Origin of the sequence: Staphylococcus sp. URHA0057 (assembly GCF_000620265.1) — a bacterium.
Lineage (GTDB): Bacteria > Bacillota > Bacilli > Staphylococcales > Staphylococcaceae > Staphylococcus > Staphylococcus pasteuri.
Genome location: NZ_JHVS01000006.1, coordinates 115,343 through 173,013 on the forward strand (window position 1 = coordinate 115,343; position 57,671 = coordinate 173,013).

General features: G+C 31.6%; 54 protein-coding genes, 2 pseudogenes, 1 riboswitch and 2 other annotated features (2 of these 59 running past the window's edge). Of the genes and pseudogenes, 53 read left to right on the forward strand and 3 right to left on the reverse strand.

Annotated features, from left to right (window positions below; all coding sequences use genetic code 11):
* Positions 1-1,524: the 3' portion of a pyruvate kinase gene (gene pyk, locus N524_RS0103570; protein ID WP_017638217.1), read on the forward strand. It extends 234 nt beyond the left edge of the window; the window shows 1,524 of its 1,758 coding nt (coding positions 235-1,758); the start codon falls outside the window, past its left edge; the stop codon is at positions 1,522-1,524.
* A gap of 196 nt (positions 1,525-1,720) precedes the next feature.
* Here the strand turns inward: pyk and N524_RS0103575 are convergent, their stop codons facing one another.
* Positions 1,721-3,082 carry an amino acid permease gene (locus N524_RS0103575; protein ID WP_017638216.1) on the reverse strand — a complete coding sequence of 454 codons (1,362 nt, stop codon included), beginning with the start codon at positions 3,080-3,082 and terminating at the stop codon, positions 1,721-1,723.
* 348 nt (positions 3,083-3,430) lie between these two features.
* On the opposite strand from N524_RS0103575, the gene N524_RS0103580 reads away from it, so the two are divergent.
* The 28 genes from N524_RS0103580 (at position 3,431) to N524_RS0103715 (ending at position 35,731) form a co-directional block, all read left to right on the forward strand.
* Positions 3,431-4,549, forward strand: coding sequence for a citrate synthase (locus N524_RS0103580; protein WP_029055672.1), 1,119 nt, complete (start codon positions 3,431-3,433; stop codon positions 4,547-4,549).
* Positions 4,550-4,604: 55 nt separating this feature from the next.
* Positions 4,605-5,873: an NADP-dependent isocitrate dehydrogenase gene (icd, locus tag N524_RS0103585; protein WP_017638214.1), complete on the forward strand. Its 1,269-nt coding sequence runs from the start codon at positions 4,605-4,607 to the stop codon at positions 5,871-5,873.
* A 257-nt stretch (positions 5,874-6,130) separates the two neighbouring features.
* On the forward strand, positions 6,131-6,841 hold the full coding sequence (locus tag N524_RS0103590; protein ID WP_029055673.1) for a response regulator transcription factor: 711 nt from the start codon (positions 6,131-6,133) through the stop codon (positions 6,839-6,841).
* Positions 6,841-8,535, forward strand: a complete 1,695-nt coding sequence (pnpS, locus tag N524_RS0103595; RefSeq protein WP_029055674.1) for a two-component system histidine kinase PnpS — start codon at positions 6,841-6,843, stop codon at positions 8,533-8,535. Before N524_RS0103590 ends, pnpS begins: the two co-directional genes overlap by 1 nt.
* Positions 8,536-8,693: 158 nt before the next feature.
* Positions 8,694-11,324 carry a DNA polymerase I gene (gene polA / locus N524_RS0103600; protein WP_017638211.1) on the forward strand — a complete coding sequence of 877 codons (2,631 nt, stop codon included), beginning with the start codon at positions 8,694-8,696 and terminating at the stop codon, positions 11,322-11,324.
* 14 nt (positions 11,325-11,338) lie between these two features.
* Entirely contained in the window at positions 11,339-12,211 is an 873-nt protein-coding gene (gene mutM, locus N524_RS0103605) for a bifunctional DNA-formamidopyrimidine glycosylase/DNA-(apurinic or apyrimidinic site) lyase (RefSeq protein WP_029055675.1), read from the forward strand.
* Between the two features lie 15 nt (positions 12,212-12,226).
* Positions 12,227-12,829, forward strand: a complete 603-nt coding sequence (coaE, locus tag N524_RS0103610; RefSeq protein ID WP_017638209.1) for a dephospho-CoA kinase — start codon at positions 12,227-12,229, stop codon at positions 12,827-12,829.
* Positions 12,830-13,013: 184 nt separating this feature from the next.
* Complete coding sequence (gene gap / locus N524_RS0103615; RefSeq protein ID WP_017638208.1) at positions 13,014-14,039, forward strand: type I glyceraldehyde-3-phosphate dehydrogenase; 1,026 nt, start codon at positions 13,014-13,016, stop codon at positions 14,037-14,039.
* A 299-nt stretch (positions 14,040-14,338) separates the two neighbouring features.
* Positions 14,339-14,809: a transcriptional regulator NrdR gene (gene nrdR, locus N524_RS0103620; RefSeq protein WP_017638207.1), complete on the forward strand. Its 471-nt coding sequence runs from the start codon at positions 14,339-14,341 to the stop codon at positions 14,807-14,809.
* Positions 14,810-16,192, forward strand: a complete 1,383-nt coding sequence (locus N524_RS0103625; protein WP_029055676.1) for a replication initiation and membrane attachment family protein — start codon at positions 14,810-14,812, stop codon at positions 16,190-16,192.
* A complete protein-coding gene (gene dnaI, locus N524_RS0103630) occupies positions 16,193-17,113 on the forward strand; it encodes a primosomal protein DnaI (protein ID WP_017638205.1) in 921 nt (306 codons plus the stop codon).
* A 363-nt stretch (positions 17,114-17,476) separates the two neighbouring features.
* Positions 17,477-19,414: a threonine--tRNA ligase gene (thrS, locus tag N524_RS0103635; RefSeq protein ID WP_017638204.1), complete on the forward strand. Its 1,938-nt coding sequence runs from the start codon at positions 17,477-17,479 to the stop codon at positions 19,412-19,414.
* Positions 19,415-19,464: 50 nt separating this feature from the next.
* Positions 19,465-19,638, forward strand: a riboswitch (Lysine riboswitch).
* 169 nt (positions 19,639-19,807) lie between these two features.
* A complete protein-coding gene (locus N524_RS0103640) occupies positions 19,808-21,304 on the forward strand; it encodes an amino acid permease (RefSeq protein WP_029055677.1) in 1,497 nt (498 codons plus the stop codon).
* Between the two features lie 61 nt (positions 21,305-21,365).
* Positions 21,366-21,489, forward strand: a sequence feature (ribosomal protein L20 leader region).
* Between the two features lie 26 nt (positions 21,490-21,515).
* Positions 21,516-22,043: a translation initiation factor IF-3 gene (gene infC, locus N524_RS0103645; protein WP_026083528.1), complete on the forward strand. Its 528-nt coding sequence runs from the start codon at positions 21,516-21,518 to the stop codon at positions 22,041-22,043.
* A 29-nt stretch (positions 22,044-22,072) separates the two neighbouring features.
* Positions 22,073-22,273, forward strand: a complete 201-nt coding sequence (gene rpmI, locus N524_RS0103650) for a 50S ribosomal protein L35 (protein ID WP_002451769.1) — start codon at positions 22,073-22,075, stop codon at positions 22,271-22,273.
* Between the two features lie 55 nt (positions 22,274-22,328).
* A complete protein-coding gene (rplT, locus tag N524_RS0103655; RefSeq protein WP_017638201.1) occupies positions 22,329-22,685 on the forward strand; it encodes a 50S ribosomal protein L20 in 357 nt (118 codons plus the stop codon).
* 211 nt (positions 22,686-22,896) lie between these two features.
* Positions 22,897-23,505, forward strand: coding sequence for an NUDIX domain-containing protein (locus tag N524_RS0103660; RefSeq protein WP_017638200.1), 609 nt, complete (start codon positions 22,897-22,899; stop codon positions 23,503-23,505).
* A gap of 19 nt (positions 23,506-23,524) precedes the next feature.
* Positions 23,525-24,442, forward strand: a complete 918-nt coding sequence (locus N524_RS0103665) for a hypothetical protein (protein ID WP_029055678.1) — start codon at positions 23,525-23,527, stop codon at positions 24,440-24,442.
* A 175-nt stretch (positions 24,443-24,617) separates the two neighbouring features.
* Complete coding sequence (gene tig, locus N524_RS0103670; protein ID WP_029055679.1) at positions 24,618-25,919, forward strand: trigger factor; 1,302 nt, start codon at positions 24,618-24,620, stop codon at positions 25,917-25,919.
* Positions 25,920-26,152: 233 nt separating this feature from the next.
* A complete protein-coding gene (gene clpX / locus N524_RS0103675; protein WP_017638198.1) occupies positions 26,153-27,415 on the forward strand; it encodes an ATP-dependent Clp protease ATP-binding subunit ClpX in 1,263 nt (420 codons plus the stop codon).
* Between the two features lie 149 nt (positions 27,416-27,564).
* Complete coding sequence (gene yihA, locus N524_RS0103680) at positions 27,565-28,152, forward strand: ribosome biogenesis GTP-binding protein YihA/YsxC (protein ID WP_017638197.1); 588 nt, start codon at positions 27,565-27,567, stop codon at positions 28,150-28,152.
* Between the two features lie 190 nt (positions 28,153-28,342).
* Positions 28,343-29,689, forward strand: a complete 1,347-nt coding sequence (gene hemA / locus N524_RS0103685; protein WP_017638196.1) for a glutamyl-tRNA reductase — start codon at positions 28,343-28,345, stop codon at positions 29,687-29,689.
* A gap of 21 nt (positions 29,690-29,710) precedes the next feature.
* The gene (ccsA, locus tag N524_RS0103690; protein ID WP_026083527.1) at positions 29,711-30,523 is read left to right on the forward strand and encodes a cytochrome c biogenesis protein; all 813 of its coding nucleotides are present in this window, start codon (positions 29,711-29,713) and stop codon (positions 30,521-30,523) included.
* Positions 30,524-30,593: 70 nt separating this feature from the next.
* A complete protein-coding gene (hemC, locus tag N524_RS0103695; RefSeq protein WP_029055680.1) occupies positions 30,594-31,520 on the forward strand; it encodes a hydroxymethylbilane synthase in 927 nt (308 codons plus the stop codon).
* Positions 31,521-31,541: 21 nt separating this feature from the next.
* Positions 31,542-32,222: a uroporphyrinogen-III synthase gene (locus N524_RS0103700; RefSeq protein ID WP_029055681.1), complete on the forward strand. Its 681-nt coding sequence runs from the start codon at positions 31,542-31,544 to the stop codon at positions 32,220-32,222.
* A complete protein-coding gene (gene hemB, locus N524_RS0103705) occupies positions 32,212-33,198 on the forward strand; it encodes a porphobilinogen synthase (protein WP_029055682.1) in 987 nt (328 codons plus the stop codon). Before N524_RS0103700 ends, hemB begins: the two co-directional genes overlap by 11 nt.
* 19 nt (positions 33,199-33,217) lie before the next feature.
* Complete coding sequence (hemL, locus tag N524_RS0103710; RefSeq protein ID WP_029055683.1) at positions 33,218-34,504, forward strand: glutamate-1-semialdehyde 2,1-aminomutase; 1,287 nt, start codon at positions 33,218-33,220, stop codon at positions 34,502-34,504.
* Positions 34,505-34,666: 162 nt separating this feature from the next.
* Positions 34,667-35,731, forward strand: coding sequence for an AbrB family transcriptional regulator (locus N524_RS0103715; RefSeq protein WP_029055684.1), 1,065 nt, complete (start codon positions 34,667-34,669; stop codon positions 35,729-35,731).
* Positions 35,732-35,798: 67 nt separating this feature from the next.
* On the opposite strand, the gene N524_RS0103720 is transcribed toward N524_RS0103715, so the two are convergent.
* Entirely contained in the window at positions 35,799-36,356 is a 558-nt protein-coding gene (locus N524_RS0103720) for a DNA-3-methyladenine glycosylase I (RefSeq protein ID WP_029055685.1), read from the reverse strand.
* Positions 36,357-36,413: 57 nt separating this feature from the next.
* Positions 36,414-36,665 (forward strand) — a binding site (T-box leader).
* 47 nt (positions 36,666-36,712) lie between these two features.
* Between N524_RS0103720 and N524_RS0103725 the strand changes: the two genes are divergently transcribed.
* The 12 genes and pseudogenes from N524_RS0103725 to N524_RS0103775 all read left to right on the forward strand — a co-directional run bounded on the left by N524_RS0103725 (position 36,713) and on the right by N524_RS0103775 (position 49,909).
* Positions 36,713-39,343, forward strand: coding sequence for a valine--tRNA ligase (locus tag N524_RS0103725; RefSeq protein ID WP_029055686.1), 2,631 nt, complete (start codon positions 36,713-36,715; stop codon positions 39,341-39,343).
* Between the two features lie 11 nt (positions 39,344-39,354).
* Entirely contained in the window at positions 39,355-40,620 is a 1,266-nt protein-coding gene (locus N524_RS0103730) for a bifunctional folylpolyglutamate synthase/dihydrofolate synthase (protein ID WP_029055687.1), read from the forward strand.
* A gap of 186 nt (positions 40,621-40,806) precedes the next feature.
* Positions 40,807-41,517, forward strand: coding sequence for a prepilin peptidase (locus N524_RS13145; RefSeq protein WP_081772608.1), 711 nt, complete (start codon positions 40,807-40,809; stop codon positions 41,515-41,517).
* Positions 41,514-42,053: pseudogene (gene radC / locus N524_RS0103735) on the forward strand (RadC family protein); the annotation flags it as partial. The gene N524_RS13145 and the pseudogene radC, both read left to right, overlap by 4 nt.
* Before the next feature lie 133 nt (positions 42,054-42,186).
* Positions 42,187-43,272, forward strand: coding sequence for a tyrosine-type recombinase/integrase (locus N524_RS0103740; RefSeq protein ID WP_029055689.1), 1,086 nt, complete (start codon positions 42,187-42,189; stop codon positions 43,270-43,272).
* Positions 43,269-45,161 (forward strand): site-specific integrase, encoded by a 1,893-nt coding sequence (locus tag N524_RS0103745; protein ID WP_029055690.1) that lies wholly within the window; start codon positions 43,269-43,271, stop codon positions 45,159-45,161. The genes N524_RS0103740 and N524_RS0103745 overlap by 4 nt, the downstream gene beginning before the upstream one ends.
* Positions 45,162-45,167: 6 nt before the next feature.
* Positions 45,168-45,545 carry a DUF6262 family protein gene (locus N524_RS0103750; protein ID WP_020977319.1) on the forward strand — a complete coding sequence of 126 codons (378 nt, stop codon included), beginning with the start codon at positions 45,168-45,170 and terminating at the stop codon, positions 45,543-45,545.
* Positions 45,546-45,782: 237 nt separating this feature from the next.
* Positions 45,783-46,148, forward strand: coding sequence for an ArsR/SmtB family transcription factor (locus tag N524_RS0103755; RefSeq protein ID WP_029055691.1), 366 nt, complete (start codon positions 45,783-45,785; stop codon positions 46,146-46,148).
* A complete protein-coding gene (locus N524_RS0103760; RefSeq protein WP_037555532.1) occupies positions 46,141-48,555 on the forward strand; it encodes a cadmium-translocating P-type ATPase CadA in 2,415 nt (804 codons plus the stop codon). The genes N524_RS0103755 and N524_RS0103760 overlap by 8 nt, the downstream gene beginning before the upstream one ends.
* Before the next feature lie 80 nt (positions 48,556-48,635).
* The gene (locus N524_RS0103765; protein ID WP_000562107.1) at positions 48,636-49,253 is read left to right on the forward strand and encodes a CadD family cadmium resistance transporter; all 618 of its coding nucleotides are present in this window, start codon (positions 48,636-48,638) and stop codon (positions 49,251-49,253) included.
* Between the two features lie 159 nt (positions 49,254-49,412).
* Positions 49,413-49,559: pseudogene (locus N524_RS13150) on the forward strand (JAB domain-containing protein); the annotation flags it as partial.
* Positions 49,560-49,627: 68 nt separating this feature from the next.
* Positions 49,628-49,909 (forward strand): hypothetical protein, encoded by a 282-nt coding sequence (locus N524_RS0103775; RefSeq protein WP_029055693.1) that lies wholly within the window; start codon positions 49,628-49,630, stop codon positions 49,907-49,909.
* Between the two features lie 65 nt (positions 49,910-49,974).
* Here N524_RS0103775 and N524_RS0103780 read toward each other — a convergent pair whose 3' ends face one another.
* Positions 49,975-50,154, reverse strand: coding sequence for a hypothetical protein (locus N524_RS0103780; RefSeq protein WP_029055694.1), 180 nt, complete (start codon positions 50,152-50,154; stop codon positions 49,975-49,977).
* Positions 50,155-50,314: 160 nt separating this feature from the next.
* On the opposite strand from N524_RS0103780, the gene N524_RS0103785 reads away from it, so the two are divergent.
* The 12 genes from N524_RS0103785 to queA all read left to right on the forward strand — a co-directional run.
* Positions 50,315-50,785, forward strand: a complete 471-nt coding sequence (locus N524_RS0103785; RefSeq protein WP_017637049.1) for a DUF4930 family protein — start codon at positions 50,315-50,317, stop codon at positions 50,783-50,785.
* A gap of 83 nt (positions 50,786-50,868) precedes the next feature.
* Positions 50,869-51,027 (forward strand): hypothetical protein, encoded by a 159-nt coding sequence (locus tag N524_RS13535; protein ID WP_017637050.1) that lies wholly within the window; start codon positions 50,869-50,871, stop codon positions 51,025-51,027.
* 328 nt (positions 51,028-51,355) lie between these two features.
* A complete protein-coding gene (gene mreC / locus N524_RS0103795) occupies positions 51,356-52,198 on the forward strand; it encodes a rod shape-determining protein MreC (protein ID WP_029055695.1) in 843 nt (280 codons plus the stop codon).
* Entirely contained in the window at positions 52,198-52,719 is a 522-nt protein-coding gene (gene mreD / locus N524_RS0103800; protein WP_017637052.1) for a rod shape-determining protein MreD, read from the forward strand. The genes mreC and mreD overlap by 1 nt, the downstream gene beginning before the upstream one ends.
* A gap of 280 nt (positions 52,720-52,999) precedes the next feature.
* Complete coding sequence (rplU, locus tag N524_RS0103805) at positions 53,000-53,308, forward strand: 50S ribosomal protein L21 (RefSeq protein WP_002451794.1); 309 nt, start codon at positions 53,000-53,002, stop codon at positions 53,306-53,308.
* 2 nt (positions 53,309-53,310) lie between these two features.
* Entirely contained in the window at positions 53,311-53,631 is a 321-nt protein-coding gene (locus N524_RS0103810) for a ribosomal-processing cysteine protease Prp (protein WP_029055696.1), read from the forward strand.
* Positions 53,632-53,642: 11 nt separating this feature from the next.
* Positions 53,643-53,927, forward strand: a complete 285-nt coding sequence (rpmA, locus tag N524_RS0103815) for a 50S ribosomal protein L27 (RefSeq protein WP_017637055.1) — start codon at positions 53,643-53,645, stop codon at positions 53,925-53,927.
* 153 nt (positions 53,928-54,080) lie between these two features.
* Entirely contained in the window at positions 54,081-55,373 is a 1,293-nt protein-coding gene (gene obgE / locus N524_RS0103820; RefSeq protein WP_029055697.1) for a GTPase ObgE, read from the forward strand.
* Positions 55,374-55,384: 11 nt separating this feature from the next.
* Positions 55,385-55,840 (forward strand): ACT domain-containing protein, encoded by a 456-nt coding sequence (locus N524_RS0103825; RefSeq protein WP_017637057.1) that lies wholly within the window; start codon positions 55,385-55,387, stop codon positions 55,838-55,840.
* Between the two features lie 16 nt (positions 55,841-55,856).
* On the forward strand, positions 55,857-56,459 hold the full coding sequence (gene ruvA, locus N524_RS0103830; RefSeq protein ID WP_017637058.1) for a Holliday junction branch migration protein RuvA: 603 nt from the start codon (positions 55,857-55,859) through the stop codon (positions 56,457-56,459).
* A gap of 34 nt (positions 56,460-56,493) precedes the next feature.
* Complete coding sequence (ruvB, locus tag N524_RS0103835) at positions 56,494-57,498, forward strand: Holliday junction branch migration DNA helicase RuvB (protein WP_017637059.1); 1,005 nt, start codon at positions 56,494-56,496, stop codon at positions 57,496-57,498.
* A 1-nt stretch (position 57,499) separates the two neighbouring features.
* Positions 57,500-57,671, forward strand: partial view of a tRNA preQ1(34) S-adenosylmethionine ribosyltransferase-isomerase QueA gene (queA, locus tag N524_RS0103840; protein WP_029055698.1) — the start only. 854 nt of this gene lie beyond the right edge of the window; only the first 172 of its 1,026 coding nucleotides appear in the window; the start codon lies at positions 57,500-57,502; its stop codon lies beyond the right edge, outside the window.

Genomic DNA, 57,671 nt, shown 5'->3' on the forward strand with positions numbered 1-57,671 from the left:
GATGGCGTTATCGAATTAGAAAAAGGTAAAGAAGTTATTGTAAGTATGAGTGAAGTAGAAGGTACACCTGAAAAGTTCTCTGTAACTTACGACAACTTAATTAATGATGTACAAGTAGGATCATACATTTTATTAGACGATGGTTTAGTAGAATTACAAGTTAAAGATATTGATCATGATAATGGTGAAGTAAAATGCGACATTTTAAACACTGGTGAACTAAAAAATAAAAAAGGTGTTAACTTACCAGGTGTTAAAGTAAATTTACCAGGTATCACTGATAAAGATGCTGATGATATTAGATTCGGTATTAAAGAAGATGTAGACTTTATCGCAGCAAGCTTTGTTCGTCGTCCAAGTGACGTATTAGATATCCGTGAAATCTTAGAACAAGAAAAAGCTAATATTACAATCTTTCCTAAAATTGAAAACCAAGAAGGTATTGACAATATTGAAGAAATTCTTGAAGTATCTGATGGTTTAATGGTTGCTCGTGGTGACATGGGTGTTGAAATTCCACCTGAAAAAGTACCTATGGTTCAAAAAGATTTAATTAGAAAATGTAACAAATTAGGTAAACCAGTTATTACTGCAACACAAATGTTAGATTCAATGCAACGTAACCCACGTGCAACACGTGCAGAAGCTAGTGACGTTGCAAATGCTATTTATGATGGTACAGACGCAGTAATGTTATCTGGTGAAACAGCTGCAGGTTTATATCCTGAAGAAGCAGTTAAAACTATGAGAAACATTGCAGTATCTGCAGAAGCAGCACAAGATTATAAAAAATTATTATCTGATAGAACTAAATTAGTTGAAACTTCACTAGTAAATGCTATTGGTATTTCAGTAGCTCATACAGCTCTAAACTTAAATGTTAAAGCAATTGTAGCTGCAACAGAAAGTGGTTCAACTGCACGTACTATTTCTAAATATCGTCCACATTCAGATATTATTGCTGTTACTCCTAGTGAAAAAACAGCTCGTCAATGTGCGATTGTATGGGGTGTTTATCCTGTAGTTAAAGAAGGACGTAAGAACACAGATGCATTATTAAATAATGCAGTAGCAACTGCTGTTGAAACAGAAAGAGTACAAAATGGTGACTTAATCATTATTACTGCAGGTGTTCCAACAGGTGAAAAAGGTACAACAAATATGATGAAAATCCATTTAGTTGGTGACGAAATTGCTAAAGGGCAAGGTGTTGGCCGTGGATCAGTTGTAGGTACTGCTATTGTTGCTGATTCAGCAAGTGATTTAAAAGATGTTGATTTAAGCGACAAAATCATCGTTACAAACTCTGTTGATGAAACATTAGTACCATATGTAGACCAAGCTATCGGTTTAATTACAGAAGAAAATGGTATTACATCACCTAGTGCAATCGTTGGTCTTGAAAAAGGTATTCCAACAGTTGTAGGTGTTGAAAATGCTACTAAAGAAATTAAAAATGATATGTTAGTTACTGTAGATGCTGCAAACGGTAAAGTATTCGAAGGTTATGCTAACGTACTATAATATATAAAATTATCGTCTAGATAATTGAAAATGCAAAAGGGATTGTAACAACTAAGTATTTTAACTTGGTAGTTACGATCCTTTTTAATATTTATAAGTAAATTAAAATAAAATAATTATACAAAAAAGTCAGTAAATGAATTTATAAAACTCATTTACTGACTCTTTTAAGTTTAAAACTCAACTCAATGATAAATTAATCATTCAGTTTTTGAGATTCTTTTTTATATCTCCAATACATGAAACCTAACAATATGAACCATAACGGCGTTAAGTAAATTGCACGTCTAGTTGTTTCATTAACAAATAATAACCCAAATACTAAGATGAAGAATATTAAAATCACATAGCCCATATATTTACCACCAGGTAATTTATATATAGACTCTTTATGTAATTTTGGATTCTTTCTACTGTAATTAATATAAGCGACAATAATTAATGCCCATACGATTAAGAATAATACAGTCGATAAAGTAGTAACATAAGTAAATACTAATGTTGCATCTGGGAAGATATAATTTAATAATGCTGCAATTAGTAATAATGCTGATGAGCCAATGATTGCTACGTGAGGCACACCATTTTTATTAGTTTTACTAAAAGCAGGTGGCGCTTGCTTTTTATCTGATAAACCAAATAACATTCTACTATTTGAGAATATACCACTATTACAAGATGACGCTGCTGCAGTTAATACTACAAAGTTGATTAATCCAGCTGCAAATGGAATACCAATTAAAGTAAATAACTTAACGAATGGACTGTTATCAGGATCAACCTTATCCCAAGGAATAATTGACATGATAACAGCTAGGGCACCTACATAAAATACTAGAATACGAATAGGTACACTATTTATTGCCTTAGGAATTGTTGATTCAGGATCTTTTGTTTCACCAGCAGTTACACCTATCATTTCTATACCAACGAAAGAGAATACTGCCATTTGGAATGACATAAAGAAGCCTGATGCACCTTTAGGGAATATTCCATGACTATATAAATTAGTTAAACTTGCATGACCAAACTGAGTTTTGTATGCAAATAAAATCATGACGGCACCTACAACAATTAAACCTAAAATAGTGACGATTTTAATGATAGAGAACCAAAATTCTAATTCTCCAAATAATTTAGCACTAAGCAAGTTAAATGACATTAGAACTAAAACGCAAAATAATGCGCTTATCCAATTGGGAACTGCAGGGAACCAAAAACTAACATATTTAGCTACAGCAGTTACTTCTGCCATACCTGTTATAATCCAACATAGCCAATAAGTCCAACCTGTAACAAATCCAGCAAATGGTCCAATGTATTTGTTAGTTACGTCTGCAAAAGATTTAAAATTAGTATTTTGAATTATAATTTCGCCTAACCCACGCATAAACATGAAAAGCATGAATCCAATAAAGATATACGTGAGTAATATTGAGGGACCCGTCATAGCAATCGTTTGTCCAGCACCCAGGAATAATCCTGTCCCAATAGCGCCACCGATGGCAATTAATTGCACATGACGATTGCTCAATTCTCTTTGTAGATTTTCAGCCATAAGACCTCTCCCTTACTTTTTATATAATTATATTATGCACTTATATTGGTTTTTATACAATTCATTTAATAAAAAAGTGTCGAAATACACTGCCTTATAATTAGAAATTTGTAATCATACACGATAACCAAATAAAAACTTTCTTATCTATTTAGAATCTCATACAAATTTATGTTTTGAAATACTGATATAAAGCCTTTTCAAGAGCTATTCGACCATAGTGAAACCATTGGGCAATAGTAATTATTCATGATTTAAGAGATTTATTTGTTTCACAAAATCTTAATAATTAGCTATAATACTATTTGAAAGCCATTTCATAAAGAAATAGTAAAGGGGAAATTTATCATGGCAGAATTACAAAGAGGTTTGGAAGGGGTAATTGCAGCTGAAACTAAAATCAGTTCAATTATAGATAGCCAATTAACTTATGCAGGATATGATATTGATGATCTTGCTGAAAATGCCCAATTCGAAGAAATTATTTTTTTATTATGGAATTATAGACTTCCAAATAAAGAAGAACTACAAGAACTTAAGTCTAAATTATATGAGTATATGACTCTAAATCCAAGAGTATACAAACACTTTGAAGAATATGTAACTCATAAAGTACATCCAATGACAGCTTTACGTACTTCAGTTTCATACATTGCTCATTTTGATCCAGATGCTGAAGATGAATCTGATGATAAGAAATATGAAAGAGCTATTCGTATTCAAGCAAAAGTAGCTTCATTAGTAACTGCATTTTCACGAGTACGTGAAGGTAAAGAACCACTTAAACCAAATTCTGATTTAAGTTATGCAGCGAACTTCTTATATATGCTTAAAGGTGAACTACCTACAGATATCGAAGAAGAAGCATTTAATAAAGCATTAATCTTACATGCTGATCATGAGTTAAACGCATCTGCATTTACTGCTCGTTGTGCAGTATCTTCATTATCAGATATGTATTCTGGTATTGTTGCTGCTGTAGGTTCATTAAAAGGACCTTTACATGGTGGTGCTAATGAACGTGTAATGGCAATGTTACAAGAAGTAGGTTCTTTAGATAATGTAGACAAGTATTTAGATGAAAAATTTGCTAACAAAGAAAAAATTATGGGATTTGGTCACCGTGTATATAAAGAAGGAGATCCACGTGCCAAATATTTACGCGAAATGAGTAGAAAAATCACTGAAGAAACTGGTAAAAGTGAATTATATGAAATGTCATTAGCTATTGAAAAACGTATTAAAGAAGAAAAAGGATTAATTCCAAATGTTGACTTCTTTAGTGCTACTGTATATCACAGTATGGATATTCCACATGACTTATTCACACCAATTTTCGCAGTAAGTCGTACATCAGGCTGGATTGCGCATATCTTAGAACAATATAGAGATAATAGAATTATGCGTCCAAGAGCTAACTATATTGGTGAAACTGATCGCAAATATCTACCTATTGAAGAAAGATAATTAATCATTTATATTGTAAAATGAATTTTATTAAAATTACTTGGAGGTCAAATGTATGACAGCAGAAAAAATTACTAAAACTAACGACGGTTTAAATGTACCTAACGAACCAATTATTCCATTTATTATTGGTGACGGAATCGGACCAGATATTTGGAACGCAGCTAGCCGCGTGATTGACGCAGCAGTTGAAAAAGCTTATAACGGTGAAAAACGTATTGAGTGGAAAGAAGTACTAGCTGGACAAAAAGCATATGACAATACTGGAGAATGGTTACCTAAAGAAACTTTAGATACAATTAAAGAATATTTAATTGCTGTTAAAGGTCCTTTAACAACTCCAATCGGCGGAGGTATTCGTTCATTAAACGTTGCTTTAAGACAAGAGTTAGATTTATTTACATGTTTACGTCCTGTACGTTGGTTCCAAGGTGTACCATCACCAGTTAAACGTCCACAAGATGTTGATATGGTTATCTTCCGTGAAAATACAGAAGATATTTATGCTGGTATTGAATTTAAAGAAGGTACTCCAGAAGTTAAAAAAGTAATTGATTTCTTACAAGACGAAATGGGCGCAACAAATATTCGTTTCCCTGAAACTTCAGGTATTGGTATTAAACCAGTTTCAAAAGAAGGTACAGAAAGATTAGTAAGAGCGGCGATTCAATACGCTATCGATAATAATCGTAAAGCAGTAACTTTAGTTCATAAAGGTAATATCATGAAATTCACTGAAGGTTCATTCAAACAATGGGGTTATGATTTAGCTCATAACGAATTTGGTGATCAAGTATTTACTTGGCAACAATATGATGAAATTGTTGAAAAAGAAGGTAAAGACGCTGCTAATGAAGCACAATCAAAAGCGGAACAAGAAGGTAAAATTATTGTTAAAGATTCAATCGCTGATATCTTCTTACAACAAATTTTAACTCGTCCTTCAGAACATGAAGTAGTTGCTACAATGAACTTAAACGGTGACTATATTTCAGATGCATTAGCTGCACAAGTTGGTGGTATTGGTATCGCACCAGGCGCTAACATTAACTATGAAACTGGTCATGCTATTTTCGAAGCAACACATGGTACTGCTCCTAAATATGCTGGATTAAATAAAGTAAATCCATCATCTGAATTATTAAGTTCAGTATTAATGTTAGAACATTTAGGTTGGCAAGAAGCTGCTGATAAGATTACAGAATCTATCGAAGCAACAATTGCTTCTAAAATTGTTACTTATGACTTTGCACGTTTAATGGATGGTGCAAAAGAAGTTTCAACTTCAGAATTTGCTGATGAATTAATTAAAAACTTAAAATAATAAGATACAAGAAAAGACGGATTGGGAAACCAATTCGTCTTTTTATTAAGATTTTGTAAATTATTAGTTTTTAATATCATTTCTTATAAAAAAATGATAGCTTAATTAATGAAAAGACAATATTTTTCATATATTAGCTTAATAAAAGCTTTGTATTAATTTAATTGTTAAGTTTATGTAAATTTGATGTATAGGTATATTATTTCTATTTAAACATCAGTTATAATAAACATGTAATTTAAACGGGGAGGCACACCATGTCACAAAAAGTATTAGTCGTTGACGATGAACAATCAATCGTTACTTTACTCAAATATAATTTAGAAACAGCCGGATACATAGTAGAAGTAGCCTATGACGGTGAAGAAGCATTACAAAAAGTTGAATCATCTCAACCGGATTTAATTGTATTAGATGTTATGTTACCTAAAAAAGATGGTATTGAGGTTTGTAAAACGATTAGATCTGATAAAAATTTAGTACCTATTCTTATGCTAACAGCTAAAGATGATGAATTTGATAGAGTGTTAGGTTTAGAACTTGGTGCTGATGATTATATGACTAAACCTTTCTCACCAAGAGAGGTAGTGGCAAGAGTGAAGGCTATTTTAAGACGCTCTCAACTTGTAAATGAAATAGAACAGAGTGAAGGCGATGAGGAAGATATCATTATCGACTCTATTCGAATTAGACCAGAATTTTTTGAAGTTTATAAAGATGATGAATTATTAGAATTAACGCCTAAAGAATTTGAGTTATTACTTTATCTGATTGAACGACAAGGACGAGTGATCACTAGAGAGCATATGTTAAATTCTGTGTGGAATTATGAGTTTGCTGGCGATTCACGTATCGTTGATGTTCACATTAGTCATTTAAGAGACAAATTAGAAGAAAACCCTAAACAACCCAAATTAATTAAAACTGTACGTGGATTAGGATATAAATTGGAGCGTCCTAAAAGATAATGTTAAAGTTTTATCATCGCATATTACTTTTGATTAGTACTATCACAATCATTAGCTTTATAGGTTTGGGTGCTATTGTCCACAACATGATTTATCAAACATTAACACAAAGTCAGACTAAAGAACTTAAAAAAGAATCACGCAACTATATTAGTATGTATAATAATGGTAAACAGAATGAAATTAAAAATATTGCAAACAATCAAGAAAATTTAATAGTCATTAAGAAAAATGACAAAACTATTTTTACAACTGATAAAAATAGTTCATTAGATGGACGGATAGATAACGAAGCAAATCCTTCCAATTTGATTCATAAAAATACTAAATTAGGGTTAAAGTATACATTTAAAAGTCAAATTGGAGATAAAACAGTATACATAAGTGGTATTAATGATGAAATACTAGATTTACAAAAAGAAATGTGGAAGTATCTATCAATTGTAGGGATTATAGTATTAATCACTGAATATCTAGCAAGTAGAAGTATTCATCGTACATATATAAGACCTATTAATGAAGTAACCTATGCAACTTCTCTTTTAGCTGATGGTCATTATCATGTACGTGTACCAGAAAGTAACGTTAAAGAAACAAAAGCATTATTTGTTACAACAAATGAACTCGCAAGACGTTTACAAAAATTGAATAACAGACAAAAAATACAATCTAATAGACTGAAAACAACTTTAGAAAACATTCCTAGTTCTGTACTTATGATAGATAAACATGGAGATATAGTTGTAGCTAATTCAGCTTATTATGAAGTGTTTACTCCTGAACAAAGTGTTGAAAATAAAAGTTATATTGGTTTTATTAACGATCCAATTGAGAAATTAATACTAGAAAGTTTTAGAACAGAGAAAGTTATTTATGAACAAATTGAAGTAGATATCAATAACGTACATACAAAGTATTTTGATGTTTCTTGTGTACCGATACTCTCAAAATCTAAAAAGAAACTTCAAGGTATGGTAGTTGTATTACATGATATTACTAATATCCAAAAATTGGAGAATTTGCGTCGTGAATTTGTTGCTAATGTGTCACATGAACTTAAAACGCCTATCACTTCAATTAAAGGGTTTGCAGAAACGCTAATAGAAGGCGCTAAAAATGATGAAGAATCATTAAATATGTTCCTAAATATCATTTTAAAAGAATCAAATAGAATTGAGTCACTTGTGATGGATTTACTAGACTTATCACATATTGAGCAACAAACAGATATCGCAACCAGTTATTTAAATCTTTCTGAACTTGCTTATACAACAATTGAACATTTACAAAATCAAGCACAAAGTAAAAATATAGACATCATACCAGAAATAGAAAATGATGTTATTTTTAAAGCGAATGAAGATAAAATAGCTCAAGTTATAACTAATTTATTATCTAATGCAATTAACTATTCAACAAATGATAGTGAAGTAATTGTAAAGGTATATCGTCAAGGCAAGAAAGTAAATTTACAAATTCAAGATTTTGGTATAGGAATTACTCAGGAAGAACAAAAACATATTTTCGAAAGATTTTATAGAGTAGATAAAGCTCGAAGTAGAGATTCTGGAGGCACTGGTTTAGGTTTATCTATAACTAAACACATTGTCGAGGCACATAATGGTAGAATTAGTGTTGATAGTCAATTAAATAAAGGGTCTACATTTAAAGTATCTTTTATTGATGAAGATTAAATCAATTATAATGAAACATCCTAATGTGGGTTAACGCTCATATTAGGATGTTTTTTAATATGTAGAAATAGCAGAAACTGAATAACGGTACTTAATATTTATTGACAGTACCTTGTTTATGATAAAATATATTTAAATATGTGCTGGAGGTTTAGATAGTGAATAAATTAGTATTAATTGATGGTAATAGTTTAAGTTTTAGAGCATTCTATGCTTTGCCATTACTTTCAAATAAGGCAGGCATACATACAAATGCAGTATATGGCTTTGCAATGTTACTAGAGAAAATTCTAAAAGAAGAACAACCCAATCACTTTTTAGTGGCGTTTGACGCAGGAAAGACAACTTTCAGACATTCTAAATATAGTGAATATAAAGGTGGAAGACAAAAAACGCCACCAGAACTAAGTGAGCAATTCCCATACATCCGTCAATTATTGGACGCTTACCATATTAAAAGATATGAGTTAGAAAATTATGAAGCCGATGATATTATAGGAACATTGAGCCGCGAAGCTGATGAAGCTGGCTTTGAAACGATAATTATTACCGGCGATCGAGATTTAACTCAACTTGCTACTGATCATGTAACTATTTACTATACAAAAAAAGGTGTTACAGATGTTGATCATTATACTCCAGAGTTTATTGCAGAAAAATATAATGGTTTAACACCTAACCAAATTATTGATATGAAAGGTTTAATGGGTGATACATCTGATAATATACCAGGCGTGGCAGGTGTTGGTGAAAAGACAGCGATTAAGCTACTTAATCAATTTAATACTGTAGAAGGTGTATACGATCATTTAGATGATGTATCAGGTAAAAAATTAAAAGAAAAGCTCGAAAATAGTAAAGAAGACGCTTTAATGAGTAAAGATTTAGCTACAATTAATATTGAAAGTCCAATTGAAGTTAAATTAGCAGATACTAAAATGGATTCTGAAGTAGATGAATCAGATAAAATTGAGCTCTTTAAAAAGCTAGAATTTAAGCAACTACTTGCAGATATTGGAGATGTAGAGGCTACTGAGGAACAGAAAGATAAGGAATTTGATATTGAACCAAATTTTGAACATGTTGATTTTTCAAATTTAGAAGAAGCAACCATTCATTTTGAATTAGAAAATAGTAACTACTTAAGAGATAATATCCTTAAGTTTGGTTTCCATACTGGAGATTTACATGTTGTTATTGATGCAAATGAAATTTCACAATATAAAAATTTAGTACAATGGTTGGAAAATCCTAATACAAAGAAAATAGTATACGATGCTAAGAAAACTTATGTTGTTGCTCATAGATTAAACATTGACATACAAAATATTGAATTTGACGTAATGCTAGCGAGTTATATTATAGATCCATCTAGAACAATTGACGATGTGAACTCAGTAGTTACACATTACGGTCAACATTATGTTCAAGATAATATAACGATTTATGGTAAAGGTAAAAAGCATCATGTTCCGGACAATGCTATTCTTAATAAGCATGTGGCATCGATTACAGAAGCTATTTTTGCCTCTAAAACTGAAATGGAAAGTCAGTTAAAAGAATACAACCAAGTATCTCTTTTAGCAGATATAGAATTACCTTTAGCCCGAATTTTAAGCCAAATGGAAGAAATAGGTATTTATACTGATGCAAAAGATTTACAACAAATGGAAAAAGAAATTCAAGAAAAATTAGATATACTAATTAAAAACATACATGAAGCTGCTGGAGAAGAGTTTAATATCAATTCACCAAAACAGTTAGGTGTAGTATTATTCGAGACACTTCAATTACCAGTAATTAAAAAAACTAAAACAGGCTATTCAACTGCAGTTGATGTTTTAGAACAATTACAAGGGCAACATCCAATAATCGATTATATTTTAGATTATCGCCAGTTATCTAAGTTACAATCGACTTATGTTGAAGGGTTACAAAAAGTAATCAGTGATGATAAACGTATTCATACACGTTTTAATCAAACATTAGCTCAAACTGGAAGATTATCTAGTATTGATCCTAATTTACAAAATATACCAGTCCGTCTGGAAGAAGGTAGAAAAATTAGAAAAGCATTCAAACCTACGTCATCTGATAGTGTTATTTTATCTGCCGACTATTCACAAATTGAATTAAGAGTGCTAGCTCATATTACTCAAGATGAAAGTATGAAAGAAGCATTTATAAATGGACATGATATTCATACAGCGACTGCTATGAAAGTGTTTGATGTAGAAGCGGACGAAGTAGACAGTCTGATGAGAAGACAAGCAAAAGCTGTTAATTTCGGAATCGTTTATGGTATTAGTGATTACGGATTGAGTCAAAGTTTAGGCATAACTCGTAAAAAAGCAAAAATCTTTATCGACGATTATTTAGATAGTTTTCCTGGTGTGAAACAATATATGTCAGATATTGTTAAGGATGCTAAAGCACAAGGCTATGTAGAGACATTATTACATCGCCGTAGATATATTCCAGATATTACAAGCCGTAACTTCAATTTGAGAAGCTTTGCTGAAAGAACTGCTATGAATACGCCAATCCAAGGTAGTGCTGCTGATATTATTAAACTTGCAATGGTTAAATTTGATGAAGAAGTACAGTCAACCAATTATCACGCAAAATTATTATTGCAAGTACACGATGAATTGATATTTGAAGTACCAAAAGAAGAAGTAGATTCATTTAGTCAATTTGTTGAAGATATTATGGAATCAGCACTTGATTTAGATGTGCCTTTAAAGGTAGATTCTAGTTATGGTGAAACTTGGTATGACGCAAAATAAAGGAAGGTATTAATATGCCAGAATTACCTGAGGTAGAACATGTTAAACGAGGTATTGAACCATACGCCATTAATACAATTATTGATAAAGTAAAATTCTCAGAAAGTGTTATTAATGGAAAAAAGAATGGTAGAGAAACCATAATCAAGGGAATCGAACTTGATAGTTTTAAACGTTTAACTGAAGGATATAAAATTATAAAAATCGACAGAAGAAGTAAATACATCATCTTTTATATTCAACAAAATGATGAGAATCGTATTTTAATTAGTCATTTAGGTATGGCTGGTGGATTCTTCATTGTAAATGATTTAGAACAAATTACTGCACCTAATTATCGAAAACATTGGCAAGTGATATTTGAACTAAACAATGGCAAAAAATTAGTTTATTCAGATATAAGACGTTTTGGAGAGATAAGAAATGTTAGCAGTTTTGAGTCCTATCCATCATTTTTAAAAATAGCTCCAGAACCATTTGATGATGATGCATTACAACATTTTTTAGATTGTACAAATAAAAAAAGTTATATTAAAAAACCGATTAAACAGGTTATTCTAGATCATAAAGTCATTTCTGGTTGTGGAAATATTTATGCTTGTGAGGCTTTATTTAGAGCAGGTATAAAACCACATCGACTAACTCAAAGTTTAACTGACCAAGAAAAAGAAATGGTATTTTATCATGTTCGTTCAGTACTAAATGAGGGTATAAAATACGGTGGTACCAGCATTTCGGATTATCGACATGCTGATGGAAAAACAGGTGAAATGCAGCTACATCTTAATGTATACAAACAAAAATATTGCAAGGTATGTGGGCATCCAATCGAAACTGAAGTCATTGCATCAAGAAATAGTCACTATTGCCCGACTTGTCAGAAATAAAGGAAGCGTGAAAATATGTCAAAAGTAATAGGACTTACTGGTGGTATTGCATCAGGCAAATCTACTGTATCTGAATTATTAACTGCATTTGGATTTAAAGTGATTGATGCAGATACAGCTGCAAGAGAAGCAGTTGCTAAAGGTACAACAGGTTTAGAAAAGGTAAGAGAAACATTCGGAGAAGAAGCTATCGATGAAAATGGTGAAATGGATCGGAAGTATATGGGAGACTTAGTCTTTAATAATCCTGATCAACGATTAGTGCTAAATGAAATTGTACATCCGATTGTTAGAGAAATTATGGATGAAAAGAAACAACAATATATTGAAGAAGGCCATAATGTCATAATGGATATCCCGCTTCTATTTGAAAATGAATTACAAGATACTGTAGACGAAGTATGGCTTGTTTATACTTCTGAAAGTATTCAAATTGATCGTTTAATGGAGCGAAATGACTTAACCCAAGAAGAAGCAAAAGCACGTGTTTATAGTCAAATTTCTATAGATAAAAAAAGTAGAATGGCTGATCATGTCATTGATAATTTAGGAGATAAATTAGAATTAAAGCAAAATCTAGAGAAATTACTTAGCGAACAAGGTTTCATAGAAAAGTAAATTATCATTTTAAACTCAATGTCTTTTAAGGGCATTGAGTTTTTATTTTGATAATGTTTGCTTATTACATATGATTATAAAAATATTTTGTAAAGTTTAAGTAAACGCTTTCAAAATGATGTTATTATGTTATACTAATGCCATAAAGTATAACATATAAATAAATGATCAAGGGGTGCTTTAAATGGCGACAAATATTGCAATTAATGGAATGGGTAGAATTGGTAGAATGGTGTTAAGAATTGCTTTACAAAATGATAACTTAAATGTAAAGGCAATTAATGCTAGTTACCCACCTGAAACAATTGCACATCTTATCAATTATGATACAACACATGGTAAATATAATGAAAAAGTAGAAGCTATTGAGGATGGTATTAGATATAAGGACCAAGACATTAAATTAGTTTCAGATAGAAATCCTGAAAATTTACCATGGAAAGACTTAGATATAGATGTTGTCATCGAAGCGACTGGTAAATTTAATCATGGTGATAAAGCAATCGCACACATTAATGCAGGTGCTAAAAAAGTATTATTAACTGGACCTTCTAAAGGTGGACATGTACAAATGATAGTTAAAGGTGTCAACGACGATAAATTAGACGTAAATGAATTTGACATCTTTAGTAATGCATCTTGTACAACAAATTGTATCGGACCAGTTGCCAAAGTTTTAAATGATGAATTTGGTATAGTAAATGGTCTAATGACTACAGTTCACGCTATTACGAATGATCAAAAAAATATTGATAACCCACATAAAGATTTACGCAGAGCGCGTTCATGTAATGAAAGTATCATTCCGACTTCAACTGGTGCAGCAAAAGCATTAAAAGAAGTGCTACCTGAAGTTGAAGGTAAATTACATGGTATGGCTTTAAGAGTACCAACTAAAAACGTATCACTTGTGGATTTAGTTGTAGATTTAGAAAAAAATGTTACTGTTGATGAAGTAAATCAAGCTTTCAAAAATGCTAATCTAGATGGTGTGTTAGATGTAGAAACTGAACCACTTGTTTCAGTAGATTTCAATACTAATCCAAACTCTGCTGTTATTGATGCACAATCAACAATGGTTATGGGAGATAATAAAGTTAAAGTAATTGCTTGGTATGATAATGAATGGGGTTACTCAAATAGAGTTGTTGAAGTAGCTGAACAAATTGGTAAATTAATTGATTCACAAAGTGCAGTAGAAGCAGTTTAAAATTGGTAAAAATAAATATATTGAAGCTGTCAATCAAATCCAAACATAAGGATTAGGTTGGCAGTTTTAATTTTTTATAGAAAGCTTTAGAATAATAATTTAGATGTTTCTATTTTCATTAGACAAATTGTTAAATGAAGAGAAATTTAAGTATATTTGTTTTCATTTTTAAGTTAATATAGCCACTTTTTAAAAATAGGTTACACATTTTGAACCATTTATCTCAAATGCGCTTTCTTTTTTAACGTATGATTTTATAGTATAATTGAGAATAATTAAAATAGAAAAGGGTGACAATTATGAAATGCCCAAAATGTAATTCAACGCATTCTAGAGTAGTCGATTCTCGTCACGCAGACGACGCAAATGCAATTCGTCGAAGAAGAGAATGCGAAAATTGTGGTACAAGATTCACAACATTTGAACATATAGAGGTAAGTCCTTTAATTGTAGTAAAAAAAGACGGAACAAGAGAACAATTTTTAAGGGAAAAAATATTAAACGGTTTGGTTAGATCATGTGAAAAACGCCCTGTAAGATATCAACAACTTGAAGATATAACTAATAAAGTTGAATGGCAACTTAGAGATGAAGGTCACACAGAAATATCATCAAGAGAAATAGGGGAACATGTTATGAATTTACTTATGCATGTTGATCAAGTATCATATGTTCGATTTGCTTCAGTATATAAAGAATTTAAAGATATAGATCAATTATTAGCTTCAATGCAAGGGATTTTGAATGATAATAAACGGAGTGATTTATAAATGGGATTACAATCCTTTGAATTTGGATTAAGACCACAAGACAGTTTTGAAGTTATACAAAATTTCCATTTAAATTCACAACATCTAGAGATACTTAATCGTCTTTTTACACCGTTAATTGGACAACAAGCCATTGGTTTATATCATTTTATGCACCAATTTTCCAATGATAATGAACAAGCTTTAACTCACTATGTAATTATGAACGAATTAAAAGAAAATTTATTAGAATTTAGAAATCAAATGGATTTACTAGAAGCGATCGGATTAATGAAATCATTTGTTAAGCATGAAGAACAACAAACTCATTTTGTTTATCAACTTGTCCAACCTCCTTCTGCATATCAATTTTTTAATGATCCTATGTTATCAGTATTTCTTTACAGTGAGGTTGATAAAAAAAGATATCAAATTTTAAAAAAGCATTTTGAACAAAAAAATAAAGATTTATCAAATTATCAACAAACGACAAGAAAATTTACAGATGTATTTCATGTTCCTAATAAAATAATAGATGTCGATACTCAAAATATACCTCAATCAGGAGAATATGCTGGTATCGATTTATCGAATGAATCATTTGATTTTGAAATGTTAAAATCCATGTTGCATAATCATTTTATTCCAAGTGAAATAGTGACTAAAGATGCTAAAGCTTTAATCATGCAACTTGCAACACTTTATGGATTAACAGTAGATGCAATGAAACATATTATTTTAAATTCGATTACTAGTGCACAACAATTATCATTTGAAGAAATGCGTAAACAAGCTCGTTCATATTATTTAATAGAACATGATAATCAATTACCTAAATTAGAACTAAATCAGAATATTAAACAAAACAATACGGCAACACAAAATAAAGAAGATAAAGATCCTGAAAATGATACAGATGCTTGGTTAGATTTATTAGAACAAACAAGTCCTATTGATATGTTAGCTTCTTGGTCAGAATCTGAACCAACTTTGTCACAAAAAAATATGATTGAAGAATTAATTCATAGAGAGAAAATGAATTTTGGTGTGATTAATATCTTGCTACAATTCGTAATGCTTAAAGAAGATATGAAATTACCTAAATCGTATATTTTTGAGATTGCTTCTAATTGGAAGAAAAAAGGGATTACTACAGCCAAACAGGCTTATGAATATGCCTTGAAGGTAAACCAACCTAAACCAACATATGAATCAAAATCTAATTCCTATCAAGGATATAATAGAAAAAGTAAATTAGTCTCTAGAGAAAAAACACCTAAATGGTTAGAAGAAAGAGACAATCCAAATGCTGCAGAACATTCAAAAGATGAAACTGATGATCAATTTGAAAAAGATCGACAAGCATTTCTAGAACAATTAAATAAAGATTGGGAGGAGGATTAGATGGAAAGTTTTAAACAAATTGTTGGGTCAAATAAAGATTTCGGAAAAAGAATTGCAAAAATACGTCAACAAGTAGTTAATGATCCTGACGTTAAGACATTTTTAAATGAACATCAATCAGAGATAACAAATGCTATTATTGATGAGGATTTAAATGTTTTACAAGAATATAAAGATCAACAAAAACATTATGACGGTCATAGTTATAACGAATGCCCAAATTTTGTTAAAGGTCATGTACCAGAATTATATGTAGAAAATGAACGTATAAAAATTCGTTATTTACCTTGTCCTTGTAAAATTAAATATGATGAAGAACGTCTTAATTCTCAATTAATTACATCACATCATATGCAACGTGATACATTAAACGCTAAAATAAAAGACATTTATACGACTGGACGTAATCGATTAGACTTAGCAATGCAAGTTAATGATATTTGTAAAAAATTGATTAATAACGAAGATGTTAAAGGTTTATATTTATATGGTCCTTTTGGTACTGGAAAATCATTTATTCTAGGTGCTATAGCTAACCAACTTAAGGCTAAAAAAGTACCATCTACTATTGTCTATCTGCCAGAATATATTAGAACATTAAAAGGTGGTTTCAAAGATGGTAGTTATGAAAGAAAATTACAAAGAATACGTGAAGCTAATATTTTAATGTTAGACGATATCGGAGCAGAAGAAGTTACGCCATGGGTTAGAGATGAAGTGATAGGACCATTGTTACATTATAGAATGGTTCATGAATTACCTACATTTTTCACTTCAAACTTAAGTTATGAAGAATTAGAGCATCATTTATCAATGACACGTGAAGGCGCTGAAAAAACTAAGGCTGCTAGAATTATTGAAAGAATTAAAACATTATCAACACCATATTTCTTAAAGGGAGAAAACTTTAGAAACAATTGATATTTTTAAATAATATTGTATAATGGACTTAAATCTAAATCGTTGAAACTGTTGAAGATAAGATAATTTAATCACTATTACACAGAAAGCCATTACTTGATGAGAATATGGTTAATATATTAAATTATTACTACTTTAATGTATGGCATTTGTAATGAATGCTCGGCTCAAGACCGTTATCTTATGTAGAGAAGACGTTGAATGTAATCTTTTGGTTATATTTTGACGTTCAACTAGGGTGGTACCACGACGATCTCGTCCCTGTATTAGGGGCGGGATTTTTTTATTTTCTCACATTCGTTACAACTTGATATTTATTCAATAAGTCAACGATATGATTTTCATATTTTAGGAGGTTATAGTATGGATCAAATTAATATTCAATTCCCAGATGGCAATTCAAAAGCATTTGATAAAGGCACTACTACAGAAGATATAGCGCAATCAATAAGTCCTGGATTACGTAAAAAAGCAGTAGCAGGAAAATTTAATGGGCAAATGGTAGATTTAACACGTCCATTAGAAACAGATGGTGAGATTGAAATTGTAACACCAGGTAGCGAAGAAGCTTTAGAAGTTTTACGTCATTCAACTGCTCATTTAATGGCACAAGCTTTAAAAAGATTATATGGTGACGTTAAATTTGGCGTAGGTCCAGTTATTGAAGGTGGATTCTACTATGATTTTGATACTGAAGAAAAAATCTCATCTGACGATTTTGAAAAAATTGAAAAAACAATGAAACAAATAGTGGATGAAAATCATAAAATAGAACGTAAAGTTGTATCAAGAGATGAAGCTAAAGATTTCTTCAAAGACGATCCATACAAGTTAGAATTAATTGATGCGATTCCAGAGGATGAAAATGTAACATTATATTCTCAAGGCGAGTTTACTGATTTATGTAGAGGTGTACATGTACCTTCTACTTCAAAAATTAAAGAATTCAAATTACTTTCTACAGCTGGTGCATATTGGCGTGGCGATAGTAACAATAAAATGTTACAACGTATCTACGGTACAGCATTTTTCGATAAAAAAGATCTAAAAGCACATCTTCAAATGTTAGAAGAACGTCGCGAACGTGATCACCGTAAAATTGGTAAAGAATTAGACTTATTCGCAAATAATCAACTTGTAGGTGCGGGTTTACCATTATGGTTACCAAATGGTGCTACAATTCGCCGTGAAATCGAGAGATATATCGTTGATAAAGAAGTAAGTATGGGCTATGACCATGTTTATACACCAGTTATCGCTAACGTAGATTTATATAAAACATCAGGTCACTGGGATCATTATCAAGAGGATATGTTCCCAACAATGAAATTAGATGAGACAGAAGAAATGGTACTACGTCCTATGAACTGCCCACACCATATGATGGTTTATAATAACAAACCACATTCTTATCGTGAATTACCAATTCGTATCGCTGAATTAGGTACTATGCATAGATATGAAGCTAGTGGTGCAGTATCTGGATTACAACGTGTAAGAGGTATGACTTTAAATGACGCTCATATTTTTGTAAGACCTGACCAAATTAAAGAAGAATTTAAACGTGTTGTTAATTTAATTCAAGATGTATACAAAGATTTTGGATTTGAAGATTATACTTTCAGATTAAGTTATCGTGATCCAGAAGATAAAGAAAAATATTTCGATGATGACGAAATGTGGGTAAAAGCTGAAAAAATGATTAAAGAAGCTTCTGATGAGTTAGGACTTACTTATGAAGAAGCAATTGGCGAAGCGGCATTCTATGGTCCTAAATTAGACGTTCAAGTTAAAACAGCTATGGGTAAAGAAGAAACTTTATCAACTGCACAATTAGACTTCTTATTGCCAGAACGCTTTGAATTAACTTATATTGGCCAAGATGGAGAACAACATAGACCAGTGGTTATTCACCGTGGTGTTGTATCTACAATGGAAAGATTTGTAGCATTCTTAACAGAAGAAACAAAAGGGGCGTTCCCAACATGGTTAGCGCCTAAACAAGTAGAAATCATTCCAGTAAATGTTGATTTACATTATGATTATGCTAGATTAATTCAAGACGAATTAAAATCTCAAGGTGTACGTGTAGAAATCGATGACCGTAATGAAAAAATGGGATATAAAATTCGTGAAGCACAAATGCAAAAAATCCCTTACCAAATAGTAGTGGGAGATAAAGAAGTAGAAAATAAAGAAGTAAATGTGCGTCAATATGGTTCACAAGATCAAGAAACTTTAGAAAAAGATGAATTCATTTGGAATTTAGTTGATGAAATTCGTTTGAAAAAACATAGATAAACTTGAAATTAACAGTCAGTTCATGTATATTACAAGGTAGTTAAAATAAAAGTTGAGTTAGAGGTTGCAATATTAAATAGTAGCTTGTCAGAAGTTGTATGGAACGAATGTTGAACAAGTCAAAGGTAATATTGCCGAAACAAACGTTAACCATAATAGACGTTTGTTGGGACAGTTGTCGAAAGAAACTGTACTGTCACTTAATGTGATGTGCTACCTAATATAGATAAAAGCAAAGTGGTTGCATATCTTAAAGGTATGTAGCCACTTTTTTATTTGCAATGATAAAGTTAATTATTGAATGAAACTAACAATTTTAACGAAAGTCATGCATTTAGTTTTGCTTTGAAAAAGTAACATTGAAGCCTCTAAATACAAGGAAAGGATTCTTCTATGAGTAAAAATCAAAATCAGAATGAAGGCGTTCAACGAGGTTTAAAAGATCGACATCTTTCCATGATAGCAATAGGAGGGTGTATCGGTACTGGACTATTTATGACTTCTGGTGGTGCTATTCATAGTGCTGGTGCGTTAGGTGCACTATTAGCATACGCCATTATTGGTGCCATGGTCTTTTTCTTAATGACATCATTAGGAGAAATGGCAACATATTTACCAGTTTCTGGTTCATTTAGTACATATGCAACACGTTTTGTTGATCCATCATTAGGATTCGCATTAGGTTGGAATTACTGGTTTAACTGGGTTATTACAGTAGCTGCAGACGTTACAATTGCAGCACAAGTGATTCAATATTGGTCACCAATGCAAGGTGTACCAGCATGGATTTGGAGTTGTATATTCCTTGTTATTATCTTTGCATTGAATTCACTATCGGTTAGAGTATACGGAGAAAGCGAATACTGGTTTGCATTAGTTAAAGTTGTAACTGTTATCATATTTATCATTATAGGTTTATTAACTATTGTCGGAATCATGGGCGGTAAATTTGTAGGCTTTGAAACATTTACAAAAGGCGAAGGCCCAATATTAGGTGGTAATTTAGGCGGTAGTTTATTATCAATTTTAGGTGTATTCTTAGTTGCAGGGTTCTCTTTCCAAGGTACTGAGTTAATAGGAATCACAGCAGGAGAATCTGAAAATCCAGAAAGAGCTGTACCTAAAGCAATTAAACAAGTGTTTTGGAGAATATTACTATTTTACATTCTAGCGATATTTATTATAGGTATGTTAATTCCTTATGATAGCAATGCATTAATGGGAGGAGATAGCAGCGTATCAACGTCTCCATTTACATTAGTATTCCAAAATGCAGGCTTAGCATTTGCAGCATCATTTATGAATGCTGTTATATTAACTTCCGTATTATCCGCAGGTAACTCAGGTATGTACGCTTCTACAAGAATGTTATATTCTATGAGTAAAGATAAATTAGCATATGCATCATTCTCAAAAACTAATAGAAATGGTGTACCTTATATTTCTCTAGCAATCACTGGAATAATTGTAATTATTATCTTTTTATTACAACATTTAAGTGGTGATGCTTATGACTATATTGTAGCTGCTAGTGGTATGACTGGCTTTATCGCGTGGGTAGGTATTGCAGTCAGTCATTATAGATTTAGACGCGCATTTGATAAACAAAATTATGATAAGTCTAAATTGAAATATAAAGCTAAATTATTCCCATTTGGTCCAATATTTGCTGGATTCTTATGTGTTATTGTTATTTTAGGTCAAGATGTTGATTTCATTAAGACTGGTGATTTTGATATCAATAGATTTATCATTACTTATATGGGTATCCCAGTATTTTTAGCATTCTTTATTTATCATAAAGTAAGATATAAAACTAAAAAAATTCCATTAGAAAAAGTGGATTTACGTCAAGATGTGTCTATGGAAGAAATAAGACATCATGATTAAATAAAAAAATAGTTGACGAATACATTAATAGTTGGTATGATTAGTAACGTTGAATACGAAACGAACCAAGTAGAAGCTCCCGCTTCTCACCTGTAGCGACGCTGTAAGCAGTTGGCAGGTTAATCATGTTACACAATTAATGTGTGAAGAAGAGCGGGTAGTGATACTCGCTCTTCTTTTTGCTTGGGACAATTTCGTAAAATACTGGGAGGTGTCAACCATAGCAAAAGATCAAACTCAAATTAATGAGAAAATTCGCGCGAAAGAACTTCGTTTAGTAGGTCAAGATGGTGAACAAATTGGTGTCAAATCAAAACAAGAAGCTTTAGAAATGGCTGAACGTGTTGATTTAGATTTAGTAATCGTAGCACCAAATGCTAAACCACCTGTTGCTAGAATTATGGATTACGGTAAATTCAAATTCGAACAACAGAAAAAAGAAAAAGAAATGAAGAAGAAACAAAAAACAATTAACGTTAAAGAAATTCGTTTAAGTCCAACAATTGAGGAACACGATTTCCAAACAAAATTGAAAAATGGACGTAAATTCCTTTCTAAAGGCGATAAATGTAAAGTTTCAATTCGTTTCAGAGGTCGTGCAATTACGCATAAAGAAATTGGTCAACGCCAATTAGAAAAATTTGCTGAAGAATGTAAAGACCTTGCTACTGTAGAACAGAAGCCTAAAATGGAAGGCCGTCAAATGTTCCTTATGTTAGCACCAATTAATGAAAAATAATTAAATTAATTTCTAGGAGGAAATGAATCATGCCTAAAATGAAAACTCACCGTGGAGCAGCAAAACGTGTTAAAAGAACTGGTTCAGGTCAATTAAAACGTTCAAGAGCTTTCACATCTCACTTATTCGCAAACAAAAACACTAAACAGAAACGTCAATTACGTAAAAGTAGATTAGTTTCTAAAAGTGATATGAAACGCGTAAAACAATTATTATCTTATAAAAAATAATGAAATTAACGATTATCGATTAATAACGTAGATAGAATCTAAGGAGGAATTTAATATGCCACGAGTAAAAGGTGGAACAGTAACAAGAGCACGTCGTAAAAAAACGATTAAATTAGCTAAAGGTTACTTCGGTTCAAAACATACATTATATAAAGTAGCTAAACAACAAGTCATGAAATCAGGTCAATATGCATTCCGTGACCGTCGTCAACGTAAACGTGATTTCCGTAAATTATGGATTACACGTATCAATGCAGCAGCTCGTAAACATGACATGAGCTATTCAAAATTAATGAACGGCTTGAAAAAAGCTGACATCGATATTAACCGTAAAATGTTATCTGAAATTGCTATTTCAGACGACAAAGCTTTCGGTGAATTAGTATCAAAAGCTAAAGACGCTTTAAAATAAATTAATCTTTGATAAGATAGGAAAACCTTTCTAATCTTTATCAAATTATAAAAGCTGAGACATTTTATGATGTCCCAGCTTTTATTTATATTTCTTCGACCAAATATTATATTTAACTATAATTTTATAAAACAATGAAAAGTTATAAATCGCGATTTGAAAATAATTTTGATAGAATGAATTCATAAAAGTAAGTATAAAGGAGAAAAGTATGTCTAAATTTGATGAGCAAATTATTGTAGTACCAAGAACAACTCTTTTTGATAATGAAACAAATGCGTTTAATGGCTTTCTATCGAAAAGTGATGTAAAAGGCGATAATATTTTTAATTCATTAAGTCATTATGAAGTTAAACGTAGAGGAGATATGGAAGAGAACCCAGACTATAAACAACTTATCTCATATTGTCTTTTAGAAAACCAAAATGGCGAAATCCTTGTTTATGAACGCCTATCTGGTGGAGGAGAAGAACGTTTACATGGACAATCATCTATAGGTGTAGGTGGACACATGAATGATGTTGTCGGAGCAGATTCAATCAATGAAGTATTACGAGTCAACGCTCAAAGAGAATTAGAAGAAGAAGTAGGTCTATCTACAGAAGATTCTCAAAATATGGAATATATTGGATTCATAAATGACGATAATAACGATGTTGGTAAAGTTCACATGGGTGTTGTTTTTAAAATCACTGTGAATTCTAACGATGTAGAAGCTAAAGAAACAGACACTTTAAGAATTAAATGGATTGAAAAAGGAAAAATTGAATCTTATGATGACTTTGAGACATGGAGTGCATTAATTCTTCAAGATTTATAATAATTGAGGTGCAAAATGAATGTCAGATATCATTCCGTTTCCATTATCAGAGGGAAAATTAAAAAAAGAAATCAAACAAGCTGAGTTAACGCAAAATTTTGATGAAATGTATAATCTATTTGAACAATATGAAAGTCAATTCGATTTAGATGAAAATTTGGCTATGACAAAATGCAACATGTTATATCAAATGAATGCATTTTTAGAATTGAGAGAAGAAGCAATCATCTTATTAAAAAAAGGTTTAAACAGATATGATGATTTAATGATTTATTACGTTAAAAGTTTAAATGGATTAGAACAATACTATGAAGCTGTTGAAGTCATAAATCAAATTATAGATGAAGTGCGTGATCATAAGACAAGAATGGAGTTATTTCCTTTAAAAGAATATGCACAAGCTCAGTTACAATCTAATAAACAACAACTTTCACAATCTTTAACTGAATTTAATCACTTAAGTACCAGAGAACAAACTCATATCTTACTTCAATTAATAGATAATGGACATTTTGACTTTAAAGAATCGATAAATTATTTATTAAACAATTATTCCTTTGAAAATAATATTATAAGTTTAATGATAGAGTATTTAAGATTCGCTCAATCAGAGGAGCCTATAAGAATTGATAAATACGGTTATACATCAGAAATTAAACCAAAAGATTTAAAAGGTCTTGAACATACAACTATGAAAACTCGAATTATACCTGAAGTGATTAATCAATTAGAAGACGGTGCTTTACATATTGTAGACGAGGCGAACCACATTATGAACAATCATTCTATATTATTATATCCTCTTAATATAGAAGAAATATTTACCATTGATGAATGGACAAACGCATATGATGTTTATTTTAAAGGAATGATTGGTATAGAAAAGAATGTGGTGAAAGAAGAGGCATTAACTTTTATAAAACAATTAGAAAGTTGAATTCGAATTTAATTTCTTGCAAAAGAGAAATAAATCATTTAACGTGAAATTTAATTGAAATAAGTAGTAAATAATTTCACAAACGTTGCAATTTCAATGTTTGTGTACGTAATTGACCTATGCTATAATAGGGAAGTTGAAAAAATAAAATAGTTATTCATGGAGGTATTTATACATGACAGCAACTTGGGAAAAAAAGGAAGGTAACGAAGGATTATTAACAGTTACTGTTCCAGCAGAAAAAGTAGATAAAGCATTAGATCAAGCATTTAAAAAAGTAGTTAAACAAATTAATGTACCTGGATTCCGTAAAGGTAAAGTGCCTCGTCCAATTTTCGAACAACGTTTTGGCGTTGAAGCGTTATATCAAGACGCAGTAGACATCTTATTACCTGAAGCTTATGGTGAAGCAATTGATGAAACAGATATTAAACCTGTTGCTCAACCTGAAGTTAATGTAACTCAAATTGAAAAAGGTAAAGATTTCATTTTTGAAGCTACTGTAACTGTTGAACCAGAAGTTAAATTAGGTGACTACAAAGGTTTAGAAATTGAAAAACAAGAAACTGAATTAACTGATGAAGAATTAGAAGAATCAATTAACCATAGTTTAAGTCATATGGCTGAAATGGTTGTTAAAGAAGATGGCGCTGTTGAAAATGGCGACACTGTTAATATTGATTTCAGCGGATCAGTTGATGGTGAAGAATTTGAAGGTGGACAAGCTGAAGGTTACGACCTAGAAGTTGGTTCAGGTTCATTTATCCCAGGTTTCGAAGAGCAATTAGAAGGTATGAAAACTGGAGAAGAAAAAGATGTAGTAGTCACTTTCCCAGAAGAATACCATGCTGAAGAATTAGCTGGCAAAGAAGCTACGTTCAAAACAAAAGTAAATGAAATTAAATATAAAGAAGTACCTGAATTAGACGATGAAGTAGCTAATGAATTAGATTCTGAAGCAAATTCAGTTGATGAATACAAAGAAAATTTACGTAAACGTTTAGCTGAACAAAAAGCAACAGAAGCTGAAAACACTGAAAAAGAAGAAGCTATTAACAAAGCAACTGAAAATGCTACTATCGACATTCCTCAAGCAATGATCGATACAGAATTAGATCGTATGGTTCAAGAATTTGGCCAAAGAATTCAACAACAAGGTCTAGACTTACAAACTTACTTCCAAATTTCAGGTCAAAATGAATCTCAATTAAGAGAACAAATGAAAGACGATGCAGAACAACGTGTTAAAACAAACTTAACATTAACTGCAATTGCTGATGCTGAAAATATCGAAGTTACTGACGAAGATATCGATAAAGAATTAGAAAAAATGAGCGAACAATTTAATATCTCTGTAGAAGATATTAAAAACACATTAGGTAATACTGATATCGTGAAAAACGATGTTCGTATTCAAAAAGTAATTGACTTATTAAAAGATAATGCAAAATTAGTTGAAGGTAGTAAAGAAGACTAATTTATAGATATCCTCTACAGCAACAAACATTTAATATTATTATTCTTATATTAATAATTGGAAGGTTTAATAAGATAATCTATCTTGTGGGGTGGGGCCATGAGTTCAATCTATAACAGTTTGAATTCAGTCCCACTCTTTCCTATTCTTTAAGCAAATAAATTGAATGTTATTATGTTGCATTATAGAATGCTATCTAGTATAGTCTTTATGGAATAGGGGTGTAGAAAAGAATGTTCAAATTCAATGAAGATGAAGAAAATTTAAAATGCTCTTTCTGCGGTAAAGATCAAGATCAAGTTAAGAAATTAGTTGCAGGAAGTGGCGTGTATATTTGTAATGAGTGTATTGAACTATGCTCAGAAATCGTTGAAGAAGAATTAGCACAAAATTCTTCAGAAGAATTAACAGAATTACCAACTCCTAAAGAGATTATGGACCATTTAAATGAATATGTAATCGGTCAAGAAAAGGCTAAAAAAGCTTTATCTGTAGCTGTATATAATCACTATAAACGTATTCAACAACTAGGCCCTAATGAAGATGATGTTGAATTACAAAAAAGTAATATCGCATTAATCGGACCAACAGGTAGTGGTAAAACATTATTAGCACAAACATTAGCTAAAACATTAAATGTTCCATTTGCAATTGCAGATGCTACTAGTTTAACTGAAGCTGGCTATGTTGGTGACGACGTTGAAAATATCTTATTACGCTTAATTCAAGCAGCAGACTTTGATATAGACAAAGCTGAAAAAGGTATTATATACGTTGATGAAATTGACAAAATTGCAAGAAAATCTGAAAACACATCAATTACACGAGATGTTTCCGGTGAAGGTGTTCAACAAGCACTATTAAAAATCTTAGAAGGTACGACTGCTAGTGTACCTCCTCAAGGTGGACGTAAGCATCCGAACCAAGAATTGATTCAAATTGATACTACAAATATCTTATTCATCCTTGGTGGTGCATTTGATGGTATCGATGAAGTAATTAAACGTCGTTTAGGTGAAAAAGTAATTGGATTTGCTAGTAATGAAGCAGACAAATATGATGAAGAAGCATTACTAGAACAAATTAGACCAGAAGATTTACAGTCTTATGGTTTAATTCCAGAATTTATCGGTCGTGTTCCAATTGTAGCTAACTTAGAAACGCTAGATGTAGATGCACTTAAAAATATATTAACTCAACCTAAAAATGCATTAGTTAAACAATATACTAAAATGCTTGAATTAGATAACGTTGAATTAGTATTTAGCGATGAATCTTTATCTGCTATTAGTGAAAAAGCTATTGCACGTAAAACAGGGGCACGTGGTCTTCGTTCAATAATTGAAGAAGCACTAATTGATATTATGTACGATGTACCATCATCAGAAGATGTTACTAAAGTCGTCATTACCGAAAAAACAATCAATGATGAAGTTGAACCTGAATTATATGATTCAGAAGGTAATCTAATTAATGATAGTAAAACATCAGCATAAATAACGTTTAAATAGAGTCACATGTTTGTGGCTCTATTTTTTTGTTTAGAAAATGAGTGATTTACTTCTATTTGAAAATGTAGGATGACATTAATATAGGAGTAATGGTAAAGTGTTAATGTGAGAAATAAGTAAAGAGAGGATCACCAATGAAAATTAATCCTAATAATATAGATTTAATTATAAGTGCTGTCAAAGAAGAACAGTACCCAGAAACAGAAGTACCAGAAGTTGCATTAAGCGGACGTTCAAATGTGGGGAAATCATCATTTATTAATAGTATGATAGGTCGTAAAAACATGGCAAGAACTTCACAACAACCTGGTAAAACTCAAACATTAAATTTCTTTAATATCGATGACCAGCTTGTGTTTGTAGATGTGCCCGGTTACGGATATGCGAAAGTAAGTAAAGTACAACGTGAAAAATTCGGCAAAATGATTGAAGAATATTTAACAACACGTCAAAAATTACAACTCGTTATCCAACTTGTTGATTTGAGACATAATCCAACTGAAGATGACGTGCTCATGTATAATTATTTAAAACACTTTGATATACCGACGCTAATTATATGTACTAAAGAAGATAAAATTCCTAAAGGGAAAGTACAAAAGCATTTAATTAATATTAAACATAAATTAGATTTAGAAGATGGCGATACGATTGTAAGTTATTCTTCTGTCAAAAATAATAAACAACAACAAATTTGGGATCTTATCGAGTCTTATTTATAATTACTTTAAATATTCACATAAACATTTCTATATATACAATATTTTTATGAGATTTAAAGAAATTAGTAACAATTTTGACAAAAAATTGAATGTAGATTAGAATCTTTCTAATTTATTTGAGCAATCGACTTAATAAAAGATTCAAATGTGTTATACTTGTGTTATTGTAAGTATATGGAGGGCGTTATAAATGCATTTTATAGCAATAAGCATTAATCATCGAACTGCTGATGTAGCACTAAGAGAGCAGGTTGCTTTTAGAGATGATGCCTTACGATTAGCCCATGAAGATTTATATGAAACTAAATCCATCTTAGAAGATGTTATTTTATCTACATGCAATCGTACTGAAGTATACGCCGTTGTTGATCAAATCCATACAGGTCGTTATTACGTCCAAAGATTTTTAGCACGTAAATTTGGATTTGAAGTAGATGATATTAAAGATATGTCAGAAGTTAAAGTGGGGGACGAAGCAGTAGAACATCTATTGCGAGTTACTTCTGGATTAGATTCTATTGTACTTGGTGAAACACAAATTCTTGGTCAAATGCGAGATGCATTTTTCTTAGCTCAAGAAACAGGTACAACAGGAACAATTTTTAATCATTTATTTAAACAGGCAATTACTTTTGCTAAAAAAGCGCATAGTGAAACTGATATTGCAGATAATGCTGTTAGTGTTTCATATGCAGCTGTTGAATTAGCTAAAAAGGTATTCGGAAAACTAAAACATAAACAAGCTGTCATTGTTGGTGCAGGGGAAATGAGTGAACTATCACTCTTAAATCTTTTAGGATCAGGAATTACAGATATAACTATTGTTAATAGAACTTTGAGTAAAGCTAAAACTTTAGCTGAAAAACATCAAGTTAACTATCAATCTTTAGATGAATTACCAACTTTATTACAACATGCTGATATTGTTATCAGTTCTACAAGCTCAGAATCATATATCATTACCAACGATATGATTGAATCTATTGCTAATCATCGTAAATTAGATTCTTTATTACTCGTTGATATTGCAGTTCCACGAGACATAGAACCAGGTATTGATGCCATTAACAATATTTTCAACTACGACGTAGATGATTTAAAAGGACTCGTAGATGCGAACTTAAGAGAACGTCAGTTAGCTGCACAAACTATTGTTGAGCAAATACCTAGTGAGATTGAAACTCATAATGATTGGGTAAATATGTTAGGTGTGGTACCAGTTATTAGAGCATTACGTGAAAAAGCAATGAATATTCAATCTGAGACTATGGATAGTATTGATAGAAAGTTACCTGATTTATCAGAAAGAGAAAGAAAAATCATTTCTAAACATACGAAAAGTATTATTAACCAAATGTTAAAAGATCCTATTAAGCAGGCTAAAGAATTAAGTAGTGATAAGAAAAGTAACGAAAAATTAGAGCTCTTTCAAAGCATTTTTGACATAGAAGCTGAAAATCCTTATGAACAAGCAAGACAGCACAAAGAAAGTAAGGCTAAAGAAATTTCGGCTCGTCGAATTTTTAGTTTTGAATAAGCATATTAATATGGTGATGATATGCAAGAAAACCTGTTTATTAGATTTCATGAAATAATATTAATTATATATTTGATAAGCATTGTTTGCTATTTTCTAGATTTTGTACGTAAAAGTCATAAGATTAGAGTATTTGGCATGTATACATTAGGGATTGTTTGGGTTTTACAAACAATCTCTTTATCTGTTTTTATTATACAAACAAAACATGTGCCATTAGGTTCTTTATTCGACGTATTTTTCTCGTTGACGTGGATTATTATTTCAATATCACTGATTTTGAATTTAATAAAAACATTAAATTTTTCTGTTTTCTTTTTAAATTTAATTGGTTTTATCCTTATGGCAATGATTACGTTTGAACCTAACAGATATCATAGCCAAGTTCAGCAAATTGCAGTAATCAATGAATTATTACTTGTTCATATAGGTTTAGCTATATTGAGTTATGCCTTTTTTGCACTAGCATTTGTAAATTGTTTACTTTATATCATTCAATATCGTAATTTAAAAGAAAAGAATTTTGATCAAAAATACTTTAGAATCGGAAGTGTAGCCACACTTGAATCTATTGTATTTTTTACAACTTTAGCAGGTTGGATTATACTCATAATTAGTATTATTTTAGGCGCTCAATGGGGTGTTTTCTCTGTAGGAGAACGAATCTTTATTGATCCTAAAGTTATCTTTTCAACTATCATTACAATATTGTATGGTATTTATTTAATATTTAGAGTGAGAAAAGTTTTCATTCAAAGATATCTTATATACTTTAATATTATTTTATTCTGTTTATGCATGATTAATTTGTTTTTTACTACTCATTTCTCATAATTAATAGTAGTTAAAATTAATAGCATTGAAATATATAATAAGATTGAGTGATTGTTTAGGAGGCAGCAAAATGCGTAAGTTAGTGGTTGGATCTCGAAGAAGTAAACTAGCCTTAACACAAAGTCAACAATTTATAGATAAGTTGAAACAAGTACGACCTGACTTAGATATAGAAATTAAAGAAATAGTAACTAAAGGTGACCGTATTGTTGATAAACAGTTATCTAAAGTTGGTGGCAAAGGTTTATTTGTTAAAGAAATCCAAAACGAATTATTCAATAAAGAAATAGATATGGCTATACATTCTTTAAAAGACGTTCCAAGTATTATTCCAGAAGGACTGACATTAGGATGTATTCCTGATAGAGAAATTCCATTTGATGCATATATTTCTAAAGATCATACTCCTCTAAGAGAGTTGCCAGAAGGAAGCATCGTTGGAACAAGTTCGTTAAGAAGAGGTGCTCAAATTTTAGCCAAATATCCACATTTAGAAATAAAATGGATTAGAGGTAATATTGATACACGTCTAAAAAAATTAGAAACCGAAGATTATGATGCAATTATACTTGCCGCTGCTGGATTAAAACGTATGGGTTGGTCAGATGATATAGTGACAACTTATTTAGATAAAGATATTTTACTTCCAGCCATTGGTCAAGGTGCATTAGGTATTGAATGTAGAAGCGATGATGCTGAATTGTTAGAGCTTTTAAAAGAAGTTCATAACGAAGATGTAGAAAAATGTGTGACTGCTGAAAGAACATTTTTAGCTGGGATGGATGGTAGTTGCCAAGTTCCTATCGGTGGCTATGCTACGATTAATGGCAGTAAAGAAATAGAATTCACAGGATTAATCATGACACCTGATGGTACTGAACGATATGAACATACTGCTATAGGTACTTCTCCAGTAGAACTTGGTAGAGAAGTTAGTCGTGTTTTAAAAGAACAAGGTGCTTATGAAATTATTAGGAAATTAAATGAAGAACAATAATCTTCGAGGTGACACTTAAAAATGAGACCAGTTGTAGTTATGACACAAACAAGTAAATTTCAAAGTGATTTGGTTGAGATTATTCATAAACCATTTATAGAAATACAATCACTTTATTTTGATGAAAACTTGTTAAAAAATAACTATGACTGGCTTATTTTTTCGTCTAAAAATGCAGTCAAATATTTTTTAAAATATATGAATTTGGTAAATTATCAAAAGGTAGCTGCAATAGGTAAAAAAACTGCTGAATATTGTCAATCATTAGATATATCAGTAGATTTCATTCCAATTGATTATTCACAAGAAGGATTTATAAATCAATTCTCAGAACACAATCAAAAGATACTTTTACCTTCAAGTAAACAAGCTAGACCGTATTTATATGATGAGTTATCAAAAACAAATGATGTAGTTAAAATTGATTTGTATGAACCTATACCTAATTATCAAAATATCAAAGAAGTGAAATCTCTAATCAATAATCACAAAATTGATGCTTTAACATTTTCAAGTTCGTCTTCAGTGCGTTATTATTTTAATGAAGACCCGATACCTAAGTTTGATCATTACTTTGCAATTGGTAAGCAAACGGCTGAAACACTTCATTCTTTTAATCAAACAGTAAAGATTGCAAATAAACAAACATTAGCGTCGATAATAGATAAAATATTAGAAAGTAGGGACAAAAATGAAATTTGATAGACATAGAAGATTACGTTTCTCTCGAACAATGCGAGATATGGTGCGAGAAACACATGTTAGAAAAGAAGATTTAATTTATCCTATATTTGTAGTTGAAAAAGATGACGTGAAAAGTGAAATTAAATCACTACCAGGTATATATCAAATAAGCTTGAATTTATTACACGAAGAAATAAAAGAAGCTTATGATTTAGGTATTAGAGCAATTATGTTCTTCGGTGTACCTAATGAAAAAGATGATGTTGGTTCTGGTGCATATGATCATAATGGTGTTATTCAAGAAGCAACTAGAATAGCTAAAAAAATGTACAGTGATTTATTAATCGTTGCAGACACATGTTTATGTGAATATACAGACCATGGCCATTGTGGCGTCATTGATGATCATACTCATGATGTTGATAATGATAAATCATTACCTTTATTAGTTAAAACAGCTATTTCTCAAGTAGAAGCAGGTGCAGACATCATAGCACCAAGTAATATGATGGATGGCTTTGTAGCAGAAATTAGACAAGGATTAGATGATGCAGGATATCAAAATGTACCAATTATGAGTTATGGTATTAAATATGCATCAAGTTTCTTCGGTCCGTTTAGAGATGCAGCTGATTCTGCTCCTTCATTTGGAGACCGTAAGACATATCAAATGGATCCTGCCAATCGTTTAGAAGCACTTAGAGAATTAGAAAGTGATTTAAAAGAAGGTTGTGACATGATGATTGTTAAACCAGCTTTAAGTTACTTAGATATTGTTCGCGATGTTAGAAATAATACTAATATTCCTGTTGTTGCATATAATGTAAGTGGGGAATATAGTATGACAAAAGCAGCTGCTTTAAATGGTTGGATTGATGAAGAAAAAGTAGTTATGGAACAAATGGTTTCAATGAAACGTGCTGGTGCAGATATGATTATTACTTACTTTGCTAAAGATATTTGCCAGTATTTAGATAAATTACCAAATGATTAATAAAGAGGAGGCAAATACAATGGGATATGAAAAATCAATTAAAGCAATGGAAGTTGCTGAAGACTTAATGCCAGGTGGTGTTAATAGCCCGGTTCGTGCTTTTAAATCAGTAGATACACCAGCTATTTTTATGGATCATGCAGAAGGTTCAAAAATATACGATATAGATGGTAATGAATATATTGACTATGTACTTAGTTGGGGACCACTTATTTTAGGTCATAAAAATAAACAAGTTATTGAAAATCTTCACAAAGCTGTAGATAATGGTACGAGCTTCGGTGCTTCAACATTACAAGAAAATAAATTAGCGCAATTAGTAATTGATCGAGTTCCATCAATTGAAAAAGTTAGAATGGTATCATCAGGAACTGAAGCAACATTAGATACGTTAAGATTAGCACGTGGTTATACAGGACGTAATAAAATAGTTAAATTTGAAGGGTGCTATCATGGTCATAGTGATTCATTATTAATTAAAGCAGGGTCAGGCGTTGCTACATTAGGTTTACCAGATTCACCTGGTGTACCAGAAGGTATCGCTAAAAATACTATCACAGTTCCTTATAATGATCTTGAATCTTTACGTCTTGCTTTTGAAAAATATGGTGATGACATTGCGGGTATCATCGTTGAACCAGTAGCAGGTAATATGGGTGTTGTTCCTCCAGTTGAAGGATTTTTACAAGGTCTAAGAGATATAACTAATGAATATGGTTCTCTGTTGATATTTGATGAAGTTATGACTGGTTTTAGAGTAGGTTATAATTGTGCTCAAGGATATTTTGGTGTAACACCTGATTTAACATGTTTAGGTAAAGTTATTGGTGGAGGTTTACCAGTAGGCGCATTTGGTGGTAAAAAAGAAATAATGGATCAAATAGCTCCTGTAGGAAATATTTATCAAGCGGGTACTTTATCAGGTAATCCTTTAGCAATGACAAGTGGCTACGAAACTTTAAGTCAATTAAGACCAGAATCATATGATTATTTCAATGAATTAGGTGACTTACTTGAAAAAGGACTAAAAGAAGTGTTTGCAAAACATAATGTTCCAATTACTGTTAACCGCGCAGGTTCAATGATTGGATACTTCCTAAATGAAGGTCCAGTTACAAACTTCGAACAAGCAAATAAAAGTGACTTAAAATTATTTAGTGAGATGTATAGAGAAATGGCAAAAGAAGGCGTATTCTTACCACCATCTCAATTTGAAGGTACATTTTTATCAACTGCACATACTAAAGAAGATATTGAAAAAACAATTCAAGCCTTTGATAACTCATTAAGTCGAATTGTAAAATAACTAACTATTTAAACATAGAAATTGAAGTTTTGAATTATTTTAAAAGAGCCATACTTTTTGCTAAGCAAATGAGTATGGCTCGTTTAATATATAGCTAGTATTGGTATAATAAAATAACGTAATTATAATAAATCCTGATACTTTAATAAAGGTAGTGTGTGAATGAAAACAATATATATAAATAACCTGATAATATTGGTATTATCTGTGTTGATAAGTTTGCTTCTAAAAGTATCACATATCTTATTGCCATTTATGTTCGGTCCTATCATAGCCGCCATTTTATGTATTAAAGTATTTAAATTAGATATAAAATGGCCATTTTGGTTAAGCCAAATCGGATTGATTTGTTTAGGTGTACAAATTGGTTCTACTTTTACTAGAACTGTAATAAAAGATATTCAAGCAAGCTGGTTTTCAATTGTAATAGTGTCAGTATTATTATTAGTATTAGCATTATTAATTGCTTATTTCTTTAAAAAAATAGCTAAAGTTAATACTGAAACGGCTATATTGAGTGTGATTCCAGGAGCATTGAGCCAAATGTTAGTCATGGCTGAAGAAGATAAAAAAGCGAACATACTAGTAGTGAGTTTAACGCAAACATCACGTATTATATTTGTAGTCATCTTAGTCCCATTAATTTCATATTTCTTTAAAAACGATCAAAGTAGTGAAGGACATATAGTTAAAGCGCAACCGCTAACTCATGTACTAAATTTTTGGCAAGTTTGTATATTAATTGTCTCCATTATTTTAGTATATTGGCTAATGACAAAAATTAATTTTCCTACAAAACAGTTATTAGCACCAATTGTTGTATTAATTATATGGAATATATCTACTGATATTACTTTTGCATTAGACAACTGGTTGCTCGCTTCTGCACAAGTAATCTATATGATTAGAATAGGCTTACAAATTGCAAGACTACTTTCAGATTTAAAAGGAAGAATTGCGGTTGCTATTGCATTTCAAAATATAATGCTCATTATAGCTGCATTTATAATGGTATGTGTATTACATCTATTCACGCATGATTCTATTAATGAATTATTCCTAGGGGCTGCTCCAGGAGGTATGAGTCAGATAGTATTGGTTGCTATCGAAACTGGTGCAGATGTAGCTATGATTTCAAGTTATCATATATTTAGAATCTTTTTTATATTATTTTTAATAGCGCCTTTAATCAATTATTTCCTAAAATATAGAGCTAGACAGCAATAAATTATAATAAGCGCATATAAATGGTGTGATTGTATACCAATTATATGCGCTTATATATTATATCTAATTAATGCTTAGGTTTTTGAGGACAGTCTTTTAAATGTGCATCATATAGACCTGCAGCTTCTAAAAATGAAAATACTGTGACTGGACCTAGAAATTTAAATCCGTATTTCTTTAAATCTTTAGAAAGTTGAGTTGCACGTTCATCAACGGTAATTCGATCTTCAGGTACTTCATATCCCAAATCTATAGGTTTACCATCAACATATGACCATAAATAGTCACTAAAGCTACCATAATCTTGTTCAATTTTTAAATAACCTTTAGCTTGGCCAATAATAGCTTCTATTTTTTTACGGTTATGAATAATATTAGGAAAATCCATTAATCTATCGACATCATCTTCAGTCATTGATGCAACTTTTTCAGGTTCAAATTGATAAAAAGCTTCCTCATACGATGCTTTCTTTTTTAATATAGTAAGCCAGGACAGTCCAGCATGTTGAGATTCTAAGGCTAATAATTTAAATAAATCTTTGCTATCATACATGGGTTGTCCCCATACTTGATCATGATATTCAATATAAATAGGATCTTTAGTACCAAAGGCACAAGGGTTCATAAAATTCCTCCTAATAGATTGACTTATGTGAATTTCCATTATACTATAATTAAGTAAATGAATATAATGTTTGGGAAGAGTAGGTTTTAATTACTTATTAGAGAGTGTATGGTTGGTGAAAATACATAGATAATTGTTACTGAAGGTAGCCCACTAAGTTCTTTTGCTGAATAGATGTATCGATAGTAGGCAAAAGCGTGTTTGAGCGTTAATCAATTCTAGAGTGCTCGAAAGTATAGGATAAGATAAAATCTTAATCTAAAATACTTTCTTGAATATAGGTGGTACCACGGAACATCCGTCCTATGATAATAGGAAGGGTGTTCTTTTTTATTTTTTGAGGAGGAAACAACAATATGGAAATGAAACCAAAATATAATCCACGCGAAGTAGAAGCGGGAAGATATGATGAATGGGTGAAAAATGGTTACTTTAAACCATCAGAAGATACAAATAAAGAAACTTACACAATAGTAATTCCACCACCTAATGTGACCGGTAAATTACATTTAGGTCATGCTTGGGATACTACATTACAAGATATTATTACACGTATGAAACGTATGCAAGGATATGACACGTTATATTTACCAGGTATGGACCATGCCGGAATTGCTACTCAAGCTAAAGTTGAAGCTAAACTTAATGAACAAGGTATTTCTCGTCATGATATCGGTCGTGAGAAATTTTTAGAACAAGCTTGGGATTGGAAAGAAGAATACGCTTCATTTATTCGCCAACAATGGTCTAAATTAGGACTTGGACTTGATTATAGTAGAGAACGTTTTACTTTAGATGATGGCTTAAGTAAAGCTGTTAAAAAAGTATTCGTAGATCTTTATAATAAAGGTATTATCTATAGAGGAGAACGTATTATTAACTGGGATCCTCAAGCGCGTACTGCATTATCTGATATTGAAGTTATCCATGAAGATGTTCAAGGTGCGTTTTATCATTTTAAATATCCATATGCAGACGGCGATGGATATATTGAAATTGCAACGACTCGACCAGAAACAATGTTAGGTGATACAGCGATTGTTGTTAACCCTAATGATGAAAGATATAAAGATGTTATAGGGAAAAAAGTTATATTACCAATTGTGGGAAGAGAACTACCTATTTTAGCAGATGAATATGTCGATATTGAATTTGGTTCTGGTGCAATGAAAGTAACACCTGCACATGATCCTAATGACTTCGAAATTGGTCAACGTCATGATTTAGAAAACATCATCGTTATGGATGAAAAAGGTCATATGAATGATAAAGCTGGAAAATATGAAGGACTTGAAAGATTCGAATGTCGTAAACAACTAGTTGAAGATTTAAAAGAGCAAGATTTAGTTATTAAAATTGAAGAGCACGAACATTCAGTAGGACATTCTGAAAGATCTGGTGCTGTAGTCGAACCATATTTATCAACACAATGGTTTGTAAAAATGAAGCCATTAGCACAACGTGCGTTAGATAATCAAAAAACTGATGATCGTATCGATTTTTATCCTCCTAGATTTGAAAATACTTTTAATCGTTGGATGGAAGAAATTCGTGATTGGACTATTTCAAGACAATTATGGTGGGGCCACCAAATTCCTGCTTGGTATCATAAAGAAACAGGTGAAATTTTTGTAGGTGAAAGTGCGCCAGAAGATATTGAGAACTGGACTCAAGATGAAGATGTTTTAGATACATGGTTCTCAAGTGCGCTATGGCCGTTTTCAACTTTAGGTTGGCCAGATACTGATGCTGATGATTTTAAACGTTATTTCCCTACCAATGCGCTTGTAACTGGTTATGATATTATTTTCTTCTGGGTAGCTCGTATGATTTTCCAAGGTCTTGAATTCACAGATCGTAGACCTTTTAATGATGTTCTATTACATGGTTTAGTTAGAGCAGAAGATGGACGCAAAATGAGTAAGTCTCTTGGTAATGGTGTAGACCCAATGGATGTTATCGATGAATATGGGGCAGACAGTTTAAGATACTTCCTAGCTACTGGTTCAGCACCAGGACAAGATTTGCGTTATTCAACAGAAAAAGTTGAATCTGTATGGAATTTTATTAATAAAATTTGGAATGCAGCACGATTTAGTTTAATGAATATTGGGGAAGAATTTAATGTTGAAGATATCGATTTATCTGGTAACTTATCTTTAGCAGATAAATGGATTTTAACTAGATTAAATGAAACGATTGCGACAGTGACTGATTTAAGTGATAAATATGAATTCGGTGAAGTAGGTCGTGCGTTATATAACTTCATTTGGGATGAGTTCTGTGATTGGTATATTGAAATGAGTAAAATACCAATGAATGGTGAAGATGAAGAACAAAAACAAATAACACGTTCTGTACTAAGTTATGTATTAGATCGTATTATGAGAATGTTGCATCCATTTATGCCATTTGTTACTGAAAAAATTTGGCAAAGCTTGCCTCATGAAGGAGAAACAATTGTTAATGCAGCATGGCCTACAGTAAACCAAGAATTAATGTTTGATGATAGTAAACAAACGATGCAACAACTAGTTGAGATTATTAAATCAGTAAGACAATCACGAGTTGAAGTTAATACACCTTTATCTAAAGCGATACCAATTATGATTCAAGCTAAAGATGAAAATATTAAATCAACACTTACTGAAAATGCTGATTACATTGAACGATTCTGTCATCCTAGTGAATTAAATATAGATGTGAATATCGAAATTCCTGAAAAAGCTATGACTTCTGTAGTATTAGCAGGCAAAGTCATTTTACCTTTAGAAGGATTAATTGATATGGATAAAGAAATTGCTCGTTTAGAAAAAGAATTAGATAAATTGCAAAGTGAACTTGACCGAGTAGATAAGAAATTAGCCAACGAAAACTTTGTAAATAAAGCACCCGAAAAAATTATTAATGAAGAAAAAGAAAAGCAAAAGCATTATAAAGAAAAATATGATGGTGTTAAAGCAAGAATTGAACAATTAAAATCATAGGAGTATGTGTCATGAATTACCTTGAAAGCCTTTATTGGATACATGAAAGAACGAAGTTTGGCATCAAACCAGGCGTGAAACGTATGGAATGGATGTTAGAAAAACTAAATAATCCTCAAGATAATATAAAAGGAATACATGTTGGTGGTACGAATGGCAAAGGTTCAACTGTGGCTTATTTAAGATCAGCATTGGTTGAGAATAATTATGAAGTAGGGACTTTTACTTCTCCTTATATCGAAACATTTAATGAGCGTATAAGTTTAAATGGCCAACCAATTACAAATGACGAGATTGTTGAACTTGTCTCTCGTGTAAAACCTGTAAGTGAAACTTTAGAACTAGAAACTGAGCTTGGTAATGCAACAGAATTTGAAATTATTACAACGATGATGTTTTTATATTTTGGAGAAATACACCCTGTTGATTTTGTTATTATCGAAGCGGGCTTAGGTATAAAAAATGATTCAACGAATGTATTTAATCCAATTATTTCTATTTTAACGAGTATAGGTTTAGATCATACTGATATTTTAGGAAATAGTTATTTAGATATAGCTAAAGATAAAGGTGATATCATTAAACCTAATACACCGATAATATATTCTGTGAAAAACGAAGATGCTTTGAAATATATTCGTGACTATGCAGTTGAACAAAATGCAACACCTATTGAACTGGATAGAGAAATTGTTGTAGTTTCTCAAGACGATGAATTTACTTATAGATATAAAGATTATGAATTAGAAACTATCATTTTAAATATGCTAGGTGATCATCAGAAAGAAAATGCTGCATTAGCAATAACTGCACTAATTGAATTAAATGAAGCAGGCATTATTGAATTAGACTTTAACAAAATGATAGATGGCATCGAAAATGTAAACTGGGTAGGCAGAATTGAACAAGTTAAAGATCAACCTTTAATGATTATTGATGGTGCCCATAATAATGAAAGTGTAGAAGCATTAATTGATACTATTAAATATTATTATGGCAGAGATCAAATTGATATATTATTTTCAGCAATTAAAGGTAAACCTATTAGTGACATGTTAGATAAATTGGAAGAAATTGCTTCTAAATTTTACGTGACTGATTTTAATTTTCCTAAAGCTTTAGCAAAAGAAGAAATCATCGAGAATAAAAACATTGAAAATGTTGAATTAGTTGATGATTATACGAAGTTTATTGAAAATTATAATGGACATGGTCTCGTCATTACTGGTAGTTTATATTTTATAAGTGAAGTTAAAGCTAGATTAAATTTTGAATAAATAAGTAAGTTGCAGTATTATCCTTATATTTTAAGAGGCTTTATTAAACTGTCGATACAAATTAAAAATTGTATCGACAGTTTTTTGTATATTAATTTTATAGAGGTTGTTTATGTATTATATAACTATTAAATAATATTTACTTATTTTATTGTTGTGATATAATGTATTTGAAAGGGGTGCTTAATGTTAGTTTATGCTTTTTTCTCTTCGATACTATTTAGTTTTTTATATCAGTTTTCGACGATAGATAAAGTACAATTACAATATTTAATATCAAGATCAACATGTGATTATTGCAAAACAACTATTAAATATATTGATTTAATTCCAATTTTTAGTTTTCTCATACTTAGAGGTACTTCAAGGTGCTGCCATAAACGTTTGAAATATAATTATATAATTGGTGAGATCCTAGCACTGCTTCCCATACCATTGATTTATTACAATGTAATCCATACTAATCCCCAAATATATTTAACAATCTATCTATTTTTATTAATTATGTCTCTCAATGATATAGATTATTTCTCTATTAATATTCATTTTTTGATTACGTTCTTACTTATATTGTTCTTCACAAATCACACTTTTCCACATTCATTTTTTTTAACTTTTATCATTAGTCATATTTGCTATTTTATTATCCATCAATATATTGGATATGGTGACATTCTTCTCTTTAATATACTCTCTTTATTTTTACCTATTGAATATATATTTTACATTGTACTTTTCACTTTCATAATTGGAGGATTCATTTCAATCTTCATTAAAATCTTCTTGAATCCCAATATCACTCGCATTCCGCTTATTCCATTTATATTTTTATCATTTATTTTTGTATCTAGTTACTTTCCACTATTGAATGATTTTTTAGGAGGAATATTTATATGAAAATCAAAGAAATGGCAACATCAGAGAAACCTAGAGAACGTTTACTTACTTATGGTACTGACACTCTATCAAATTCTGAATTGTTAGCTATATTAATTAATACTGGTAGAAAAGGGTTTTCAAGTATTGATATAGCAAATGAATTATTAAGTCATACATCGTCACTTAAAGATTTAAAAAAACTTTCTATTAAAGACTTAATTAAAGTGAAGGGGATAGGTTATTATAAAGCGATTACTTTGAAAGCAGCATTTGAATTAGGTGAAAGAATGAATCGTTTATCTCATCATGAATCCGTAAAAATAACTTGTCCAAGTGATGTAGCAGATTTAATGATGTCTAAATTAAAGGATTTAGAACAGGAACATTTTTATGTTTTATTGTTAAATTCAAAAAACGTGGTTATTAAGCAAAAATGTGTTTTTATAGGAACTTTGAACAGTTCTATCATACATCCTAGAGAAATATTTAATGTTGCAATTAAAGAATCGTGCAATGCTATGATAGTTGTTCATAATCATCCGTCAGGTGATGTGTTAACCATAGTATAATAAATAATAGTAGTTAAAGTAGTTCAGGAGGAGATGTTAAAGGGAGATTTTACTTTAAATAAAAATTAACAAGGTTTATAATTTGTAGTACTTAAAGTGTTTAAAGAGGGAGGCGCGTGTGAGGGTTCAAAGGATAGAAATGGAGAATAAGCCGTATCCATTGTATTTATTACTAGATAAAGAATACCAGCTAATTGAACCAGTAATGAAATTTATTAAATACTTAGATAACACTGGTAAGTCTCCAAATACCATTAAAGCATACTGCTATCATTTAAAGTTGCTGTATGAGTTCATGGAACAGAGAGGCGTTATTCTTAATGATATTAACTTTGAGTTGTTAGCAGACTTCGTAGGTTGGTTGAGATATCCAACAGCAAATAATGTAATTGATCTTCAGCCAAAAGAAGCCATAAGAGAAGAAACGACAGTGAATACAATTTTAAATGCCGTTATGAGTTTTCTTGATTATTTAAGTAGATTAGGAGAATTTAAATCAATTGATGTATTTAAACAAGCAAAGGGAAGAAACTTCAAAGGATTTTTACATCATGTTAATAAGGGTAGATACCAAAAGAATGTCTTAAAGTTAAGGGTTAAAAAGAAACAGATAAGAACATTGACAGCAGAGGAAGTTAAGCAAATTATTGACGCTTGTCATACGAAAAGAGATAAGTTAATTTTAATGCTTATGTATGAAGGTGGTTTAAGAATCGGTGAAGTGTTATCGCTTAGGCTTGAAGATATTGCCACTTGGGACAATCAAATCCATTTAACACCTAGAGATGTTAATGTTAATGAAGCTTATATTAAATTAAGGAAGGAAAGAACAATACATGTGAGTAAAGAACTGATGTCACTTTATACAGATTACTTGGTATATGAGTATAGTGAGGAATTGGAGCATGACTATGTTTTTATTTCCTTAAAAGAAGGTTATTTTGGGAAACCACTAAAGTACCAAAGTGTTCTTGATCTAGTTAGAAGAATAGTTAAAAGGACTGGAATAGAATTTACATCGCATATGCTTCGCCACACTCACGCAACGCAGCTAATTAGGGAAGGATGGGATGTTGCGTTCGTTCAAAAGAGATTAGGTCACGCACATGTTCAGACAACGTTAAATACCTACGTTCATCTTTCAGATCAGGATATGAAAAATGAGTTTAATAAATACCTTGAGAGAAAGGAGCATAAGAAATGAATGCTTCTAGTAAAAGGAAAATTATCAGTCAGAGTGAGATCAGCAAAAAAATAGCTGTAATGAATGAAGAAATGCAAGGGTTTTGGGCTAATAATAGTTGGGATATAAGAAAATGTCCACATCCTTCTGCCATAGAATTAAGTAAGAATCCTGCTTTAAGAAATCGTTGGGTTCGTTTTGAACGTGTTAAAAATCTGTGGTTAAGAACAGAATTGAAATATTTTTATTTTTACCATTTAAACAATGGAATATGGAATGCAAAAACTGTCTGGATTAGAAAAGGAACAGTAATTAATAAAATGTTGGATTTTTTAGATTTAAAGTATCCCAGCATTACTTCAATTACTGAAGTTCCTATTGATAAAGCAATGACGGAGTATAGAACATATTTGACAAAACAGGGTGTTAGAATTACCACCACTAATTATAAGATTACTGCTAATCAAGAAAAAACACCTGTAAAAGCTAATTCTTACTATGTTACTAATCTTAAACAATTTATTGAGTTTTATGAGGATTTTTATTTTGATGGAGAGGAGTGGGATAAAGACGTTTGGGATAGACGAAACTTACCTTTGCCAGATGATAAGGTTAACCCAACACAATATGAATATACAATTAACTTTAAAGGGTTTCGGAATACATATTTTAAACAGCTTGTAAAAAGATATTGTAAGTTAAGATTGAACATGGATAGCTTTTCCTATGTAAGTGATATTGCCCAAAAACTTAAAGAGTTCTTTAATTTTCTGGACATAAAGTTTAAACACGTTCAGAGAGTACACCAATTAACGAGAGTGGAAATTGAAGCATATTTAAGTGAACTAAACATGATGGGAATAAAACCTAGTACAATAACTGGGAGGATCTCTATATTGGAAGGACTATTTAGTACCCTTCATAGGCTAGAATGGGATGATGTTCCTTCCAAATTATTAATTTATCCCGAGGACTATCCGAAAATACCAAGAGCAAAACCTCGCTTTATAGACGAATTCGTTCTAGAGCAATTGAACAGTCATCTTGATAAATTACCCGAATATATAGCTACGATGACTATGATTGTTCAAGAATGTGGAATGAGGATAAGTGAATTGTGCACCTTGAAAAAAGGCTGTTTATTAGAGGACAAAGATGGAGATTACTTTTTAAAGTATTATCAATGGAAAATGAAAAAGGAGCATATAGTTCCAATATCTAAAGAGGTAGCTTTACTTATTAAAGTTCGGGAAGATAAAGTTTCAGAGGAATTTCCAGATAGTGAATACCTCTTTCCAAGAAAAGATGGATCGCCATTAAAACAAGAAACATTTAGAGGCGAGTTAAATAAATTAGCTTATGAGCAAAATATAGTGGATAAATCAGGCGAGATTTATAGATTCCATGCCCATGCCTTTCGCCATACAGTAGGAACAAGAATGATTAACAACGGGGTGCCCCAGCATATTGTGCAGAAATTTTTGGGACATGAAAGCCCAGAAATGACAAGCAGATACGCTCATATCTTTGATGAAACTCTAAAAAATGAATTTACTAAATTTCAAGAAAAACTGGTTACCAATAATGGAGATGTGCTCAATCTAGATGATGATAGTGAAGTCGATGATGTAGAGCTTCAATGGTTCAAGAAAAATATAAATGCACAAGTGCTTCCAAATGGTTATTGTAGATTGCCAGTAATAGCAGGTGGTTGTCCACATGCGAATGCATGCTTAGATTGCACTCACTTCTGTACCAGTAAGCAATTCTTACCACAGCATGAAGAACAGTTAGAGCGTACAGAAGAGTTATTAACCATAGCAAAGGATAAACAATGGCAAAGACAAATAGAGACTAATAGCCGTGTTAAAGAGCGTTTAGAACAAATCATTGGAAGTTTGACGGGGTAATTATCAATGGATAAACAAGTTAGAAATACAACAGAAATTGTACGTTTGGCGAAGCAGAAATCACAAAAGACAAGGGAAAAAGTAGACAAAGCGATTTCTAAATTTTCGATTGAAGGTAAAGCTATTAATTTTAATTCAATAGCAAAGGAAGCTAATGTTTCTAAATCATGGCTTTATAAGGAACACGATATTAGGCAAAGAATCGAATCCCTTCGTGAGCGTCAAATAACATCAAATGTAGTCTCAAAACCCAAGAAAAGTTCTCGTTCGGAGGAAATCCTTATAAAAACCTTAAAAAGAAGAGTTATGGAATTAGAAAAAGAAAATAAAAAATTACAGAACCAAATTCAAAAATTATATGGAGATCTGTATAATAAAGAGTAGTTTTAATTATTAATCTGTAGACAGATTGTGAAAGGATGCAGTTAAACTAACGGGGTAGTTATGTTTAAGATACTTTAAAATTTGGTTAAAATCTCCGAAAGGATTGGTTTCTAACATTAGAAATCAATCCTTTTTAATATTAATTATATATCATTCAAACAATCATTTGACTATTTGTTTATGGTGGGATATATTATAATCATCAAACAAACAGTCATTTGAATAAGGAGGATAATTATGACAAAAGATATGTGTGAAGTTACCTATATTCATGAAGATAAGGTAAACAGGGCTAAAAAAGACCTTGCTAAACAGAATCCTATGGATGTAGCGAAAGTTTTTAAGGCTCTATCAGATGATACAAGAGTTAAAATTGCTTATGTTTTGTCTTTAGAGGGAGAGTTATGTGTTTGTGATGTAGCTAATATCATTGAATCTTCAACGGCTACGGCATCCCATCATTTAAGATTATTGAAAAATTTAGGTATAGCAAAATACCGTAAAGAAGGAAAATTAGTCTATTATTCACTAGATGATGAGCATGTTAAACAGCTTGTAGAAAAAGCTTTCATGCATCAAAGGGAGGTTGCTAGTATTGGATAGTTCAGCAAAAACATTAACAGAAGATAAACAGGTTTACCGTGTGGAGGGTTTCTCGTGTGCGAATTGTGCTGGGAAGTTTGAAAAAAATGTGAAAGAACTACCAGGGGTGTATGATGCTAAAGTCAATTTCGGAGCTTCCAAAATTGATGTCTTTGGCAGTGCAACCGTTGAAGATCTGGAAAAGGCTGGTGCTTTCGAGAATCTTAAAGTGGCACCAGAGAAGGCTAGAAGACGGGTCGAACCAGTGGTAACAGAAGATAAAAATGTTTACCGTGTGGAGGGATTTTCCTGCGCAAACTGTGCTGGGAAGTTTGAAAAAAATGTAAAACAACTAGCTGGAGTTCAGGATGCAAAAGTGAACTTTGGCGCTTCCAAAATTGATGTATATGGAAATGCATCGGTTCAAGAGCTTGAAAAAGCAGGTGCTTTCGAGAATCTTAAGGTATTTCCCGAAAAACTAGCGAATTCATCGATGCAAGCGGTCAAAGAAGACACTAAGGCTCCTAAAGAAGAGAAAATACCGTTTTATAAAAAACACAGCACATTGCTGTTTGCCACATTACTGATTGCTTTTGGTTACCTTTCTCACTTTGTAAATGGAGAAGATAACCTTGTAACTTCCATGTTATTTGTAGGTTCGATTGTAATTGGCGGATATTCACTATTTAAAGTTGGTTTTCAAAATTTGATACGCTTTGATTTCGACATGAAAACCCTGATGACCGTAGCAGTTATTGGAGCTGCCATCATTGGTGAATGGGCAGAGGCATCCATTGTTGTCGTTCTCTTTGCAATCAGTGAAGCACTTGAACGTTTTTCTATGGATAGAGCAAGACAGTCCATTCGTTCATTGATGGATATTGCCCCAAAAGAAGCACTTGTTAGGCGGAATGGTCAGGAAATAATGATCCATGTGGACGATATTGCCGTGGGTGATATTATGATCGTCAAACCAGGGGAGAAAATTGCCATGGATGGGATCATTATAAATGGTGTGTCGGCTGTCAACCAGGCTGCTATAACAGGAGAATCTGTCCCTGTTGCCAAAACGGTAGATGATGAAGTATTTGCAGGTACGCTTAACGAAGAGGGACTACTTGAAGTAAAAATCACCAAATACGTAGAGGATACAACTATCTCCAAGATTATTCATCTGGTTGAGGAAGCACAAGGAGAGCGCGCTCCAGCGCAAGCATTCGTAGATAAATTTGCGAAATATTATACGCCGATCATTATGGTTATTGCGGCGCTCGTTGCAGTCGTTCCACCTTTATTCTTTGGTGGAAGTTGGGATACTTGGGTTTATCAAGGATTAGCGGTACTTGTAGTTGGATGTCCGTGTGCATTAGTTATTTCTACTCCAATCTCGATTGTCTCGGCAATTGGAAATGCAGCTAAAAAAGGTGTGTTGATTAAAGGCGGTGTCTATCTAGAGGAATTAGGAGCCATTAAGGCAATCGCATTTGATAAAACAGGAACACTGACAAAAGGTGTACCAGTGGTAACAGATTTTAAAGTGTTAAATGATCAAGTGGAAGAAAAAGAGCTGTTTTCCATTATTACAGCTTTAGAATATCGATCACAACATCCACTTGCTTCAGCAATAATGAAGAAAGCAGAGCAAGATAATATTACTTATTCCGATGTTAGAGTGGAGGACTTCACTTCTATTACAGGTCGGGGCATTCAAGGGAATATAGATGGAACAACCTATTACATTGGCAGTCCAAGGCTTTTTAAAGAATTAAATGTTTCCGATTTTAGACTTGAGTTTGAAAATAAAGTGAAAGTTTTACAAAACCAAGGGAAAACGGCCATGATTATTGGAACGGACCAAACAATCCTCGGCGTGATTGCTGTAGCAGATGAGGTCCGCGAAACAAGTAAAAATGTGATTCAAAAACTTCATCAGTTAGGAATCAAGCAAACAATTATGCTGACAGGTGATAATCAAGGTACCGCAGAAGCAATCGGTGCTCATGTAGGCGTTTCTGATATTCAGTCCGAATTGATGCCACAGAATAAGTTGGACTATATTAAAAAAATGAAAGCCGAGTATGGTAATGTAGCTATGATTGGCGATGGCGTCAATGATGCTCCTGCACTTGCTGCATCCACTGTTGGCATTGCAATGGGCGGTGCTGGAACAGATACTGCCATCGAGACAGCTGATATTGCATTAATGGGAGATGATTTAAGTAAGCTTCCATTTGCAGTAAGACTTAGCAGGAAAACGCTAAATATCATCAAAGCGAACATCACGTTTGCCATCGGAATTAAGATAATTGCCTTACTATTGGTTATTCCAGGCTGGCTAACCCTTTGGATTGCGATTCTTTCCGATATGGGAGCCACTATTTTGGTAGCATTAAATAGTTTGCGACTGATGAGAGTGAAAGATAAATAGGTACTATATGTGTGCAATTTACGGAAGGACTTTTCATTTTGAAGAAAAGTCCTATCCCTAAAATATTTGGAGATGATAAAATAATCGCGACGATACTGACGGCTACTGCGGTATATGTAGCAACAGGAATTGATTATCTCGTCATATTAATTCTTTTGTTTTCGCAAGTAAAAAAAGGTCAGGTAAAACATATTTGGATAGGACAATATATAGGGACTGCAATTGTGATAGGAGCAAGTCTTTTAGTTGCACAGGGGGTTGTAAATTTAATTCCTCAGCAATGGGTTATCGGACTACTTGGACTTTTACCACTTTACCTAGGCGTGAAAATATGGATTAAAGGAGAAGAGGATGAAGATGAAAGTAGCATTTTATCTTTATTCTCCTCTGGAAAATTTAATCAGTTATTTTTGACGATGATTTTCATCGTATTGGCTTCCAGTGCGGATGACTTTTCCATTTATATACCGTACTTCACGACCTTAAGTATGTCTGAAATCTTTATTGTCACTATTGTCTTTCTAATTATGGTTGGAGTTTTGTGCTATGTCAGTTACCGTCTAGCTTCCTTCGATTTTATATCGGAAACAATTGAGAAATATGAACGTTGGATTGTACCAATTGTATTCATTGGGCTAGGTATTTATATATTGTTTGAAAATGGAACATTCAATGCTCTGATTTCATTTCTTCTTTGAAGTGGTGAATCCAAACCATAAAGTAAAGTATAAAGAGGTTATCCTATTGATTGGGATAACCTTTTTATATTTAACTAATTATCATTTACGTTAAACACATGTACTTAAAGTAAGAACATTGATTTAAACCATTTTTTCATAATTTACTCTTGATAAAGTTTAACACCTTCAGAAGAAGATATTAATACTACGTTTAGATTAAGGGAATGTGGTGTGATTTTAGGAATACATTTATTAGACCATATTATTATTGGTGATAACCAGTTCACAAGTTTAGTAGAGTTAGGGTATTTTGAAGAAGAATAAACTGTTTCTAGAATTAATTTTTAATGAATAGTATAATAAGAGAAAAGATAAGCCAGGAGGTCATTTAAATGACTATATTTCTTATAATTGGTGTATTGATTCCAATTATATTTATTATGCGATTAAATGCTAAAAACCAAGCTATGAATTTGAAATTATTTTTACACACAATTGGTTATTCTGTAGTCGGAATGGTAATTACAACAACTATCGGAACAATGGTAACGAAATCCCACAATTCCATTTTACTTGTCATTATTGGATCTATTATAGTTGGTGTAATTTGGGGAGTATTACTTGCATTAAGTTATATTTTCTTTAATTTTTTATCAAATACGTTTAAAAAATAACTTAAAAAAATAAGCTATGAAGATTGAACATCACAATAAAACTGTTCATTTTCATAGCTTTTATATTATTGAATATAAGCGATTAAATTATCATAATTATCCATAAGCCATACAATACCTTGATAAACAAGATACAAACATAAAATGATAATACCAGCTGATATTAAAAATCTTAATATTGATACACCTACTCTAAAGAGTAAGATAACAAGTAATACAATCAGTATGATTGATAATAAACTCATAAAGGAAACCTCCTAACAGCATGAAACTCATATTTATATCATAATAAATTTTAATAAATAAGACATCAGTCTATAGATATATCTATGATACAACCCTAGCCCTATATATTTTTACGTTGTGATTATATATAATAGTTTAAATGGAAAGGGAGGATATATAATGAGATTCATATTTAGCATAATAAAAAACATTATAGCAGTCATTGCCATTTTAATCATTATTTATATCGCATTAAAGTATGCGCCATTTTTAAGAGATCAAGAATGGAACCCTATAAGTAATCCTCCAAATCAAACAGAAAGAAATATGGATAACCCTGTTAATAATTCTAAACAACCACAACATGGTAAGCGTTATTCACTCGAAGATAATGATATTATTAAAAACGTACCGACAAGTCAAATAAAGAATGTATTTAATATGATAGATAAAAAAGAATTTATGTCAGTATCAGGTATAGGTAGAATGGGCTACAATGATGAATATTTAGCAGGCCAAAGAGGAGACGAATTTATTATATATAAATTTGGATCTGATTCTATCAGAGTTTATAATAATGAATTTGAAATGCAACAAGATTTACATGAATTAGGTCAAAATATTGAATTGAAAAATAATCAAGCTTATTAACATTAATTGTAGTGTATGTTTGAAATCATGCTCCAAATGAGTTAGCCTTTATATATAGAGTAATAAAAAGGTTGGTGTGGACAATGGTCGAAAAATCTAAAGAACAACGTGCCAACGAACAAACTAAAGCTCAAAATCTATTTGCTCGTTGGAGAAAAGAAGAAACATTATATAGTGAAGATGAGAAAAAAGAACGTAAAGAACAAGAAAAACAAGCAAAACAACAAAAAAATAATGAGTAATTAATTAGAAATAATTTGCTTTTAAGCTGCTGACTTTAATTAAGTTAGTAGCTTTTTTATTATTTTTAACTAATAATTGGCTTGAAATATTATGTATAGAAGAAAAATGAGTTACATACCGTTTTATATACAAACTAATCAATGTTAACAAACATTAAAAAGACTAAAGCTAGAGCAAAACGCATCTTGAGAGATTTATTTTATTTTTTTAATCTTACGCATTAATAAAATTACTTTTTAATGAGAGTTAGTGCTTTATTTCATTTCAGCAGTAATATAGAATAGTAAAGAAGAATAAATTTTTAAAGTATTATAAGAGGTGTTATGGGTGCTTAAATTTTTCAAAAATAACAAACTCATTGTTGTTTTATGTGCAATAATTGTTTTTATTGCATTAATTGGTTTGTCTATTCGCTCTCAATCTCAATCACCTCCCGAGCAATATGTAGGGGATTCTGTATCTTTCGGGCAACGACTGATAAGTTATCCTGTGAATTTTGTTACTGGAGCTATTGGTAATTTTTTTAATCAGGGTGAATCAAAGGAAACGAAGAATAAAATTAAACAATTAGAAGCCAAAAATCAACAATTAGAGGCTGAAAATAAGAAGTTTAAAAAAGAACTAGATATGAAAGATATATCTAAATATGATCCGATATCTACAACAGTTATTTCTAGAAATCCGGATCAATGGATGAATACGATTGTAATTGATAAAGGATCAAAAGCTGGAATTAAAAATAACATGGCAGTTATGACTTCAGAAGGACTTGTTGGTAGAACAACTAAAGTTAACCAATTTTCTTCACAAGTAGATTTAATATCAACAAATACACGTGCTGGTAAACTATCTGTGAATATTCAACATAAATCTAAAAATGTATTTGGATTAATCGATCACTATGATGCAAAAAACGAAGAGCTAGTTATTAGTGATATCAATAATAAAGATAGTATCTCTAAGGGAGATAAAGTAGTCACTAGTGGTTTAGCCGATCAACTTCCAAGCAGTTTATACATAGGAGAAGTTACAAGTGTTGAAAATGACCAATATGGTTTAGCAAAAGAAGTAAGAGTGAAAACAGGTGCAGATTTATCTGATTTAAATCATGTATATGTTGCAAAACGTGATGCTTCAACAATTCCCGATGACGAAAGCGGGGATAACTAATGCGGGGAATTTATTATTTCTTAATTGGGATTATTTTATTCTATATAGATACAGTGATAGGAATAGTAATCCCAATACATTTCGGTAAAATTGACGTGATATTTGTGCCACACTTAACTTTAATGTATTTATTAATTTTAACGATATACCGAGGTTTTGGTGTAGCTGTTATACTTGCGATATTCTTCGGCCTTATTACTGACTTGTATTTAGGAAGCATTTACGGATTGTATATGTTTGGTTACATTTTAGCAGTAGTAATTATGGATAGACTCTTTAAAATATTTTACAGAGACACAGTGATGTTGTTCATTGTAATTCTATTAAGTACTATATTTTTAGAAATTTATGTTGCCATTATTTATGGTGTAATAGGGTTTATCCAATTTAACCTATTGGAGTTCTTATTATTAAGATTACTACCAACATTCATTCTTAATTTAATATTGTTAATTATTTTGTATCCTATTATGTTAAAGTTTATGAGAAAAATTCAAAACAAGATTGACAGTAGAATATAACTAATGGTAAGATGCAGTAGTTGAGTAGTTTCAAGCTACATACAACCGCTCAAATATAGGTTTAAGTACAAATTGATTTGAAGTGAAGTGAACGCTTTACTCAAGTTAAAAGTCATTAGAAAGAAAGCGATTGACAATCGAGGCGTTGAAATAAGTGAGAGATGATTTTATTTAGATAAATGATTCGAATCACGAATGAAACAACGAAGAGTGCGAACGCTTTACTTAATGACAATGTCACCTATATATGGCGTGACTTATAATATAGGAGGTGCAAAGTATGTTTGCTATTATTGAAACAGGTGGAAAACAAATCAAAGTAGAAGAAGGACAAGAAATTTACGTTGAAAAATTAGACGTAAACGAAGGTGATTCTTTCACATTTGATAAAGTATTATTTGTAGGTGGAGATTCAGTTAAAGTTGGTGCGCCAACTGTTGAAGGTGCTACTGTTACAGCTACTGTTAATAAAAACGGTCGCGGTAAAAAAATCACTGTATTCACTTACAAACGTCGTAAAGACTCTAAACGTAAAAAAGGCCATCGTCAACCATATACTAAATTAACTATCGATAAAATTAACGCGTAATTATGATTACTGTTGATATTACAGTTAATGATGAAGGCAAAGTAACAGATGTCGTTATGGATGGCCATGCTGATCATGGTGAATATGGTCATGACATCGTCTGTGCTGGAGCTTCAGCAGTATTATTTGGTAGTGTTAATGCTATTATGGGATTGACTACTGAAAAGCCAGATATCGATTATGACGATGATGGTGGTCATTTTCATATAAGAAGTGTTGATACAGATAACGATGAAGCACAATTAATTCTTAAAGCAATGCTTGTATCTTTACAAACAATTGAAGAAGAATATAATGAAAATATCAGATTAAATTATAAGTGAGGTGTATCCCGATGTTAAAATTAAACTTACAGTTCTTCGCATCTAAAAAAGGGGTAAGTTCTACAAAAAACGGACGTGACTCTGAATCAAAACGTTTAGGTGCTAAACGTGCTGACGGTCAATACGTTACAGGTGGTTCAATTCTTTATCGCCAACGTGGTACTAAAATTTACCCTGGTGAAAATGTAGGTCGTGGTGGCGATGATACATTATTCGCTAAAATCGACGGCGTTGTTAAATTTGAACGCAAAGGTCGCGACAAAAAACAAGTTTCTGTATATACAGTAGCTGAATAATTTTGTCTAGATAACACCAGAAGTGAAGACTTCTGGTGTTTTATTTTGTTTAAAAAGTCAATTTTTGGTAGAACTAAAATTTTTCTACAAATACACTTAATGATATAATTAAAAAGATAATGAAAACTAATTTAAGTAAAAGAGGTGAGATATATGTTTGTCGATCAGGTCAAAATATCTCTTAAAGCAGGAGATGGCGGTAATGGTATTACTGCATATAGAAGAGAAAAATACGTACCATTTGGTGGACCAGCAGGTGGAGACGGCGGCAAAGGTGCTTCAGTAATATTTGAAGTAGATGAAGGTTTAAGAACTTTATTAGACTTTAGATATCAAACACACTTTAAAGCAAAAAAAGGTGAGAATGGTCAAAGCAGTAATATGCACGGTAGAAATGCTGAAGATTTGGTTTTAAAAGTACCACCTGGCACTATTGTTAAAAGCATAGAAACTGAAGAAGTACTTGCAGACCTTGTAGAAGATGGTCAAAGAGCAATTGTAGCTAAAGGTGGTCGTGGTGGTCGTGGGAATTCGCGATTTGCTACACCTAGAAACCCAGCACCAGACTTCAGTGAAAAAGGTGAACCTGGTGAAGAAATTGATGTAACTTTAGAACTGAAGTTACTAGCAGACGTTGGTCTAGTCGGTTTCCCTAGTGTAGGAAAATCAACATTGCTATCAATTGTATCTAAAGCTAAACCTAAAATTGGCGCGTATCATTTTACAACAATTAAACCTAATTTAGGTGTTGTATCAACACCAGATAACAGAAGTTTCGTTATGGCAGATTTACCTGGTTTAATAGAAGGTGCGTCAGACGGAGTTGGATTAGGTCATCAATTTTTACGTCATGTTGAACGAACTAAAGTTATCGTTCATATGATTGATATGAGTGGTTCGGAAGGCAGAGATCCTGTTGAGGACTATCATGTGATAAACAAAGAATTAGTTGCATATAAACAACGTTTAGAAGATAGACCACAAATTATTGTTGCTAATAAAATGGATATGCCAGATGCTGAAGATAATTTAGAGTTATTTAAAGAAGAAGTAGGTACTGAACACACGATTATCCCACTTTCAGCTGTTTCTAGAAATAACATCGATCAATTACTTTATACAATTGCTGATCAATTAGATAAAGTGAAAGATATTGATTTCTCAGTTGAAGAAGATGACAATGTCGGTGTTAACAGAGTTGTATATAAACATACTCCTTCTCAAGATACATTCACTATTACTAGAGATGATGATGGTGCTTATGTTGTTAGTGGCAATGCTATTGAAAGAACATTCAAGATGACAGACTTTAATAGTGATCCAGCCGTACGTAGATTTGCTAGACAAATGCGTTCTATGGGTATTGATGATGCACTTAGAGCAAGAGGTTGTAGTAATGGAGATATTGTAAGAATTCTTGGTGGAGAATTTGAATTTATAGAATAGGAGTGCGAAAGATGGACAATAAAGAATATAAGAAATTTTATCTTATTCGCGAAGACGTTTTACCAGAATCAGTAATTAAAACGCTGAAAATTAAAGATGCTTTGAAAAATAATTCTGAGTTGTCCATCTATGATGCTGTAAAACAATACGGTTTATCAAGAAGTGCTTTCTATAAGTATAGAGAAACTATATTTCCAGTTGATGAAAAATTATTAGATCATCGAGAATTTACATTAATTTTATATGTTAATGATATTGTTGGAATGTTGGCTCAAGTATTAAATACAATTTCTCAATTAGAATTATCAGTACTTACAATTCACCAAAGTGTACCTATGGAAGATAAAGCGACGATTACTCTATCATTAAATGCGTCTTCATCTGAACTTATGATTGATGATGTAATAAAAGCATTAAGAGAAATCGAACATGTTTCCAAAGTTGAATTGATAAGCATGAGTATGTAAATAAGGAAGTGCTAAAATGTACGCGTATATTAAAGGGCAGTTAACACAGTTGTTCCCAACACATGTTGTTGTTGATGTAAACGGAGTAGGTTATGAGATTCAGACACCTAATTCATACCGTTTTCAAAAATATTTAGATAATGAAGTTCAAATATATACGTCATTAATTGTTAGAGAAGACGCTCAATTACTTTATGGTTTCATTAATGAAGAAGAGAAAGATATGTTCTTAAGTTTAATTAAGGTGACTGGTATTGGTCCTAAGTCAGCATTAGCTATACTTGCTACTAGTACGCCTAATGAAGTAAAACAAGCAATTGAAAACGAAAATGATACGTATTTAACTAAGTTTCCAGGCATTGGTAAAAAAACTGCTCGACAAATCGTGTTAGATTTAAAAGGTAAAGTTCAAATCACTGAAGAAAATAGTGAAACATTATTGAACATTACTTCTAACTCTACAGATAATGAACCTATGATTAAGGAAGCAATGTTGGCTTTAGAAGCATTAGGTTACTCAAAACGTGAATTATCTAAAGTAGAAAAGGTTTTAAAACAATCTAATATCAATTCTGTTGATGAAGCAGTTAAAATCGGTCTACAAACGTTGGTTTCTTAATTACCTAATTTAACAAATGAAAGGGGGAAATGATATGGATGAAAGAATGGTCGATCAATCTGTACATAGTGAAGAATCTGACTTCGAATTATCTTTACGACCTACGAAATTAAAACAATATATTGGTCAATCTTCTATCAAAAGTAATTTAGAGGTATTTATAAAAGCAGCTAAATTAAGAGAAGAACCTTTAGATCATGTTCTATTATATGGTCCCCCAGGATTAGGTAAAACTACGTTATCTAATATTATTGCTAATGAAATGGAAGTTAATATTAGAACGGTTTCTGGACCTTCTTTAGAACGTCCAGGGGATCTGGCTGCTATTCTTTCTGGTTTACAACCAGGAGATGTACTTTTTATAGACGAAATACATCGTTTAAGTAGTGTAGTTGAAGAAGTATTGTATCCGGCCATGGAAGATTTTTTCCTAGATATTATTATAGGAAAAGGTGATGAAGCACGTAGTATACGTATCGATTTACCGCCGTTTACACTCGTAGGTGCGACTACAAGAGCAGGTAGTTTAACAGGTCCGCTAAGAGATCGATTTGGAGTACATTTAAGATTAGAATACTATAATGAAGCAGATTTGAAGGAAATCATTATAAGAACAGCTGAGGTACTAGGAACAGACATTGATAATGAAAGTGCCATTGAATTAGCTAAGCGTTCTAGAGGTACACCTCGTGTAGCAAACCGTTTATTAAAAAGAGTAAGAGATTTCCAACAAGTTAATGAAGATGATCAAATATATATTGAAACTACAAAACGTGCATTAAAATTATTACAAGTAGATGATTATGGCTTAGATTATATTGATCATAAGATGATGAACTGTATTTTAAATCAATATAAAGGTGGACCAGTGGGCTTAGATACGATTGCTGTCTCTATTGGAGAAGAACGTATTACTATAGAAGATGTATATGAACCTTTCTTAATTCAAAAAGGATTTTTAGAACGTACACCACGCGGTAGAAAAGCAACACCTTTAGCGCATGAACATTTTAGTCATAATAATGAAATGAGGGAGTAAGTTGAATATTGAAGATTTCGACTATGATTTACCTGAATCTCTAATTGCGCAAACACCTTTAAAAAATAGAGACCAAAGTAGATTATTAGTTTTAGATAGAAATACAGGTGACATGGAACATCTTCACTTCAGAGATGTAATCAATTATTTTGAACCGGGAGATACGTTAGTAT

Bases quoted from the DNA above. Each gene is read 5' to 3' on its own strand.
- N524_RS0103575 (WP_017638216.1), bottom strand. From the start codon at position 3,082: ATGGCTGAAAATCTACAAAGAGAATTGAGCAATCGTCATGTGCAATTA.
- N524_RS0103580 (WP_029055672.1), top strand. From the start codon at position 3,431: ATGGCAGAATTACAAAGAGGTTTGGAAGGGGTAATTGCAGCTGAAACT.
- icd (WP_017638214.1), top strand. From the start codon at position 4,605: ATGACAGCAGAAAAAATTACTAAAACTAACGACGGTTTAAATGTACCT.
- N524_RS0103590 (WP_029055673.1), top strand. From the start codon at position 6,131: ATGTCACAAAAAGTATTAGTCGTTGACGATGAACAATCAATCGTTACT.
- pnpS (WP_029055674.1), top strand. From the start codon at position 6,841: ATGTTAAAGTTTTATCATCGCATATTACTTTTGATTAGTACTATCACA.
- mutM (WP_029055675.1), top strand. From the start codon at position 11,339: ATGCCAGAATTACCTGAGGTAGAACATGTTAAACGAGGTATTGAACCA.
- coaE (WP_017638209.1), top strand. From the start codon at position 12,227: ATGTCAAAAGTAATAGGACTTACTGGTGGTATTGCATCAGGCAAATCT.
- gap (WP_017638208.1), top strand. From the start codon at position 13,014: ATGGCGACAAATATTGCAATTAATGGAATGGGTAGAATTGGTAGAATG.
- nrdR (WP_017638207.1), top strand. From the start codon at position 14,339: ATGAAATGCCCAAAATGTAATTCAACGCATTCTAGAGTAGTCGATTCT.
- N524_RS0103625 (WP_029055676.1), top strand. From the start codon at position 14,810: ATGGGATTACAATCCTTTGAATTTGGATTAAGACCACAAGACAGTTTT.
- dnaI (WP_017638205.1), top strand. From the start codon at position 16,193: ATGGAAAGTTTTAAACAAATTGTTGGGTCAAATAAAGATTTCGGAAAA.
- thrS (WP_017638204.1), top strand. From the start codon at position 17,477: ATGGATCAAATTAATATTCAATTCCCAGATGGCAATTCAAAAGCATTT.
- N524_RS0103640 (WP_029055677.1), top strand. From the start codon at position 19,808: ATGAGTAAAAATCAAAATCAGAATGAAGGCGTTCAACGAGGTTTAAAA.
- rpmI (WP_002451769.1), top strand. From the start codon at position 22,073: ATGCCTAAAATGAAAACTCACCGTGGAGCAGCAAAACGTGTTAAAAGA.
- rplT (WP_017638201.1), top strand. From the start codon at position 22,329: ATGCCACGAGTAAAAGGTGGAACAGTAACAAGAGCACGTCGTAAAAAA.
- N524_RS0103660 (WP_017638200.1), top strand. From the start codon at position 22,897: ATGTCTAAATTTGATGAGCAAATTATTGTAGTACCAAGAACAACTCTT.
- N524_RS0103665 (WP_029055678.1), top strand. From the start codon at position 23,525: ATGTCAGATATCATTCCGTTTCCATTATCAGAGGGAAAATTAAAAAAA.
- tig (WP_029055679.1), top strand. From the start codon at position 24,618: ATGACAGCAACTTGGGAAAAAAAGGAAGGTAACGAAGGATTATTAACA.
- clpX (WP_017638198.1), top strand. From the start codon at position 26,153: ATGTTCAAATTCAATGAAGATGAAGAAAATTTAAAATGCTCTTTCTGC.
- yihA (WP_017638197.1), top strand. From the start codon at position 27,565: ATGAAAATTAATCCTAATAATATAGATTTAATTATAAGTGCTGTCAAA.
- hemA (WP_017638196.1), top strand. From the start codon at position 28,343: ATGCATTTTATAGCAATAAGCATTAATCATCGAACTGCTGATGTAGCA.
- ccsA (WP_026083527.1), top strand. From the start codon at position 29,711: ATGCAAGAAAACCTGTTTATTAGATTTCATGAAATAATATTAATTATA.
- hemC (WP_029055680.1), top strand. From the start codon at position 30,594: ATGCGTAAGTTAGTGGTTGGATCTCGAAGAAGTAAACTAGCCTTAACA.
- N524_RS0103700 (WP_029055681.1), top strand. From the start codon at position 31,542: ATGAGACCAGTTGTAGTTATGACACAAACAAGTAAATTTCAAAGTGAT.
- hemB (WP_029055682.1), top strand. From the start codon at position 32,212: ATGAAATTTGATAGACATAGAAGATTACGTTTCTCTCGAACAATGCGA.
- hemL (WP_029055683.1), top strand. From the start codon at position 33,218: ATGGGATATGAAAAATCAATTAAAGCAATGGAAGTTGCTGAAGACTTA.
- N524_RS0103715 (WP_029055684.1), top strand. From the start codon at position 34,667: ATGAAAACAATATATATAAATAACCTGATAATATTGGTATTATCTGTG.
- N524_RS0103720 (WP_029055685.1), bottom strand. From the start codon at position 36,356: ATGAACCCTTGTGCCTTTGGTACTAAAGATCCTATTTATATTGAATAT.
- N524_RS0103725 (WP_029055686.1), top strand. From the start codon at position 36,713: ATGGAAATGAAACCAAAATATAATCCACGCGAAGTAGAAGCGGGAAGA.
- N524_RS0103730 (WP_029055687.1), top strand. From the start codon at position 39,355: ATGAATTACCTTGAAAGCCTTTATTGGATACATGAAAGAACGAAGTTT.
- N524_RS13145 (WP_081772608.1), top strand. From the start codon at position 40,807: ATGTTAGTTTATGCTTTTTTCTCTTCGATACTATTTAGTTTTTTATAT.
- N524_RS0103745 (WP_029055690.1), top strand. From the start codon at position 43,269: ATGAATGCTTCTAGTAAAAGGAAAATTATCAGTCAGAGTGAGATCAGC.
- N524_RS0103750 (WP_020977319.1), top strand. From the start codon at position 45,168: ATGGATAAACAAGTTAGAAATACAACAGAAATTGTACGTTTGGCGAAG.
- N524_RS0103755 (WP_029055691.1), top strand. From the start codon at position 45,783: ATGACAAAAGATATGTGTGAAGTTACCTATATTCATGAAGATAAGGTA.
- N524_RS0103775 (WP_029055693.1), top strand. From the start codon at position 49,628: ATGACTATATTTCTTATAATTGGTGTATTGATTCCAATTATATTTATT.
- N524_RS0103780 (WP_029055694.1), bottom strand. From the start codon at position 50,154: ATGAGTTTATTATCAATCATACTGATTGTATTACTTGTTATCTTACTC.
- N524_RS0103785 (WP_017637049.1), top strand. From the start codon at position 50,315: ATGAGATTCATATTTAGCATAATAAAAAACATTATAGCAGTCATTGCC.
- N524_RS13535 (WP_017637050.1), top strand. From the start codon at position 50,869: ATGGTCGAAAAATCTAAAGAACAACGTGCCAACGAACAAACTAAAGCT.
- mreD (WP_017637052.1), top strand. From the start codon at position 52,198: ATGCGGGGAATTTATTATTTCTTAATTGGGATTATTTTATTCTATATA.
- rplU (WP_002451794.1), top strand. From the start codon at position 53,000: ATGTTTGCTATTATTGAAACAGGTGGAAAACAAATCAAAGTAGAAGAA.
- N524_RS0103810 (WP_029055696.1), top strand. From the start codon at position 53,311: ATGATTACTGTTGATATTACAGTTAATGATGAAGGCAAAGTAACAGAT.
- rpmA (WP_017637055.1), top strand. From the start codon at position 53,643: ATGTTAAAATTAAACTTACAGTTCTTCGCATCTAAAAAAGGGGTAAGT.
- obgE (WP_029055697.1), top strand. From the start codon at position 54,081: ATGTTTGTCGATCAGGTCAAAATATCTCTTAAAGCAGGAGATGGCGGT.
- N524_RS0103825 (WP_017637057.1), top strand. From the start codon at position 55,385: ATGGACAATAAAGAATATAAGAAATTTTATCTTATTCGCGAAGACGTT.
- ruvA (WP_017637058.1), top strand. From the start codon at position 55,857: ATGTACGCGTATATTAAAGGGCAGTTAACACAGTTGTTCCCAACACAT.
- ruvB (WP_017637059.1), top strand. From the start codon at position 56,494: ATGGATGAAAGAATGGTCGATCAATCTGTACATAGTGAAGAATCTGAC.